Annotated in this window: 56 protein-coding genes (1 of these 56 cut by a window edge); 25 read left to right on the top strand and 31 right to left on the bottom strand. The window is 56.4% G+C overall.

The genetic code is table 11. From position 1 onward, the window contains the following. The 7 genes from tauB to BEI65_RS12075 all read right to left on the bottom strand — a co-directional run. Window positions 1-546 carry the 5' portion of a taurine ABC transporter ATP-binding subunit gene (tauB, locus tag BEI65_RS12105; protein WP_099063547.1) on the bottom strand. The gene continues 222 nt to the left of window position 1, outside the view, so only the first 546 of its 768 coding nucleotides appear in the window; it begins with the start codon at window positions 544-546; its stop codon lies beyond the left edge, outside the window. Window positions 547-555: 9 nt separating this feature from the next. Next, window positions 556-1551, bottom strand: a complete 996-nt coding sequence (tauA, locus tag BEI65_RS12100; protein WP_099063546.1) for a taurine ABC transporter substrate-binding protein — start codon at window positions 1549-1551, stop codon at window positions 556-558. 107 nt (window positions 1552-1658) lie between these two features. Then, window positions 1659-2780 (bottom strand): Gfo/Idh/MocA family protein, encoded by a 1122-nt coding sequence (locus tag BEI65_RS12095; protein ID WP_099063545.1) that lies wholly within the window; start codon window positions 2778-2780, stop codon window positions 1659-1661. Next, window positions 2777-3841 carry a sugar phosphate isomerase/epimerase gene (locus BEI65_RS12090; RefSeq protein ID WP_099063544.1) on the bottom strand — a complete coding sequence of 355 codons (1065 nt, stop codon included), beginning with the start codon at window positions 3839-3841 and terminating at the stop codon, window positions 2777-2779. The genes BEI65_RS12095 and BEI65_RS12090 overlap by 4 nt, the downstream gene beginning before the upstream one ends. After that, window positions 3838-4917 (bottom strand): Gfo/Idh/MocA family protein, encoded by a 1080-nt coding sequence (locus BEI65_RS12085; RefSeq protein ID WP_099063543.1) that lies wholly within the window; start codon window positions 4915-4917, stop codon window positions 3838-3840. Before BEI65_RS12085 ends, BEI65_RS12090 begins: the two co-directional genes overlap by 4 nt. Beyond that, entirely contained in the window at window positions 4910-6169 is a 1260-nt protein-coding gene (locus tag BEI65_RS12080) for an MFS transporter (RefSeq protein WP_099063542.1), read from the bottom strand. Before BEI65_RS12080 ends, BEI65_RS12085 begins: the two co-directional genes overlap by 8 nt. A gap of 31 nt (window positions 6170-6200) precedes the next feature. After that, window positions 6201-7118 carry a GNAT family N-acetyltransferase gene (locus tag BEI65_RS12075; protein WP_099063541.1) on the bottom strand — a complete coding sequence of 306 codons (918 nt, stop codon included), beginning with the start codon at window positions 7116-7118 and terminating at the stop codon, window positions 6201-6203. Window positions 7119-7361: 243 nt separating this feature from the next. Between BEI65_RS12075 and BEI65_RS12070 the strand changes: the two genes are divergently transcribed. Next, window positions 7362-8342: a LacI family DNA-binding transcriptional regulator gene (locus BEI65_RS12070; RefSeq protein ID WP_099063540.1), complete on the top strand. Its 981-nt coding sequence runs from the start codon at window positions 7362-7364 to the stop codon at window positions 8340-8342. On the opposite strand, the gene BEI65_RS12065 is transcribed toward BEI65_RS12070, so the two are convergent. Together BEI65_RS12065 and BEI65_RS12060 are read right to left on the bottom strand one after the other, a co-directional pair. Then, the gene (locus tag BEI65_RS12065) at window positions 8343-9125 is read right to left on the bottom strand and encodes a PhzF family phenazine biosynthesis protein (RefSeq protein ID WP_099063539.1); all 783 of its coding nucleotides are present in this window, start codon (window positions 9123-9125) and stop codon (window positions 8343-8345) included. It lies immediately after the preceding gene. A 9-nt stretch (window positions 9126-9134) separates the two neighbouring features. After that, window positions 9135-9737, bottom strand: a complete 603-nt coding sequence (locus BEI65_RS12060) for a LysE family translocator (protein WP_099063538.1) — start codon at window positions 9735-9737, stop codon at window positions 9135-9137. Between the two features lie 118 nt (window positions 9738-9855). Here BEI65_RS12060 and BEI65_RS12055 point away from each other — a divergent pair, with 118 nt between their 5' ends. The 3 genes from BEI65_RS12055 (at window position 9856) to BEI65_RS12045 (ending at window position 12087) form a co-directional block, all read left to right on the top strand. After that, window positions 9856-10836 carry a hydrolase gene (locus tag BEI65_RS12055; RefSeq protein ID WP_099063537.1) on the top strand — a complete coding sequence of 327 codons (981 nt, stop codon included), beginning with the start codon at window positions 9856-9858 and terminating at the stop codon, window positions 10834-10836. Next, entirely contained in the window at window positions 10833-11066 is a 234-nt protein-coding gene (locus BEI65_RS12050; protein WP_085119788.1) for a YheU family protein, read from the top strand. Before BEI65_RS12055 ends, BEI65_RS12050 begins: the two co-directional genes overlap by 4 nt. 151 nt (window positions 11067-11217) lie before the next feature. Continuing rightward, a complete protein-coding gene (locus BEI65_RS12045) occupies window positions 11218-12087 on the top strand; it encodes a phosphoribulokinase (protein ID WP_012147256.1) in 870 nt (289 codons plus the stop codon). A 40-nt stretch (window positions 12088-12127) separates the two neighbouring features. Here BEI65_RS12045 and BEI65_RS12040 read toward each other — a convergent pair whose 3' ends face one another. Next, window positions 12128-12535, bottom strand: coding sequence for an OsmC family protein (locus tag BEI65_RS12040; protein WP_085119790.1), 408 nt, complete (start codon window positions 12533-12535; stop codon window positions 12128-12130). A gap of 379 nt (window positions 12536-12914) precedes the next feature. On the opposite strand from BEI65_RS12040, the gene crp reads away from it, so the two are divergent. Together crp and BEI65_RS12030 are read left to right on the top strand one after the other, a co-directional pair. Next, window positions 12915-13547: a cAMP-activated global transcriptional regulator CRP gene (gene crp / locus BEI65_RS12035; RefSeq protein WP_099063536.1), complete on the top strand. Its 633-nt coding sequence runs from the start codon at window positions 12915-12917 to the stop codon at window positions 13545-13547. A 54-nt stretch (window positions 13548-13601) separates the two neighbouring features. Further along, window positions 13602-15677 carry a YccS/YhfK family putative transporter gene (locus BEI65_RS12030; protein WP_099063535.1) on the top strand — a complete coding sequence of 692 codons (2076 nt, stop codon included), beginning with the start codon at window positions 13602-13604 and terminating at the stop codon, window positions 15675-15677. 37 nt (window positions 15678-15714) lie between these two features. Here BEI65_RS12030 and BEI65_RS12025 read toward each other — a convergent pair whose 3' ends face one another. From BEI65_RS12025 to BEI65_RS12015, 3 genes are all read right to left on the bottom strand, one after another. Then, window positions 15715-16932: an aspartate aminotransferase family protein gene (locus tag BEI65_RS12025; RefSeq protein ID WP_099063534.1), complete on the bottom strand. Its 1218-nt coding sequence runs from the start codon at window positions 16930-16932 to the stop codon at window positions 15715-15717. A gap of 131 nt (window positions 16933-17063) precedes the next feature. After that, window positions 17064-17639 carry an aminodeoxychorismate synthase component II gene (locus tag BEI65_RS12020; protein ID WP_099063533.1) on the bottom strand — a complete coding sequence of 192 codons (576 nt, stop codon included), beginning with the start codon at window positions 17637-17639 and terminating at the stop codon, window positions 17064-17066. A 98-nt stretch (window positions 17640-17737) separates the two neighbouring features. Beyond that, the gene (locus BEI65_RS12015) at window positions 17738-19264 is read right to left on the bottom strand and encodes a helicase HerA-like domain-containing protein (RefSeq protein WP_099063532.1); all 1527 of its coding nucleotides are present in this window, start codon (window positions 19262-19264) and stop codon (window positions 17738-17740) included. A gap of 230 nt (window positions 19265-19494) precedes the next feature. Here BEI65_RS12015 and BEI65_RS12010 point away from each other — a divergent pair, with 230 nt between their 5' ends. Both BEI65_RS12010 and BEI65_RS12005 read left to right on the top strand, forming a co-directional pair. Continuing rightward, on the top strand, window positions 19495-19764 hold the full coding sequence (locus BEI65_RS12010; RefSeq protein ID WP_099063531.1) for a CopG family ribbon-helix-helix protein: 270 nt from the start codon (window positions 19495-19497) through the stop codon (window positions 19762-19764). A gap of 17 nt (window positions 19765-19781) precedes the next feature. Then, on the top strand, window positions 19782-20060 hold the full coding sequence (locus tag BEI65_RS12005; protein ID WP_099063530.1) for a type II toxin-antitoxin system RelE/ParE family toxin: 279 nt from the start codon (window positions 19782-19784) through the stop codon (window positions 20058-20060). Here the strand turns inward: BEI65_RS12005 and btsR are convergent, their stop codons facing one another. The 3 genes from btsR to ppiA all read right to left on the bottom strand — a co-directional run bounded on the left by btsR (window position 20061) and on the right by ppiA (window position 23202). Continuing rightward, on the bottom strand, window positions 20061-20786 hold the full coding sequence (gene btsR, locus BEI65_RS12000) for a two-component system response regulator BtsR (protein WP_099063529.1): 726 nt from the start codon (window positions 20784-20786) through the stop codon (window positions 20061-20063). Continuing rightward, window positions 20786-22471: a sensor histidine kinase gene (locus BEI65_RS11995; RefSeq protein WP_099063528.1), complete on the bottom strand. Its 1686-nt coding sequence runs from the start codon at window positions 22469-22471 to the stop codon at window positions 20786-20788. Before BEI65_RS11995 ends, btsR begins: the two co-directional genes overlap by 1 nt. A 161-nt stretch (window positions 22472-22632) precedes the next feature. Next, complete coding sequence (gene ppiA, locus BEI65_RS11990; RefSeq protein WP_099063527.1) at window positions 22633-23202, bottom strand: peptidylprolyl isomerase A; 570 nt, start codon at window positions 23200-23202, stop codon at window positions 22633-22635. 356 nt (window positions 23203-23558) lie between these two features. Between ppiA and BEI65_RS11985 the strand changes: the two genes are divergently transcribed. From BEI65_RS11985 to BEI65_RS11965, 5 genes are all read left to right on the top strand, one after another. Next, a complete protein-coding gene (locus tag BEI65_RS11985; RefSeq protein WP_099063567.1) occupies window positions 23559-23897 on the top strand; it encodes a PTS lactose/cellobiose transporter subunit IIA in 339 nt (112 codons plus the stop codon). Further along, entirely contained in the window at window positions 23894-25201 is a 1308-nt protein-coding gene (locus tag BEI65_RS11980; protein WP_099063526.1) for a 6-phospho-beta-glucosidase, read from the top strand. The genes BEI65_RS11985 and BEI65_RS11980 overlap by 4 nt, the downstream gene beginning before the upstream one ends. 95 nt (window positions 25202-25296) lie before the next feature. Beyond that, a complete protein-coding gene (locus BEI65_RS11975; protein ID WP_099063566.1) occupies window positions 25297-26277 on the top strand; it encodes a LacI family DNA-binding transcriptional regulator in 981 nt (326 codons plus the stop codon). A gap of 312 nt (window positions 26278-26589) precedes the next feature. After that, window positions 26590-27774: an MFS transporter TsgA gene (gene tsgA / locus BEI65_RS11970; protein ID WP_099063525.1), complete on the top strand. Its 1185-nt coding sequence runs from the start codon at window positions 26590-26592 to the stop codon at window positions 27772-27774. Window positions 27775-27995: 221 nt separating this feature from the next. Continuing rightward, window positions 27996-29147 carry a Fic family protein gene (locus tag BEI65_RS11965; protein ID WP_099063524.1) on the top strand — a complete coding sequence of 384 codons (1152 nt, stop codon included), beginning with the start codon at window positions 27996-27998 and terminating at the stop codon, window positions 29145-29147. A gap of 55 nt (window positions 29148-29202) precedes the next feature. On the opposite strand, the gene BEI65_RS11960 is transcribed toward BEI65_RS11965, so the two are convergent. Then, window positions 29203-30471 carry a cytosine deaminase gene (locus BEI65_RS11960; RefSeq protein ID WP_304528415.1) on the bottom strand — a complete coding sequence of 423 codons (1269 nt, stop codon included), beginning with the start codon at window positions 30469-30471 and terminating at the stop codon, window positions 29203-29205. Between the two features lie 303 nt (window positions 30472-30774). On the opposite strand from BEI65_RS11960, the gene nirB reads away from it, so the two are divergent. The 4 genes from nirB to cysG are packed head-to-tail and all read left to right on the top strand — an operon-like array spanning window position 30775 to window position 35931. Further along, window positions 30775-33324, top strand: a complete 2550-nt coding sequence (nirB, locus tag BEI65_RS11950; RefSeq protein ID WP_099063522.1) for a nitrite reductase large subunit NirB — start codon at window positions 30775-30777, stop codon at window positions 33322-33324. Beyond that, window positions 33321-33647, top strand: coding sequence for a nitrite reductase small subunit NirD (nirD, locus tag BEI65_RS11945; protein ID WP_085119802.1), 327 nt, complete (start codon window positions 33321-33323; stop codon window positions 33645-33647). Before nirB ends, nirD begins: the two co-directional genes overlap by 4 nt. A 30-nt stretch (window positions 33648-33677) precedes the next feature. Next, window positions 33678-34478, top strand: a complete 801-nt coding sequence (nirC, locus tag BEI65_RS11940; RefSeq protein WP_099063521.1) for a nitrite transporter NirC — start codon at window positions 33678-33680, stop codon at window positions 34476-34478. Between the two features lie 49 nt (window positions 34479-34527). Beyond that, complete coding sequence (gene cysG, locus BEI65_RS11935) at window positions 34528-35931, top strand: siroheme synthase CysG (protein ID WP_099063520.1); 1404 nt, start codon at window positions 34528-34530, stop codon at window positions 35929-35931. A 51-nt stretch (window positions 35932-35982) separates the two neighbouring features. Here the strand turns inward: cysG and trpS are convergent, their stop codons facing one another. From trpS to pilM, 12 genes are all read right to left on the bottom strand, one after another. After that, window positions 35983-36987 (bottom strand): tryptophan--tRNA ligase, encoded by a 1005-nt coding sequence (trpS, locus tag BEI65_RS11930; protein ID WP_099063519.1) that lies wholly within the window; start codon window positions 36985-36987, stop codon window positions 35983-35985. A gap of 2 nt (window positions 36988-36989) precedes the next feature. After that, a complete protein-coding gene (locus BEI65_RS11925) occupies window positions 36990-37688 on the bottom strand; it encodes a phosphoglycolate phosphatase (protein ID WP_099063518.1) in 699 nt (232 codons plus the stop codon). After that, on the bottom strand, window positions 37681-38358 hold the full coding sequence (rpe, locus tag BEI65_RS11920) for a ribulose-phosphate 3-epimerase (RefSeq protein WP_099063517.1): 678 nt from the start codon (window positions 38356-38358) through the stop codon (window positions 37681-37683). The genes BEI65_RS11925 and rpe overlap by 8 nt, the downstream gene beginning before the upstream one ends. A 55-nt stretch (window positions 38359-38413) precedes the next feature. Beyond that, the gene (dam, locus tag BEI65_RS11915) at window positions 38414-39226 is read right to left on the bottom strand and encodes an adenine-specific DNA-methyltransferase (protein ID WP_099063516.1); all 813 of its coding nucleotides are present in this window, start codon (window positions 39224-39226) and stop codon (window positions 38414-38416) included. A gap of 255 nt (window positions 39227-39481) precedes the next feature. Then, the gene (locus BEI65_RS11910; protein WP_099063515.1) at window positions 39482-40504 is read right to left on the bottom strand and encodes an SPOR domain-containing protein; all 1023 of its coding nucleotides are present in this window, start codon (window positions 40502-40504) and stop codon (window positions 39482-39484) included. 158 nt (window positions 40505-40662) lie between these two features. Further along, window positions 40663-41760, bottom strand: a complete 1098-nt coding sequence (gene aroB / locus BEI65_RS11905; protein WP_099063514.1) for a 3-dehydroquinate synthase — start codon at window positions 41758-41760, stop codon at window positions 40663-40665. 93 nt (window positions 41761-41853) lie between these two features. Further along, window positions 41854-42375, bottom strand: a complete 522-nt coding sequence (gene aroK, locus BEI65_RS11900; protein WP_004391482.1) for a shikimate kinase AroK — start codon at window positions 42373-42375, stop codon at window positions 41854-41856. A gap of 350 nt (window positions 42376-42725) precedes the next feature. Then, on the bottom strand, window positions 42726-43967 hold the full coding sequence (gene hofQ / locus BEI65_RS11895; protein ID WP_099063513.1) for a DNA uptake porin HofQ: 1242 nt from the start codon (window positions 43965-43967) through the stop codon (window positions 42726-42728). Continuing rightward, window positions 43964-44326 (bottom strand): DNA utilization family protein, encoded by a 363-nt coding sequence (locus BEI65_RS11890; protein ID WP_099063512.1) that lies wholly within the window; start codon window positions 44324-44326, stop codon window positions 43964-43966. Before BEI65_RS11890 ends, hofQ begins: the two co-directional genes overlap by 4 nt. Beyond that, window positions 44319-44840, bottom strand: a complete 522-nt coding sequence (locus tag BEI65_RS11885; protein WP_099063511.1) for a hypothetical protein — start codon at window positions 44838-44840, stop codon at window positions 44319-44321. Before BEI65_RS11885 ends, BEI65_RS11890 begins: the two co-directional genes overlap by 8 nt. Continuing rightward, window positions 44833-45369, bottom strand: a complete 537-nt coding sequence (locus BEI65_RS11880; RefSeq protein WP_099063510.1) for a PilN domain-containing protein — start codon at window positions 45367-45369, stop codon at window positions 44833-44835. Before BEI65_RS11880 ends, BEI65_RS11885 begins: the two co-directional genes overlap by 8 nt. Beyond that, window positions 45369-46211 (bottom strand): type IV pilus biogenesis protein PilM, encoded by an 843-nt coding sequence (gene pilM, locus BEI65_RS11875; protein WP_099063509.1) that lies wholly within the window; start codon window positions 46209-46211, stop codon window positions 45369-45371. The genes BEI65_RS11880 and pilM overlap by 1 nt, the downstream gene beginning before the upstream one ends. A 122-nt stretch (window positions 46212-46333) precedes the next feature. On the opposite strand from pilM, the gene mrcA reads away from it, so the two are divergent. Beyond that, window positions 46334-48892, top strand: coding sequence for a peptidoglycan glycosyltransferase/peptidoglycan DD-transpeptidase MrcA (mrcA, locus tag BEI65_RS11870; RefSeq protein WP_099063508.1), 2559 nt, complete (start codon window positions 46334-46336; stop codon window positions 48890-48892). 50 nt (window positions 48893-48942) lie between these two features. Here the strand turns inward: mrcA and nudE are convergent, their stop codons facing one another. Then, entirely contained in the window at window positions 48943-49497 is a 555-nt protein-coding gene (gene nudE, locus BEI65_RS11865; RefSeq protein WP_085119817.1) for an ADP compounds hydrolase NudE, read from the bottom strand. A 466-nt stretch (window positions 49498-49963) separates the two neighbouring features. Here nudE and BEI65_RS11860 point away from each other — a divergent pair, with 466 nt between their 5' ends. The 7 genes from BEI65_RS11860 (at window position 49964) to BEI65_RS11830 (ending at window position 56869) form a co-directional block, all read left to right on the top strand. Continuing rightward, entirely contained in the window at window positions 49964-52096 is a 2133-nt protein-coding gene (locus BEI65_RS11860; RefSeq protein ID WP_099063507.1) for an intracellular growth attenuator family protein, read from the top strand. 96 nt (window positions 52097-52192) lie between these two features. Next, entirely contained in the window at window positions 52193-52870 is a 678-nt protein-coding gene (gene yrfG, locus BEI65_RS11855) for a GMP/IMP nucleotidase (RefSeq protein WP_099063506.1), read from the top strand. Then, window positions 52870-53283, top strand: coding sequence for a ribosome-associated heat shock protein Hsp15 (hslR, locus tag BEI65_RS11850; RefSeq protein ID WP_099063505.1), 414 nt, complete (start codon window positions 52870-52872; stop codon window positions 53281-53283). Before yrfG ends, hslR begins: the two co-directional genes overlap by 1 nt. A 25-nt stretch (window positions 53284-53308) precedes the next feature. Then, complete coding sequence (hslO, locus tag BEI65_RS11845; protein ID WP_099063504.1) at window positions 53309-54187, top strand: Hsp33 family molecular chaperone HslO; 879 nt, start codon at window positions 53309-53311, stop codon at window positions 54185-54187. Between the two features lie 196 nt (window positions 54188-54383). Next, the gene (gene pckA, locus BEI65_RS11840; RefSeq protein ID WP_099063503.1) at window positions 54384-56003 is read left to right on the top strand and encodes a phosphoenolpyruvate carboxykinase (ATP); all 1620 of its coding nucleotides are present in this window, start codon (window positions 54384-54386) and stop codon (window positions 56001-56003) included. Between the two features lie 126 nt (window positions 56004-56129). Then, window positions 56130-56393, top strand: a complete 264-nt coding sequence (locus BEI65_RS11835; protein WP_044554783.1) for a plasmid stabilization protein — start codon at window positions 56130-56132, stop codon at window positions 56391-56393. Next, window positions 56390-56869 (top strand): type II toxin-antitoxin system VapC family toxin, encoded by a 480-nt coding sequence (locus tag BEI65_RS11830; protein WP_099063502.1) that lies wholly within the window; start codon window positions 56390-56392, stop codon window positions 56867-56869. Before BEI65_RS11835 ends, BEI65_RS11830 begins: the two co-directional genes overlap by 4 nt. 25 nt (window positions 56870-56894) lie before the next feature. Here the strand turns inward: BEI65_RS11830 and BEI65_RS27145 are convergent. After that, window positions 56895-57382 (bottom strand): ATP-binding protein (locus tag BEI65_RS27145; RefSeq protein ID WP_232519085.1); only part of this gene is annotated, 488 nt, incomplete at its 5' end.

Below are 57382 nucleotides of genomic sequence, written 5' to 3'. Positions count from 1 at the left end.
TACCTGCTTGCCGGTATCACGCCAAATGTTCAGCAGCAGTTCCTGCATTTGCTCGCGGGTAAAAGCGTCCAGCGCGCCGAACGGTTCATCCAGCAACAGCAGACGCGGGTCGGCGGCCAGTGCGCGGGCAATGCCCACCCGTTGACGCATACCGCCGGAGAGCTGCCAGATAAAGTGCCGTTCATAACCGGCCAACCCGACACGTTGCAACATCTGCTCTGCCACCTGACGGCGCTGCTGCTTGCCGATACCGGCCAGTTGCAGGCCAAACTCGACGTTATCCACCACATTACGCCACGGCAGTAAACCTTCATGCTGGAACACCACGCCCCGCTCGGCTCCGGGGCCGTTAACGGTCGTTCCATCAAGCGTGATGCTGCCAGCTGAAGGCTCAATAAACCCGGCGATCAAATTCAACAGCGTGGTCTTGCCGCAGCCCGAAGGCCCGAGCACCACCACCAGTTGCCCGGCGGCAATCTGGAACGAAACGTCCCGCAGCGCAGGGCGCCCCTGATACTCTGCTGAAAGGTGATTAACGTTTAACATACGGCTCCCCTACGACTGCGGCGCAGCCTGCACCTGTTTCACAAAACGATCGGTGACGTAGGCACTGTAGTCGCTGTCGACCTGTGGAATTTTGCCCTGCTGTTTCAGGAACTCGGCAGTATCACGGATCGCCTTGTCCACCGGCTGCCCCAACTGGGTGATTTGCTCCGCCACCGGCAAATAGGTATTGCCTTTCACCAGCACCGGTATCTGTTCTTCCGGCACGCCGCTCAGACGGGACAGCGTGCTGAGATTGCCCTTGTCCTTCAGCCATTGTTCCGGTTGCGCCAGATAGGCTTTTTGCGCGTTCAGCGCGCTGGCAGCAAAGGCGGTCACCACTTCAGGATGTTTGTCGGCAAAGTCCTTGCGCACCACCCAAACGTCGAGCGTCGGCGCGCCCCATTGCCCGACCTGGGCGGAATCGGTCAGCACTTTACCCTGCTTGGCTAACTCATTGACCACCGGTGCCCAGACGTAGGCTCCGTCAATGTCACCACGCTGCCAGGCGGCGGCAATCGCCGGCGGTTGCAGATTGAGAATTTTGACCTGCTCAGGCTTGATGCCCCAATGCTTCAGAGAAGCCAGCAGGCTATAGTGGGTGGTTGAGATAAAGGGGACGGCGATGCGTTTGCCGATCAAATCCTGCGGGCTTTTGATCTCTTTTTTCACCACCAGGGCTTCGGAACTGCCGAGCTGGGAGGCGATCAGAAACACTTCGATTGGCAATTTTTGGCTGGCGGCCACCGCCAGTGGGCTGGAGCCGATATTACCGATCTGCACGTCGCCGGAGGCCAACGCACGCAGCACGCTGGATCCGCTGTCGAATTTACGCCAGTCAACGGTGGCACCGGATTGTTTGGCGAAGCTGTTTTCCGCCTGCGCCACCTTAGCGGGTTCCGCCGACGTCTGGTAGGCCACGGTCACGTCTACCGCATAGGCATTAGCCGCGCCAAGTGATAACACCAGCAGTGCCGCGCCGCGTAATGAAAACAGTTTGCTCGCCATGATCGCTCCGTTGATAAAAGTCTGTTCAGTTGCTGACAGTTTTATCTGAGCGGTGGCGAGCTATAAAAGAATAAAAAAAACTGCGTTATTACTTATGGGAATATAAATTAGTTCAGGTCGACCCATTGTCCACCCGCAGCACTGCTACGTTGGGCAGCATCGATAAATGCCATGCCCTGTACCCCGGTATCAATCCCCGGTAACAGGGGTGCCGCCTGCGGCCCATCCCGCAATCGTACCGCCGCCTCGCGGTAAATCTGACCAAATCCTTCCAGATAGCCTTCAGGATGCCCTGCCGGTACCCGTGCCAGTGAACGGTTCTCCACATACTGGAATGAAGAGGCGCGTGTTATGCAATAGGCTGGCGCATCCCGGGGCCGCATCCACAGCTGATTAGGTTGCTCCTGACAAAATTCCAGGCTGCCGTCGCTACCATAAATCCTCAACCGCAGGCCGTTCTCATGGCCGCAAGCCACCTGACTGGCCCACAGTCTGCCTCTGGCACCGTTGGCGTAGCGCATTTGCACCCGCACATCATCGTCTATCTGACGCCCAGGAATAAACGCAGTGAGTTCGGCGCTGATCGCCTGCGGCAACAGGCCGCTGACAAAGTGCGCCAACTGCCAGGCATGGGTACCCACATCACCAATACAGCCGGCCCCGGCCTTTTCTGGCTGGGAACGCCAGCCAGCCTGCTTGTTGTCGGTCAGTTCCAGCGGCTGCGCCAGCCATTCTTGCAAATACTCCACCTCGATAAAGCGGATCGCCCCCAACTCACCGGCTAATACCCGACTACGCGCCTCGCGCACCAACGGATAGGCACTGTAGTTATGGGTCAATATCAGCTGCTTTCCGCTACGCTGCACCGTGTCGGCCAACTGCAACGCCTCGGCATAGCTGTTGCACAGAGGCTTGTCGCAGATGACGTCGATGCCGGCGTTAAGAAACGCGGTCGCCACCGGCGCATGCAGATAATTGGGGGTGACGATAGCCACCACATCGATGCCGTTTTCGCGCGCCGCCTCTGCCTGCGCCATCTGGTTAAAATCGTGATAGCAGCGCTGTGGGTCGAGGTGTAGCCGTTCGCCGGTGCGGCGACAGTTTTCCCAATCAGCAGAGAAAGCCCCGGCTACCAGCTCAAACTCATCGTCCATCCGCGCCGCCAGACGATGCACTGCGCCGATAAAGGCCCCTTCGCCCCCGCCGACCATCCCCAAGCGTAATCTCATGGTTGCTCTCCCATACCCAACATCTGTCTGACCTGTTTGCGTTCACCGCCGACGGCGGCAAAATCATCAAACGCCCTCTCAGCGACCGGAATAATATGGCGGGCGATAAACTCAGCCCCTTCCCGCGCACCGGCCTCCGGCGATTTCAGACAGCACTCCCACTCCAGCGTGGCCCAGCCGGGAAAATCGTACTGCGCCAGCTTGCTGAAAATTGCCGGGAAGTCGATCTGCCCATCGCCGAGTGAACGAAAGCGTCCGGGCCTTTCCAGCCACGGCTGATAACCGCCGTACACGCCGCTGCGAGCACTGGGCCGATATTCAGCATCCTTGACGTGAAACGCCCGGATGCGCGGGTGATAAACATCAATAAAGCCAAGATAGTCCATCTGCTGCAAATGCAGATGGCTAGGGTCATACAGGATATGGCAACGCGGGTGATTGCCAACCTGCCGCAGAAAGCGCTCAAAGGTCACACCGTCATGCAGATCCTCCCCTGGGTGCAGTTCATAGCAAAGGTCGACACCGACGTCGTCAAAAGCATCGAGGATCGGCCGCCAACGCTGTGCCAGTTGCCCGAAGGCTTCCTCCAGCAACAGCGCATTGTGCGGTGGCCAGGGGTAAAAATAGGGCCAGGCCAGCGCGCCGGAAAAAGTCACGTGTGCGGCTAATCCCAACCGCTGCGATGCCTGTGCTGCCATCAGCAATTGCTCCGTTGCCCATGCCTGCCGGGCCTGAGGATTGCCGCGCACCTGGACCGGAGCAAAGCCGTCAAAAGCCGGATCGTAAGCCGGATGCACCGCCACCAGTTGCCCCTGCAAATGGGTGGATAACTCGGAGATCGTCAGGCCGTGCCCCGCCAGCAACGCGCGCACCTCGTCACAATACTCCTGGCTGTGGGCCGCCCGCTTGAGATCAAAAATAGCGGGGGACGTGGTCGGGATCTGCAGGCTTTTAAACCCCAGCCCGGCGGCCCAACCGGCCAACCCGTCCAGCGAATCAAACGGCGCCTGCGGGCCGATAAACTGGGCCAGAAACAGCCCCGGCCCCTGAATGGTTTTCATGCTGATGACCTCCCTAACATTACTGTTTGCCGGCTGCGCACCGCTTCGTCCGCCGCCAGTACCACCCGCAGGCTGTTCAGGGCATCCTGCCAATGCCGGTCGAGATCCAACCCGTCCTGGATCGCCTGAAGAAAATAGCGCTGCTCGCTCAGGCACAGCGCCAAATGGTCCGGTTCGTCCTGACAGTCAATCCAGCGATCCGATTGGAGAAACTGATTAGTGCTATCCAACGCCGCGCTGTGGATACGCAACGAGTCGGTACGGGTGTGGCCGTCGACGTTATCTGAATCCGCATCCGCCTGCCGCGCGACGATCGAGACTGAGCCACGCGGTCCAATCACGTCTTTGACGAAGTAGGCGGTTTCGCTGATCATCGGCCCCCAGCCGGCTTCGTACCAGCCAACGGAGCCATCGGCAAAACGCACCTGTAACTGGCCATAGTTGTACATTTCCGGCGGCAGCTCCTCACTCAGTCGTGCACCGATGGCGCTGACGCTGACCGGCTCCGACTGGGTCATCTGGCACATCACGTCGAGGTAATGCACGCCACAGTCGACAATCGGCGACAGCGACTGCATCAAACTGCGGTGCACATCCCACATCGCACCGTGACTCTGTTGATTGAGGTTCATGCGCATCACCAGCGGTTTGCCCAAATCACGGGCCAATTCGACAAATAGCTGCCATGACGGGTGGTGACGCAGAATATAGCCGACCACCAGTTGCCGCCCGGCGGCCCGCGCGGCGGCAATCACTCGCTCCGCACCGGCCTGGGTAGTGGCGAGCGGTTTTTCAATGAACAGATGGCAACCGGCAGCCAGCGCCGCCAACGCGTAGGCCTCATGAGTATCTGGCCAGGTGGTCAGGCAAACCGCATCCGGACGCGTCACCGCCAGCGCCTGGGCGAAATCACTGAACACCGGGTAGCCGCCCCCCAACCGGGTATTGAGCCGATGTCGGGAATCACCGCGCGCCACCAATCCACAAATCTCGATGCCGTCCATACCCTGATAGGCTTCAGCATGTGAAGCCCCCATATTGCCGCAGCCCACCACCAGCACGCGCAAGTCAGTCATCGCGTTTCTCCCCCTGCGGGATTTCCCGGTAATTGAAGGTGAAGAAGAACAGTGCCGCGATCACCAGCGCACCGATGGCCGGATACCACCAGAAACTCTGCCACTGTGGTAGCGCTGCCGCCCCTTCTGCCGTCACCAAACGATTAAACAGTGCACCGCTGATTTGCGAACCGATCAACATGCCCAGACCATAGGTGAACAACACCAGCAGACTCTGGGCCTGGCCCTTGACCTTGTCACCGGCCACCTTGTCGGTGTAGATAAAACCGATCACGAAAAAGAAGTCGTAGCACATGCCGTGCAGAATGATGCCGAGGTAAATCATCCAGCGTAGTTCTTCGGTAATCCCCAGCGCAAACATCACGTAGCGTAGGAACCACGCCAACATGCCAATCAGCAGCATCACCTTGATGCCCAGCCGTACAAACAGAAACGGGATCAGCAGCATAAAGAACAGTTCGGACATCTGCCCCAACGACATCACCCCACCGACATTGCTGAAACCGGTCGCCGCAATGAAAGGCGCGGCATAGGCATAGTAGGCCGCCAGCGGGATGGAGATCAGCGTCGCGCAGATGATAAATACCAGGAAGTGTCGCTGCTTCAGCATGGCGAAAGCATCGGCACACAGCAGGTCACGCATTTTTATCGGTTTGCCGCGTTCCGGCGCCGGGGTGTGTGGCAGGGTGAAGCTGTAAATGGCCAACACCAACGAGGCCACCGCCGCCAGTGTGAAAATACCGGTACTGTCTGACAGCCCGCTGGCACCGACGATCAGCCCGGCGACAATCCAGCCAAAGGTGCCGAACGCCCGCACCACAGGAAAGGCTTTTTCGCTGTTGCTCAGGCTATAAAACGCCACGTTGTTGCTGAGGGCGATAGTCGGCATATAACACAACATATAACCGAAAATGATCCACAACAGGCCGCTCTGTCCACTGCTGAAGAAGCCGGGCATCAGCCACAACAACCCGGCACCGATCAGATGCAGCACCCCCAGCACCTTCTGCGAGGCGAAGAAGCGATCGACCAGCATGCCCAGCACGAAAGGTGACAGAATCGAAGCGATCGGCCCGGTCGAGTAAGCATCGCCGATGATCGCCGCCAGGCCGAACTTACCCATCACTACGCCGAGCGTGACGTACCACGCCCCCCAAACAAAGAACTGCAGAAACATCATCAGTGCCAACCGCGGCACCACCCATTTGAATGTGACGCTTTTGGTCCCCAGGACCGCGCTGTCAGTTTGCATAATTCCCCCATTGGTCTTGTTGTGGTGTTGTCTAACCGCTTTCCGGCAGGAAGGACGGCATAACCACACCGCCGGGTTGTAGCGCACGGCCTTTCACCTGCGCCAAATGCAATTCACAAATCCGCCCGCCCCACTGCAACAACACCTGGCTGAGGGCAGAACGTTGCGCCGGTACCAGCACCACCGGCGTGGTACCGCGATGGTGGCGATCCAGCATCCAACTGATCAACTCCAGGGCAATCTCTTCGCTGTGGCTGCAGCCCGGCCCCAACAGGCGGGAAGCCGGATGCGCCACCGAAGCCAGATAACCGCCAATGCTGCCGTCAAGTTCCCACACGGCAGTCCGCCATAGCCCGCTGGCGTCGTTGAGGAAGTAGTCAATATCGCGCCGACGTTCGATGCCCAACAGCGTTCGTTCCAACTGCAGGATGCCGGGCAGATCCTCTGGCTGGGCGGAGCGCACTCTGCCACGCGTCAGACTGGGGAAGGAAAATCCCTCTACCGGCACCGGGATCGTCATATCCTGGTAAATCGCATAGGGCGTAAAACCGGCGCGGTGGTACAGGGCGTAGGAATCCAGGTTCAGCGCGCTGGAAAGCAACCTTACAGGCCGCTCTCCCGCCAGCTCATCGGCCTTGCCCAACAGTTGCGCGGCGATACCACGGCCAAAGTAGTCGGGATGTACATTCATGATGCCCAGCCCGAGATGAGTTTCACGCGGGTGAAAGAAGCAGGAACCGCACAGCACGCCCTGTTCATCGTGCGCAACCCAGTGTTGGCCGGGATCCAGATGGTGATAGACGTCAACAAACAGCCCGCAGCTGGTCGGCTCTGCGGAAAAGATGGCGCCCATGCCGTGGCGTTGATACCAGGCATTGGTCGACAGATGAATCAGTTGTGCGACCGTCTGGCGATCACCGTTTTCCGCTACTCTCAGTTGCACCTGCATCCGCCACCTCTTTTCAGATTATGGGTTCAGCGAAATAACGCGAAATCGCAAAATGTAATCGATTTCATTTCCACCATGAGCAAAATGTAATCGATTTCTTTTTTTCGGCAACCTGATTAATCTGTTGAAAGGGGCTGATAAGATGAATTTGTAACCCACATCACAATCCTGAGGCCAGGCGCAGACTTTTTGCCGCGCTTGGGCATATTGTGCGGGGCAATTGGGCAGAAGGAACAGCAAACCATGTCGATCGAAAAGGTGGCGAAACTCGCCGGCGTCTCTGCCGCGACGGTCTCACGGGTATTGAACGGCCAGCAAATCGTCAAACCGGCCACTCGCGACAAGGTACTGGCGGCGATCCGCGCATGCGACTACCAACCCAACCTGCTGGCGCGTCAGCTACGCACTTCGCGTAGCCGTATGCTGCTGGTACTGGTTTCCAGTATCACCAATCCTTTTTGTTCCCTGGTAGTACGCGGTATCGAAGAAGAAGCCGAACGCCACGGCTACCACATTTTGCTATGCAACTCCGAATCCAATCCAACCCGGGAGTCCGCCTATCTCAGCCTGCTGAGCGGTAAAGTGGTCGACGGCGTGATTACCATGGACGCCGTCAGTTGCCTGCCTGGCCTGACCGCAATGATTGGCGATTTCCCCTGGGTACAATGCGGCGAAGGCGATCCCGAGTTCCGCGCTTCTTCAGTCACCATCGACAACCATCAGGCGGCGATGGCCGGCGTGCGTTATTTAGCTGCACAGGGCCGACGACGTATTGCCCTGATCAACAGCGACATGCGCTATCTCTACTCGCAGCAGCGAGAGCAAGGTTATCGACAGGCGCTGGCCGAAGCCGGGTTCGACTATTGTCAGGTGGAATACGTCGAGGGACTGGAATATGCCGCCGGTGCGTTGGCCATGGGCCGCCTGCTGGATACCGAGCCGCGACCGGATGCGGTATTCGCCATTTCCGACGTGATCGCCGGTGGGGCGATGAGCACCCTGCACCAACAGGGATTGCGCATTCCCGAAGATATCGCGGTAATGGGCTTTGACGGCGTGCCATTCGGTGCCGTCACCACGCCACCGCTGACCACCGTCGAACAACCGATGCACCAGTTCGGCGTGCGCAGCGTGCAGTTGCTGCTGGAAAAAATCAAAAATCCGCAACAACCGCCGCGCAATGAAGTGCTTGAGTGGCGGCTGGTTGAGCGTGGCTCAGCCTGACTACAGGCTCAACTCCCCACGCAAAAACGTGCCCGCATAGCCACCAATCAAGGTGCGATCGCCCTTCAGCTCACAGAACAACTCGCCGCCACGTGCCGAAATCTGCCACGCGTGCAGTTGATGGCGACCGAGACGTGCGGTCCAGTAAGGCATCAGCGTGCAGTGTGCCGAGCCGGTCACCGGGTCTTCACCGCCGTCGAGAGTGAAATAGCGCGAGACAAAATCGACCTTTTCACCCGGAGCACTTACGATCACCGCACGGCCGACCAGGGCAATCAATACCGGGATATCCGGCTGTAACGCCCGCACCTGCGCTTCGTTTTCCAGCACCACTAACAGCGCATTGGCCTGCCACACTTCCTGCGGTTCAGCGCCCAACAGTGCCGCCAACCCTTCAGGTTCCACAACCTTCTGCGGTGGCCGGGACGGGAAATCCAGAACCAGCCGTTCGCCATCTTCGGCGTCGCGTTTAACGTACAAATCGCCGCTCGCCGAACGGAAACGGATATCCTGCAGCGCCGGGTTCACCACGCTGAACATCACGTGTGCCGCCGCCAGCGTACCATGGCCACACAGATCGACCTCGCGATGAGGCGTGAACCAGCGGATAGCCGACATATCCCCATCGTCCCAGACAAAGCTGGTTTCCGGCAGGCTCAGCTCATTGGCGATGGCCTGCATCTCGGCGGTCGACAGTGACTGTTTCAGCAGGCAGACACCGGCCGGGTTGCCACGAAATCCTTCGCCGGTGAAGGCCACAATGTGGAAGTAATTTTCTGCCATCGTATTTCCTTAATGCCAGATCAGTAACACACAGGCCGCCGTGAGCAGCCCCATAGAAACGTTAAAGATGATCCAGGCCTTTTTGCTACGCAGCAGGCGGCCAATCACCGTGCCAAATCCCAGCCAAATCACGCCGGCAACCATGTTCACCACGAAAATACCCAGCGAGATCGCCAGAATCGAGGTGTTGTACTTATCGCCTGCCAGGCTAAAGCTTGCCACCGCCCCCAGCGCCATCAGCCAGGCCTTGGGGTTAAGGAATTGCAGCAGCCAGCCCTGATACAGCCGTATCGGCTTGGGCGGTGCCACGTCGGTTTCCAGCTTTTCATAGGCGGCGGTGGCCACTTTCCACGCCAGCCACAACAGGTACAGGCTGCCGAGAATTTTCAGCACCAGATGCAGAGCCGGATAAACCAGAATCAGGCTGCCGACGCCGAAGGCCACCAGCAGCAAAATGCTTTGCATGCCGAGCATGATACCTATCATCAGCAGCAGTGAACGCATAAAGCCAAAGTTGGCGCCGGAAGTGGTCAATAACATATTGTTGGGGCCGGGGGTGATCGCGGCAACCCACAGAAAGCCTAACATCGAAAGAAATAAACTCGCTTCCATCAGGCGGGTGCTCCTCACCCAGGGGGATTTTTGCAGTATTATTGTTAACTCAGGGTAGTGAAGCTAACAGCGCACTAATCATCCCACAATAGTTGCCAAAAAGATTTTTACTCAAGCTATGCATGAATCCTTTCGCCCGTTGACCGGGGCCAGTAATCCCCATCTGCAGACACTGCTGCCACGGCTGGTGCGCCGTCGTGTACAGCTGAAACCTCATTGGCAACGGCTGGAATTGCCCGACGGCGACTTTGTCGATCTCGCCTGGAGCGAAGACCCGACTCAGGCTACCGACAAGCCACGTGTAGTGCTGTTCCACGGCCTGGAAGGCAACTTCTACAGCCCCTATGCCCATGGCCAGCTCAGCGCCTGGCGCGAAAAAGGCTGGCTCGGGGTAGTGATGCATTTTCGCGGCTGTAGCGGCGTGCCGAACCGTAAGCAACGCATCTATCATTCCGGCGAAACGGAGGATGCACGCTTTTTCCTGCAGTGGCTGCGAACCACCTACGGGGAAGCGCCAACCGCCGCCGTGGGTGTCTCGCTCGGCGGCAACATGCTGGCCTGCTACCTGGCGCAACAGGGCGCCGACAGCCTGCTGCAGGCGGCGGCGGTGGTCTCTGCGCCACTGATGCTGGAACCCTGCTCATGGCGGATGGATCAGGGCTTCTCGCGGGTTTATCAGCACTATCTGCTCGGGCAATTGAAACAAAACGCCACCCGCAAACTGCTGCACTATCCTGACACCCTGCCGCTGAAACTGCCGCAGCTCAAGGCGTTGCGCCGGATCCGCGACTTTGACGATGCCATTACCTCGCGTATCCACGGTTTCAGCGACGCTACCGATTATTACCGCCGCTGCAGTGCCCTGCCGCTGTTGCCGTCGATCCAAACGCCGTTGTTGATCATCCATGCCAAGGACGATCCTTTTATGACCGACGAAGTGATCCCCGAGGTCGCCACGCTGCCGCCCAACATTGAGTATCAGCTGACCGAGTTTGGCGGCCACGTCGGCTTTGTCGGCGGTACATTGAAAAAACCCCATATGTGGCTGGAATACCGTATTCCATCCTGGCTTGCCCCTTATCTGGAAACAACCAAGTGATTATCCCCTGGAAAGAACTGGAAGCTGAGACCCTGAACGGCCTGATCGAGTCCTTTGTGCTGCGTGAAGGGACCGACTACGGCGAGCACGAGCGCTCGCTGGAACAAAAGGTGGAAGACGTACGTCGCCAGTTGAAAAGTGGCGAGGTGCTGCTGGTGTGGTCAGAACTGCATGAGACCATCAACATCATGCCTCGAGGACAGTTCCGCGCCGGACAAGAAGAAATTTAGTGCCGATCGGTTCTATGACTGACGGAAAAAATCAGGTAACAATGAGGGATTGCAAACCAACGCGCGGAATTTTGCCCTTGGCGAAAGGGCGTCAAACAGACCAATAATGATATCTGACGCCTGCGCATTTAACACGGAGTGACCCACCACCATGTCCGCCAAACATCCCGTTATCGCAGTGACCGGCTCCAGCGGTGCCGGCACCACCACCACCAGCGTGGCGTTCCGTAAAATCTTTCAGCAGTTGAACATCCGTGCCGCTGAACTGGAAGGCGACAGTTTCCACCGCTATACCCGGCCAGAAATGGACGCGGCAATCCGCAAAGCGCGCGATCTCGGCCGTCATATCAGCTATTTCGGCCCGGAGGCCAACGACTTCGGCCTGCTGCAACAAAGCTTTAGCGAGTACGGCACCAACGGTACCGGCCGCTCTCGCAAATATCTGCATACCTACGATGAAGCGGTGCCCTATAACCAGGTCCCCGGCACCTTTACGCCGTGGGAAGCCTTACCGGCACCGACCGACGTGCTGTTCTATGAAGGGTTGCACGGCGGCGTGGTGACCGAACACAACGACGTGGCCAAACATGTCGATTTATTGGTCGGCGTGGTGCCTATCGTCAACCTGGAGTGGATCCAGAAGCTGATCCGCGATACCGGCGAACGCGGCCACTCCCGTGAAGCGGTGATGGACTCGGTGGTCCGTTCGATGGAAGACTACATCAACTACATCACGCCGCAGTTCTCCCGCACCCACATCAACTTCCAACGGGTGCCGACGGTAGATACCTCCAACCCGTTTGCCGCCAAGGCGATCCCCTCGCTGGACGAGAGCTTTGTGGTGATCCACTTCCGCGGTCTGGACCAGATCGATTTCCCTTACTTGCTGGCCATGCTGCAGGGATCTTTTATCTCGCATATCAATACGCTGGTGGTGCCGGGTGGCAAAATGGGGCTGGCGATGGAGCTGATTATGGCGCCGCTGGTGCAGCAACTGCTGGAAGGCAAAAAAATCGAGTAACTTATCAGAGCGCGGCGACAGGCCGCGCCCCCTCTATCCGTCAGGACACCGCGCGGATTTCAAAACTGTGGGTCACGCTGGCTGCCTGACTCAACATCAGCGAGACCGAGCAGTACTTCTCGGCGGAAAGATTCACCGCCCGCTCAACAATCTTGTCACTTAAATCTTTACCGGTGACGATAAAATGCAGGTTGATATGGGTAAACAAGCGTGGCGCTTCTTCACGCCGTTCGGAGGTCAATTTCACCTCGCAGTCGCGCACATCGTTACGTCCTTTTTGCAGGATCGACACCACATCGATCGCGCTGCAGCCTCCCACCGACATCAGCACCATTTCCATCGGGCTGGGGGCTTTATCACCGGCGTTACCGTCCATCAGCACCTGATGGCCAGACGCGGATTCACCCAGAAACGTCAGCCCTTCCACCCACTTAACTCTTGCCTGCATACTGGTCACTCCGGTTAATTTCTTAAAATCAGACTACGCTTTCGCATAGAAACTGGCAACGGAACCTGATGCTAATCATGCTGAAGCGAGACAACACAAGACACCCGCCTCACTCTGTGCTACAAACAGAGCCGCAATAAATCTTTCCGGGACACTGATTTCAGGGAAACTCCCAGGGAAAGGCTCCTTTACCGGTATGTTAACAGAATGTAGCTTGCAGCTCTCCCGGCAAGTTAATATGCTAGGGCGACAGCGTATATTTATGACACGCCTCAAAACCTGCTGCCAGCCACCATTAAAAAAACGGCGACAGCACGTTTTACAGGGAACTCTGACCCCTGTGACACAAGGCAGCGATAACAACAGAGGATAACAGCGAATGGTTCTCGGCAAACCGCAAACAGACCCTACTCTCGAATGGTTCCTGTCTCATTGCCATATCCACAAATATTCATCCAAAAGTACGCTGATTCACCAAGGTGAAAAGGCCGAAACGCTTTACTACATCGTCAAAGGCTCCGTAGCGGTGCTGATTAAGGATGAAGAAGGTAAAGAGATGATCCTGTCCTACCTTAACCAGGGGGATTTCATCGGCGAGCTTGGATTATTTGAAGAAGGTCAGGAGCGTAGCGCCTGGGTTAGGGCGAAAACCGCCTGTGAAGTGGCTGAAATTTCCTATAAGAAATTCCGCCAGTTGATTCAGGTTAACCCGGACATCCTGATGCGCCTGTCAGCGCAGATGGCAAACCGTCTGCAGATCACCTCTGAGAAAGTGGGTAACCTTGCTTTCCTGGACGTGACGGGCCGCATCGCGCAAACCCTGCTGAACCTGGCGAAACAGCCTGATGCTATGACCCACCCGGATGGCATGCAGATTAAAATTACCCGCCAGGAAATTGGCCAGATCGTCGGTTGTTCACGTGAAACCGTTGGTCGTATTCTGAAAATGCTGGAAGATCAAAATCTGATCTCCGCCCACGGCAAAACTATTGTCGTTTACGGCACGCGTTAATTACTGAAAAAACGGCGCGATGATTCGCGCCGTTTTTTTATGCCCTGAATCATCATGTGGCGCCGACTGATTTACCACCCGGAAGTCAATTACGCACTGCGGCAAACGCTGGTGCTTTGCCTGCCGGTACTGCTGGGCCTGCTGATTGGCCAACTGCAATACGGCCTGCTATTTTCCCTGGTCCCCGCCTGCTGTAACATCGCCGGGTTGGACACGCCCCACAAACGCTTCTTCAAACGCCTGATCGTCGGCGGTTCCCTGTTTGCCTTCAGTAGCCTGTTGCTGCAGCAAGCTCTGCTTTGGCAGTTGCCGCTGCCGTTACTGATGCTCGGCCTGGCCCTGTTGCTCGGCGTCAGCGGTGAAATCAGCCCGTTACACGCCCGCCTGCTGCCTGCCGCACTGGTGGCCGCCATCTTCTCTCTCAGCATGGTCGGTAGAGTCCCGCTGTGGCACGCACCGCTGTTATACGTGGTCGGTACCGCCTGGTACGGCCTGTTCACCTGGTTCTGGTTCAAGCTGTGGAAAGAGCAGCCAATGCGCGAGTCGCTCAATCAGCTCTATCTGGAGCTGGCGGACTACTTCGAAGCCAAATACTCGCTACTGACCCAGCATACCGATCCGCAGACTGCGCTACCGCCATTGTTGGTACGCCAGCAAAAAGTCATGGATTTGATCACCCTGCTGTACCAGCAACTTAATTTTTTGCCGCACGCCAGTAACCTTGAGCAAAAGCGCCTGCAACGCACCTTTCAGGTCGCGCTGGATTTGCAGGAACACATCACCGTCAGCCTGCATCTGCCGGAAGAGGTACAAAAACTGGTAGAGCAGAGCCAGGCCGAAGCAATTATCCGCCGCAATGCGCAGGTGATTGCCGGCCGACTACGCACGGTGGCCCACGATATTCTCTACCACCAGCATTCGCAGCGATTCAAAATGGACCATGAGCTGGCGGCACTGGAAAAAGTCGCTGCGCAGCACCCGGACAACCCGGTGGGCCAGTTCTGCTACTACCACTTCAGTCGCATCGCACGTCTGCTGCGCACCCAGCACCCGCTCTACCGCCGCGATCTGATGGCCAACCAAAACCGCCTGCCGTTTTGGCCCGCGCTGGTCAGCTATCTGTCGTTCAAGTCCAACGCCCTGCGCAATGCGGCACGGCTGGGTGTCACGCTGGCGGCGGGCAGCAGTCTGGGTCTGTTTTTCAATCTGCCGAAGCCTTACTGGATCCTGCTGACCATCATGCTGGTGAGCCAGAACGGCTACAACGCCACCCGGGTGCGCATCCAGCACCGTGCGCTCGGTACCCTGGTCGGATTGGTGCTCGCCGCCGGTCTGCTGCAATTACAGCTACCCGAGGCCGAGACCCTAAGCGTGATGTTGGTGATCACGCTGCTGGCCTATCTGGTATCGCGTAAAAACTACGGGCTGGCGGTGATTGGCTTTACGGTGACGGCGGTCTACACCCTGCAATTGCTGGCGCTAAACGGCACCAATTTCCTGGTGCCGCGGCTGATCGACACCCTGATTGGCTGCGTGCTGGTATTCGGCAGCACCATCTGGCTGTGGCCACAGTGGCAAAGCGGGCTGCTGCGCAAGAACGCCCACCAGGCGCTGGAGAACGATCAGCAGGCGCTGCGTTTGCTGCTGGAAGAACAGGAACCCGACCCCAGCGCACTGGCCTATGCCCGCATGCAGGTTAATCAGGCGCACAATGCGTTATTCACCTCGCTGAATCAGGCGATGCAGGAGCCGGGGTTTGAATCGAACTATCTGGCGGATATGCGCCTGTGGGTGACGCACAGCCAGTTTATTGTCGAACATCTGAACGCGATGACCATCCTGGCGCGCGAGCACTATATGCTGACGCCAAAGCTGGCGGAGGAGTATCTGCAATCTTGTGAGATCGCGCTGCAAAGCTGTCAGCAGCGGCTGGAATACGATGGGCCGAGCAGTGGCAACGGCATTATGCAGCCGCCGGATTTGCACCCGGATATGCCGGTGACTGAAATGGAGCGCCACCTGCGGCGTATTCTGTCGCACCTGAGCGTCATGCACACCATCTCGTCATTGGCCTGGAGCCAACGCCCGCATCATGGCATCTGGCTGAAGCGCAAACTGCGCGATCAATAAGGGCGCCCTGTGGCGCCCCGGTTATCAGTGCAACAAATTAAGCGTTAATCACGTCCTGCACTGCCAGCTCAAACAGCGCCATACCTTCGTCGATATCCTGGATTTCCACCACCAGCGAAGGTGCAAAGCGGATCACATTTGGCCCGGCATTAAGGATCATCAGCCCACGAGCAGCCGCCGCCGTCAGGAAATCGCGCGCCTTGCCATGATACGGCGCCGTCAGTTCGGCACCAATCAACAGGCCCATGCCGCGAATATCGCTGAAAATACCGTACTTCTCGCCAATTTTCTTTAACGCCTGCACGTACAGCCCGTGACGTAACTCAATGCCGCTCAGCACTTCCGGCGTATTGATCACGTCCAGTGCCGCTTCCGCCACCGCGCAGGCCAGCGGATTACCGCCGTAGGTGGTGCCATGAGTGCCCACCTGCATCGCCGAGGCAATCTCTTCGGTGGTCAGCATGGCGCTAACCGGGAAACCGCCACCGAGCGCTTTGGCTGTAGTCAGGATGTCCGGCGTCACACCATAGTGCATGTAGGCGAACAGCTTGCCGCTGCGGCCCATGCCGCTTTGCACTTCGTCAAACACCAACAGCGCCTGGTGTTTATCGCACAGTTCACGCACGCCCTTGAGGAATTCGGCATTGACCGGGGTAATGCCCCCTTCCCCCTGGATCGGCTCCATCACCACCGCACAGGTATGGTCGTCCATCACCGCCTTCACCGCCGCCAGATCGTTGAATGGCACGTGTACGATATCGGCCGGCTTGGGCCCAAAACCATCAGAATACTTGGCCTGCCCGCCCACCGAGACGGTAAACAGCGTGCGGCCGTGGAAAGCGTTATAAAAAGCGATGATTTTGGTTTTGTACGGGCTGTGACGGGTAATCGCGTAATGGCGTGCCAGTTTGAAGGCCGCTTCATTGGCTTCCGCACCGGAGTTGGCGAAAAACACCCGGTCGGCAAAGGTGGCGTTGATCAACTTGGTGGCCAGACGCAGCGCCGGTTCGTTGGTGAAAACATTGCTGGTATGCCACAGGGTTTCGCCCTGCTGTTTCAATGCCTCAACCAGGGCCGGGTGGCAATGCCCCAACGCCGTCACCGCAATGCCACCAGAGAAATCGATGTACTCTTTCCCCTGTTGGTCCCACACGCGGCTGCCTTTGCCCCTGACCGGGACAAACTGGGCTGGTGCATAAACAGGCAAGATAACCTGATCAAAGGTGCTGCGGTTAACTTCGAGTTTTTCGGTCATTATGGGGTCCACCCTGAATGTGACTCAGTCTTTTTGTTGCGATTGAGTGAAAATATAATCACAAAATATGCATAAAAAACCAATAAAGGGCAAACGCAAATCGTCTTCGCGGTTAAAAAAAACCTAACCAACTAACTTTTAAGGAAATTATCCAATAGCTGATGGCCCTGCTCACTGAGGATGCTCTCCGGATGGAACTGCACCCCTTCCAGCGCCAGTTGACGGTGGCGGATGCCCATAATCTCATCGCGTACGCCGTCGCGCTCGCTCCAGGCGGTCACTTCAAAACAGTCCGGCAAGGTAGCGGCTTCAAGCACCAGCGAGTGGTAGCGGGTGACGGTCAGCGGATTGTTCAATCCGTGAAAAACACCGCTGTCGAGATGGCGGATCGCCGAGGTCTTGCCGTGCATCACCTCACGGGCGCGCACCACGTTGGCGCCAAAGGCCTGTCCCAGTGCCTGGTGTCCCAGGCAAACGCCGAGGATCGGCAGCTTGCCGGCAAAATGCCGAATAGCCGCCAGCGAGATACCGGCTTCATTTGGGGTGCAGGGGCCCGGCGAGATCACCAGACGCTGCGGTGCCAGCCTTTCTATATCGGCCAGTTGCAGTTCGTCGTTACGCTTCACCAACACTTCGGCGCCTAATTGGCAGAAGTACTGGTAAAGGTTATAGGTAAATGAATCGTAGTTATCGATCAACAGCAGCATAGGGGTTCCAACGGACAGCATTGTAAGGGGCTAGCCCCGATTGACACCGGCGCATTATACAACGCCCCTACAATACTGCCGCCAGCGATAATTTCAGCTTACTTTTTACGGCCACCCATAATCGAGCCCAACACACCGCGCAAGATCTGGCGGCCAAGGTCACGCGCCATGCTCTTGGCCGCGGTCTGGACGATGCCGTCATGCTTGCCACCACGTGGGCCGGTAGAACCGAACAGGATATCGTTCAGGCCGCCCATCAAACCACCGCCTGCCGGCTGCTGTGCCTGCGGTTGCGATGTCGGCTGACCCGGTTGCGGCGTGCCGACGGTAGCAAAACCTGCCGATGACAACTTCTCATAAGCGGATTCGCGATCAACCATATCTTCGTAACGACCGTACAAGGGCGATTTATTGATCGCACTGTTCAGCCCTTCCGCCCCCAGCATACCCATTTTGGATTCCGGCGCGATCACCATCGCCCGTTCCACCACGTTAGGTCGCCCTTTCTCATCCAGGAACGACACCAACGCCTCACCCACGCCCAGTTCGGTGATCGCCGTTTCTGCGTCGAAGGCCGGGTTGGCACGCATGGTTTGCGCCGCGGCTTTCACCGCTTTTTGATCGCGAGGAGTAAAGGCACGCAGCGCATGCTGTACACGGTTACCTAATTGACCCAGCACGCTGTCCGGGATATCCAGCGGGTTCTGGGTCACAAAGTAGATGCCGACGCCTTTGGAGCGGATCAGACGCACTACCTGCTCGATTTTGGTCAGCAATGCCGCCGGCGCGTCGTTGAACAGCAGGTGTGCCTCATCGAAGAAGAACACCAGCTTCGGCTGTTCCGGGTCACCCACCTCCGGCAGGTGTTCAAACAGCTCGGCCAGCAGCCACAGCAGGAACACCGAATACAGCTTCGGCTGGTTAATCAGCTTGTCCGCCGCCAGCAGGTTAATGATGCCGTGGCCGTTGGCGTCGGTTTTCATCAGATCATTGATGTCGAGCATCGGCTCACCGAAGAACTGGTTGGCACCCTGCTCTTCCAGCGTCAGCAGCCCACGCTGGATAGCGCCCACCGAAGCCGAAGAAATATTGCCGTATTGGGTCTGGAACTGTTTGGCGTTGTCACCCACGTACTGCACCATGGCGCGCAGATCTTTCATATCCAACAGCAGCAGCGCATTATCGTCGGCAATTTTGAACACCAACTGCAGCACGCCACTTTGTACCTCGTTCAGATCCAGCAAGCGGCCCAGCAGCAGCGGCCCCAGGTCAGACACGGTGGCGCGGATCGGGTGGCCCTTCTCGCCGTAGATGTCCCACGGAATAAGGGTACATGCCTGTGGCTGCCAGTCAGTGACGCCAATGGCCGTCAGGCGCGCCTGCAGTTTTTCGGAGGGCACGGCCTCGGTGCCAATCCCCGACAGGTCGCCCTTCACGTCGGACAAAAATACCGGAATGCCGATACGCGAGAATTGCTCAGCCATTTTTTGCAGCGTCACGGTTTTACCGGTCCCGGTCGCGCCGGTGATCAGACCATGGCGGTTGGCCAACGCGGGCAAGATCACCAGATCCTGTTCCGGTTTCCCGTCTTTCATCGCTTTGGCAATAATCCGTGCTTCACTCATTTTCTTTTCCTTGGACGCTGACGTGGCGCGAAAAGCGCCAGTTGATGTCAATAAAGCTATAAGCGTGGCGTAACCCCGTCAAGGACAAACAAAAACGGAGCTACCAACCTGCTCGCAGGAGAATAAATTTAGGATTCCGCTTAGCACAGGGTTAGCCGATCACAGTCGGCTTGAACAATAAAACAGCAGTGATATAGTAAGCAAGACGCTGTATATACGAGGTACATACCATGTCTGAATCTACCGTGGTGATCCGAGTGGATGATGAATTAAAAATGGCTTTCGCCAGCGCGGCAAAAGCAGCAGATCGTACTGCATCTCAACTGTTACGTGATTTCATGCGGGATTTTGTTTGTCACCAATCTCAGCAAAAAGAATACGAGCAATGGCTACAGGAAAAAGTGGAAATAAGCCGGAAAGCACTTCATGAAGGGAAAATCGTTGATGATGAAGATGTTGAGGCTTACTTCGCCGAACGCAGGGAAAAATCAATGCGGTAATACGATAAGGAAATATCGTGAAGCTCAAGTGGACGGAACCCGCGATTGCCGACCGTATGGCAATTTATGACTATCTGGCATCAAAGAATCCAGTCGCTGCCGCAGAAATTGACGCTCTGATTTCCGCGGCTACGGCCCGCCTCTCCCAAAACCCATTGAGCGGCAAACCAGGCCGGGCTTCAGGTACCCGTGAGTTAGTCATTCATCATTCTTACTTGCTAATTTATGAATTAACCAACGGCCCACTTATCATATTGGCGGTAGTACACGCCCGCCGCCAATGGCCAAAAGATTAATCAACCACGCAGCCCCAGCTCTTCTTTTAGCGCTTTCAGGTAACGGCGGCTGACCGGTACCGGTTCGCCGACCGGCATGATCATTTCCGCCGCGCCACCGTCATCAAAGCGGATCTCGCGCACCAGCTCCAGGTTAACCAAGTATTGTCGATGACAACGCACCAGCGGCGTTCGCATTTCCAGCGTGCGCAGCGTCAGCTCAGTAAAGCACTCCATGCCGTCATTGCGGACCACGAACACCCCACTCAGCCGTGAACGGATAGCCACCACCTCATCAAAGCGCAGCAAATAGATGCGGCTGTGGCCGGTGCAGGGAATGTATTTCAGGTAGCCGGCGCTTTCGTCCAGCGCGGCGATATTTTGCGGCTCGCGTTGCTGCTGCAGGCGCTGCAGCGTTTTGCTCAGTCGTTTCGGTTCTGCCGGTTTCAGCAGGTAGTCAAACGCATGCTCTTCAAAGGCCTGCACCGCGTATTCATCATAAGCGGTCAGAAACACAATATGCGGCATACGGTTGGGATCGAGCATGCCGACCATCTCCAGCCCGGTGATGCGCGGCATCTGGATATCCAAAAACACCACGTCCGGCTGCAAACGATGGATGCCGCTGATAGCCTCTATCGCATTGGCGCATTCGCCGACAATAGAGATGCCTTCTTCAGCTTCCAGCAAATGCCGCAGGTTATCGCGTGCGGAAGGTTCGTCATCGACAATCAGTACGTTTAACATCAGGCGGCCCTCGCCAAGGGGACATTGATCGTAATGCGGGTGAATGTTTGCGGCTCGCAGGCCACCTGTACCCCATAGGCGTCGCCGTAACGCACGCGGATCCGCTTATCCACCAGATTCATCCCCAGCCCACTGTTGTTCGGCTGCGATTGGAATAATCCGGCATTGTCGGTGACCTGCAGCAACAAACAGCCGCCTTCAAGCCGCGCGCCAATATCAATCCGCCCCACGCCCAGCAACTGCGAAGTGCCATGCTTGATGGCATTCTCAACAATCGGCTGCAGTGAAAATGCCGGTAACCGAACCGCCAACAACTCTTGCGGTAACGCAACGACCACCTCCAGCCGATCGGCAAAACGCGCCAGTTCAATTTGCAGGTAGGCATTCACGTGTTCGAGCTCGTCCGCCAGGCTGACTTCATCACCGGAACGCTTGAGGTTCTTACGGAAAAAGGTCGAAAGATTTTGCACCAACTCACAGGCCCGGTCGCCGTCACGTCGGATCACCGCCACCAGCGTATTCAGGGCATTAAACAGGAAGTGTGGATTGACCTGCGCATGCAGTAATTTGATTTCTGACTGCGCCAGCAGCTGTTTGTGGCGCTCGTACTGGCCGGCCATAATCTGTGCGGATAACAGGCTGGCGATACCTTCACCCAGCGTACGGTTGATGGTGCTGAACAACCGACTCTTCGGCTCATACAACTTGATGGTGCCGATCACTCGCTGATTCTCACCGCGCAGCGGGATCACCAATGTCGACCCCAGTTTGCAACTGGGATTAATCGAGCAGCAGTAAGAATGCTCATTGCCGTCGGCATAGACCACTTCGTTGTTGTCGATCGCACGGTGCGAGTGCTTTGACGAGATCGGCGTGCCCGGCAGGTGGTGGTCGTCACCGATGCCGATAAACGCCAGCAGTTTATCGCGGTCGGTTATCGCTACGGCGCCGATACCCAGTTCCTGGTAAATCACTCGCGCCACCCTCATGCTGTTTTCCTGATCGAACCCCTGTCGCAGGATCCCCTCGGTACGCTCGGCAATTTTCAGCGCTTTGGCGGAAAACGCGCCGGTGTACTTTTCGAACATCGCTCGCCGATCCAGCAGGATTTGCATGAACATTGCGGCCCCCACCGTATTGGCGATCAACATCGGCAAAGCGATATGCTCCACCAGCCGCAGTGCCTCGTCGAATGGGCGCGCAATCGCCAGGATAATCACCATTTGCAGCACTTCGGTCACCAGCGCGACCCCGGCGACAAACAGGGGATTAAACAGCAAGTCGATACGCCGGTGACGCATGGCAATGCTATGCACCAGCCCGCCTACCAGCCCTTCTGCTACGGTTGATACCGCACAGGCGATATCGGTCATGCCCCCCAGGGTATAACGGTGCAGACCACCGGTCAGTCCCACTAAAAGGCCCACCGAAGGCCCGCCCAGCAGGCCGCCTAACACCGCACCGATGGCGCGGGTGTTGGCAATCGAGCCTTCGACATGCAGACCGAAATAAGTGCCCATGATGCAGAACACCGAGAAAATGACGTAGCACAGCAGCTTGTGCGGCAGGCGGATGGTCACCTGCGTCAGCGGAATGAATAGCGGGGTTTTGCTCAGTAAATAAGCAATGACAAGGTAAACGCACATCTGCTGCAACAGCAGCAGCACCTGGCTAAATTCGAACATGGCAGCAGCTCATCCCTTAAGAAAACAGATGCAAAACGCCGGGTTTCCGGTCTGATTATAAGCTGGCGATTAAAGCATGTGACGGGGGAAAAAACAGTGATGCAGGCAAGGCTTCCGGGGAAAGCAACGCAGCCGGCCCACCTGGGGCCGGCGCAAAATCATTATGGCAGCACTTTCGCTGACAGGATGACGATAGGTTTGCTCGGAACATTCTGGTACGGACCGACGTTGCCGGTCGGCGCCTGGGAGATTTTATCTACCACGTCCATGCCCTTGACCACTTTGCCGAATACCGCGTAACCGAAGTCGCGCTGGCCGTGATCCAGGAAGGCGTTATCCGCCACGTTGAGGAAGAACTGGCTGGTAGCGCTGTCTTTGTCGGCGGTACGCGCCATCGAAATGGTGCCGCGCAGGTTGCGCAAACCGTTATCCGCTTCGTTCTTGATTGGCGCCTGGGTGGATTTTTGCTGCATGTCTGCAGTAAAGCCACCGCCCTGAACCATAAAGCCCGGGATCACGCGGTGGAAAACGGTGTTGTTGTAATAGCCGCTGTTCACGTAGTCGACGAAGTTCTTAGTGGAAACCGGAGCCTTCTGACTGTCGAGCGCCAATTCGATATTCCCTGCTGAGGTGGTCAGCATGACATGAGTTTCACCGGCGGCGAGCGCGGCGGGTGTCATTGCTGTCAGGGAACACAGCGCAACGAAGGTCACTAAAGTACGTTTGAACATTAACGGGTCCTTTCTCTGAGAGACAAACAACGGAAAAGCGCCTTGATTCTAAAGAGCTGAACCTGCGAGTGCCAGCCATTTACCTATATTTACGTAATAGTGGGACATATCTCAGTCAGCCCCGGATTTTACTGCCAAAAGTATGATCGCCTTAGACCTTTTTGCCAAATGCATCACGCATTTTTTGCCCTTTTTACGCCTTCGTCGCTTTTTGCGACACAACTCCCGGTTTCGTTTTCCATTCCCGTTACTCTAGATAAATGAGAGCGCTCTCATTTGAGCGCAAAGACAAGAATAATGAATGTCCGCCGGCACCGCTGCCGCGCAATAACAGGAGAAATAATGTGAGTGAATTGATGACTGAAATCAGCGCCGATTTTGAAAGCACCATCATGGAGCTGCTGGTGTTCTCCGGTGGCGCCCGTAGCAGTGCGCTGATGGCTCTGCAGCAAGCACGCGCCGGCGACTTTACCGCTTCAGCCAAGCATATGGCCGAGTCCAAACAGTCGGTGAAAAAAGCCCATCTTATTCAGACCCAACTGATCGGTCTGGACGAAGGCTGCGGCAAACTGACCATCAACCTGATTACTGTTCATGCCCAGGATCATCTGATGAACGCCATGGTGATCCAGGATCTGGCGGATGACATGATTGAGCTTTATCGCCGTCAGGCCCAGTTGGAGACCCGCGCATGAAATCGTTGAAAATAGCCGTGATTGGCGGCGGCAGCAGCTACACGCCAGAATTGGTCGATGGTTTGATCCAGCGTATCGAAGAGCTGCCGGTGACCGAACTGGCGCTGGTGGACGTTGAGCCTGGCCGCGAAAAGGTTGAGATCATCGCCGCGCTGACCGAACGCATGCTGGCACGTCACGGGCTGGAGCAGGTGAAGGTCAGCGTACATTTCGAACTGGATGAGGCCATTCGCGACGCCAACTTCGTGCTGACTCAGTTCCGCGTTGGCCAGTTGCCGGCGCGCGCCGCCGACGAGCGTTTGGGGCTGAAATACGATTTGATCGGCCAGGAAACCACCGGCGTTGGCGGCTTCGCCAAGGCGCTGCGCACCATTCCGGTGATGCTGGATATTGCACGCAGAGTGGAAAAACTGGCGCCAGATGCCTGGATCATCAACTTCACCAACCCGGCCGGCATCGTCACCGAAGCGGTTTCCCGCTACACCAAAGCAAAAATCATCGGTCTGTGTAACGTGCCGATCAGCATGCATCACATGATTGCCAATATGCTGAAAAGCCCTTATCAGGAGGTGCAACTGCAGTTCGCCGGGCTGAACCACATGGTGTGGGTACATCAGGTGCTGCAAAACGGTCATGACGTCACCGGCAAGGTGATCGACATGCTGTGTGATGGGGCAGCGCTGACCATGAATAACATCAAGGAAGAGCCTTGGCAGCCAGATTTCCTGCGCGCCGTAGGGGCGATCCCTTGCCCCTACCACCGCTATTTCTACCAAACCAAAGAGATGCTGGCCGAGGAAATTGCCGCAGCGGCCGAACGCGGTACCCGCGCCGAGCAGGTAATGAAGGTAGAGAAAGAGCTGTTTGAGCTGTATGCCGATCCGCATCTCGACAGCAAACCGGAACAGTTAAGTTTCCGCGGTGGATCATATTATTCGGAAGTGGCGCTGGAGCTAATCCGTGCGATCCATAATAATCTCGGGACGCAATTAGTCGTCAATACCGCAAACCGTGGCGCTATTCGCGGTTTACCGGACGACGCTGTGATAGAAACCAACTGTATCATCGATGCTCAGGGTGCCCATCCGCTGACCTTCGGCACGCTGCCGGATTCTATGCATGCGCTGACCCAACAGGTGAAAGCTTATGAGCGCCTGACCATCGAAGCTGCGGTGCATGGCGATCGCCGCAGTGGCCTGCTGGCCTTGGTCACCAACCCACTGGTCGGCAATGCCAATGTGGCACAGCCGCTGCTGGATGAAGTGCTGGCGGTGAACGCACCCTATCTGCCTCAGTTCAAATAACCGCCGGGCCAGCCAGGGTTGCTGATACATTGCTATAACTAGTATGCAGGGGTCGATACGTCGGCCCCATTTTTGTCGTAATCAGGAGTCGGATGATGGTGACACTGGAAGATGTCGCAGCCCTGGCGGGTGTGTCCCGCGCCACCGTGTCACGCGTTGTGAATGGCGATACCAACGTTAAAGGGCAAACCCGCGAGAAGGTCGAAAAGGCGGTGGCCCAGCTTGGCTACACGCCCAATCCGGCCGCCCGCGCGTTGGCCTCCAGCCACAGCAATACCCTGGGATTGGTTACCACCTCCTATCGCGGCGGCTTCTTCGGCGCGCTGATGGACTTTGTGCAAACTGAAGCCGAATCCCACGGCAAGCAGTTGTTGGTGACTCAGGGGCGCAACAGCGCAGAAAACGAATGGCAGGCGATCCAGCGGCTGTTCAGCCTGCGCTGCGATGGGGTGATCCTGCATGTCCGTTTCCTCAGCGATGACCAACTGCGCCAGTTGGCAGCGGAGCAACACCGCTTTGTACTGCTCGATCGTCTGGTGCCGGGCCTGGAAGCGCACTGCGTCACCTTCGATCATCCCTACGCCAGTCGCATGGCGACACAACAATTGATTGATGCCGGCCACCGCCACATCGCCTGCATCAGCGGCCCGCGTGACCGCCCTTCCAGCCTTTTGCGACTGCAGGGTTTTGAACAGGCCATGCAGGCGGCGCATATCAAACCGGTGGCCTGCACCGAAGGGCTCTACGATCTGGAGAGCGGCTATCGCTGCGCCGATCAACTGCTAAAAATGAAAACCACGCCCACGGCTATCTATTGCTGCAACGAAGAGATGGCCATCGGTGCGCTGCTGGCGATCAACGAACACCGTCTGCGGGTACCACAGGACATCTCGTTGATCTGTTATGACAGCGGCGAGCGCGCGCCCTTCGTCCGCCCGGCACTGAGCAGCGTACATTTCCCGATTACCGAAATGGCGCAATACGCCGCCCGCCTGCTGATCGACCCGGCCACCCCACAGGTAAGCTTCACGCCAATCGTCATCAGCCGCGACTCGATCGCGACGGTGAATAAATAGATCACAAAATATTTCAGGCTCTCTCATTGATTGCATCAAAAAGTAGATAGCCATCACAAAAACTCCCGTTGTCTGTGCTAGGATCCGCTCCCTGGTGGCCTGATCGGGACTTTTTTCTGCTTTTGCCAGGAAAAGCCAGCGGCCCTAATCCAGCGTTATACCCTATGAATTTCAAATTGCAGCTAGGCGCCCAGCTCACTCATCCCCTGGAGCTTACTTAGGTAAGTGAGTGGGGGGTGTTAGTGCAGGTAACAACGCTGCGGTTCGAAAGGCGACGGGAATAATCTTAACAGACATAATCAGGCCTATATAATGAATGACAGCAACCGTCTACGGCTTACCTGGATCAGCTATTTTTCTTATGCGCTGACCGGTGCTTTAGTTATCGTCACAGGGATGGTGATGGGGAACATTGCAGAGTACTTTAATCTGCCGGTTTCCAGCATGAGCAATACTTTTACCTTTCTTAACGCCGGTATTTTGATTTCTATCTTCCTCAATGCCTGGCTGATGGAAATTATCCCGCTGAAACGTCAACTGATGTTTGGCTTTGTGCTGATGCTGTTGGCGGTTGCCGGGTTGATGCTGAGCAAAAGCCTGACCATGTTCTCGTTGTGCATGTTTATCCTTGGCGTGGTCAGCGGTATCACCATGTCGATAGGCACCTTCCTGATCACCCATATGTACGCCGGCCGCCAGCGCGGTTCGCGCCTGCTGTTCACTGACTCCTTCTTCAGCATGGCCGGGATGATCTTCCCGATTGTCGCCGCGATGCTGCTGGCACGTCAGATCGGCTGGTACTGGGTGTATGCCTGCATCGGCTTGCTGTACGTGGGTATCTTTGTGCTGACCCTGTTCTCCGAATTCCCGGTGCTGGGCAACAAAGGCGCCGACGCCAGCCAGCCGGTAGTGAAAGAAAAATGGGGTATCGGCGTGCTGTTCCTGTCGATCGCCGCACTGTGCTACATCCTCGGCCAGCTGGGTTTCATTCAGTGGGTACCGGAATACGCCACCAAGTCGTTCGGGATGGATATCAGCCAGGCCGGTAAGCTGGTGAGTGATTTCTGGACCTCGTACATGATCGGCATGTGGGTATTCAGCTTTATCCTGCGCTTCTTCGATTTGCAGCGCATCGTCACTATTCTGGCCGCTTTGGCGACCGGCGCGATGTACCTGTTTGTCAGCACCGATAATCCGGAACACCTGGGCTACTACATTATGGCTCTGGGCTTCGTTTCCAGCGCGATCTACACCACGCTGATCACTCTGGGTTCGCTGCAGACCAAGGTTTCCTCACCGAAACTGGTTAACTTCATTCTGACCTGCGGCACCATCGGCACCATGCTGACCTTCGTGGTCACCGGCCCGATCGTAGCCAAAGGCGGCGCACACGCAGCGCTGACAACCGCCAACGGCCTGTACCTGGCGGTGTTCGTGATGTGTCTGCTGCTCGGCTTCGTGACCAAGCACCGCAGCCACGGCCACGTGACCAACTGATCTGCCAGCGCGATGTAACACGCGCTTTTACCAAGAGATCAAAATCCGGTGAGTCCCCCTCACCGGATTTTTTCTATGTGTTGGCGGACAAAATGAGTCCGGGCCCATAAGCGATTTGCCACTTGTCTTCATGACCTCAACTAATTAAAAAGACTTTTAATCAGCGCTCATGTTATTAAAGAGTTGTTTAATAACGTTCAGCCTTATTAAAGGAGAGTTTAATGAAGCGCACATCTGGCCGATTTATGACAACCCAGAGTCATCATGAAACCGTTAATGCCTTTGTGCCTGTGCCTTTACCGCCGTCTGCTCCTGTCCTTGATTCCCAAGCCTATCAACAACTCAATGCCCGAGCTGAACTTGGGTTGGCAAGACTATCAGGTATGACTGGCCTAGTGACATCGGGGGAGTGGCTCATCTACAGTGCAATACGGCGAGAAGCATTACTCACCTCTCAACTTGAAGGGACTCAGGCGACGCTGACAGATGTTTTTGATGAAGAAGCCGGATTGTCTGTAACCAATGCGAATGATGTCGAGGAAGTCACCCGGTATCTGCAGGCATTCAGGTTTGTCCGCGAGCAGATACTCTCTCCGACGGGATTACCTGTATCGGTCCGCTTACTCACAGAGGCCCACAAAGTTCTCCTGGATGGCATTCGGGGTACCAATAAGCAGCCAGGCAGTGTACGAACCAGTCAGAACTGGATTGGCGGTACGCGACCAGGTAATGCGGCGTATGTTCCACCACCACCAGAGCATGTCACCCGTTTACTGGCAGATCTTGAGATTTTTATACACGATGAAGCACCTACCTTGCCCCCCCTGGTGAGGATAGCTTTGGTGCACGCCCAGTTTGAAACCATTCACCCTTTTCTTGATGGAAATGGCCGTATAGGTCGTTTGCTGATCGCCATGTTACTTGAGACATGGAAACTTTTGCCTGAGCCATTATTGTATCTGTCAGGATATCTGAAAGCTCATCAGGCTGAGTACTACCGTTGTTTATCTGAAATCAGGAGCAATGGGGACTGGGAATCGTGGGTGGTTTTCTTTCTTGAAGGGATTGAAATAGCGGCAGAGGAAGCACAACGAAGCATCATTCAGATAGCTTCGTTGATCGCAACTGACAGGAAAAAAATTCTCGCTACTGCATCAAGTACATTACAAACGCTGCGCCTTTTTGAGTTATTACCCACCATGCCGAAATTGACTGTGGAACGCGCTCAGGCGGAGTTAGCCGTCTCCTTCCCTACTGCCAGCGCCGCCGTCAAAGCGCTGGAAAATGCAGGGATCCTGATGGAAACGACAGGCCGGCTAAGAGGCAAAAGCTACGTCTATCAGACCTATGTAGATGTATTGCGCAATGATTAACAACAATGTGTGATAAAGCATTGGTAACCAAAGAAAATCGGTCGATAGCCCGCTCTTAACGCCGGAAATCCACTTTCTCGTCCTGCGCCAGATACAGCGTGGTTTCCGCCGGCTGGGTCTCGGCAATCACCGTGCCCTGACGTATCGAGTAACGCACCGGCGTCTGTCGGCGCACCGCATCAAAGCCGCTATCCGCAGGCAATATCACCAGATTGGCACTGTTGCCCGCCGTCAGGCCGTAGTCGGTCAGATTCAGGGTGCGCGCGCTGTGGCTGGTGATCAGTTTCAGCCCGTCGTCGATCTGCCCGTATCCCATCAGTTGGCACACGTGCAGTCCCATATGCAGTACCTGCAGCATGTTGGCGGTGCCCAGCGGATACCAGGGATCGAACACATCATCATGACCAAAGCAGACGTTGATTTCCGCCTCCAGCATCTCCTTCACCCGGGTGATGCCGCGCCGTTTCGGGTAGCTGTCGAAACGACCCTGCAGGTGAATATTCACCAGCGGATTGGCGACAAAATTGATGCCGGACATTTTCAGCAGGCGGAACAGCCGTGACGTATACGCACCATTGTAAGAGTGCATCGCCGTGGTGTGGCTGGCGGTGACTTTAGCCCCCATATCCAGTTTCAGCGCCAGCGCCGCCACGGTTTCGACAAAGCGCGACTGCTCGTCGTCTATTTCATCGCAGTGGACATCCACCAGCCGATCGTATTTTTGCGCCAAAGCGAATGCCTTGTGCAGCGACTCCACGCCATATTCACGCGTAAACTCAAAGTGCGGAATGGCCCCCACCACGTCGGCCCCCAGCCGCAACGCCTCTTCCAACAGCGCCTCACCGTTGGGATAGGACATAATGCCTTCCTGCGGAAAAGCGACGATTTGCAACGTGACCCAGGGGGCAACTTCCTGTTTCACCTCCAGCATTGCACGCAGCGCAGTCAGGGTCGGGTCGGAAACGTCAACGTGGGTACGCACGTACTGCACGCCGTTGGCGATTTGCCATTTCAGCGTCTGCCAGGCGCGCTGCTTAACGTCCTCATGGGTCAGCAACGCCTTGCGCTCTGCCCAGCGCTCAATCCCTTCAAACAGGGTACCCGACTGGTTCCAGGCCGGTTGCCCGGCGGTTTGGGTAGTATCCAGATGGATATGTGGCTCAACAAACGCCGGCATCGCCAGCCCGCCCTGCGCATCCAGCACATCGCTGCGCCATTCCTGCCCTTCCGGTTGCGGCACGATATGGGCGATGCGCCCCTGCTCAATCGCCAGTTGCCACAGCCCTTCATGCCCGCTCAGACGCAGGTTATCGATAAACTTCAATGGACTCTTGGCCACCCTTCACCTCTGCTGTTCCAGCCTGTTTTATTCATCATACTGGCAGCGGATCATACTGACAAAGCCGCCAATAATTTATTCCACCACCGATTACTCCCGAATGGGTAGAATTCGCATTAACTGGCTCGTTTCAGCTAAAGATGAATAAAAACCGCAACTTATCAAATAACGATAAAAATCATTCATATACCACATTAGAGGTATATGGAGGGGCGATTGATTTGCATCAATAAATTGCCCACAGGGAGGAATAAGGTAACGCTAGGAAACCAGAATTTTGAGGCAATAATGAGCAGAGTCAAACTTGCTGTCATCGGTAATGGCATGGTCGGCCACCGGTTTATCGAAGATCTGCTGGAAAAAGCAGACAAAGACCAGTTCGACATCACCGTATTTTGCGAAGAACCGCGCATCGCCTACGATCGCGTACACCTTTCTTCTTATTTCTCCCACCACACCGCTGAAGAACTTTCGCTGGTACGCGAAGGCTTTTACGAGAAGCAGGGCGTAAAGGTTTTGGTTGGCGAACGCGCCATCACCATCAACCGCAGTGAGAAAGTCATTCACTCCAATACCGGCCGTACCATCTATTACGATAAATTGATCATGGCCACCGGCTCTTATCCGTGGATCCCGCCGATTAAAGGCTCCGAAAGCCAGGACTGTTTCGTCTACCGAACCATTGAAGATCTGAACGCCATCGAAGCCTGCGCACGCCGCAGCAAACGCGGTGCGGTGGTCGGCGGTGGCCTGTTGGGTCTGGAAGCTGCCGGGGCGCTGAAAAGTCTCGGCGTTGAAACTCACGTCATCGAATTTGCGCCGGTACTGATGGCCGAACAGCTCGACCCGATGGGTGGCGATCAACTGCGTCGCAAGATCGAACGCATGGGCGTCAAAGTCCATACCGGTAAAAATACCCAGGAAATCGTCAACGGCGGGGAGCAGGCGCGCAAAACCATGCAGTTCGCCGACGGGACCGCGCTGGAAGTGGACTTTATCGTCTTCTCTACCGGCATCCGTGCCCAGGACAAGCTGGCTCACCAGTGCGGTCTGGCCACCGCCCGCCGCGGCGGTATCGTGATTAACGACAGCTGCCAGACCTCCGATCCTGACGTTTATGCCATCGGCGAATGTGCCTCATGGCGTGAACGCACCTTCGGCCTGGTAGCGCCGGGCTATAAAATGGCGCAGGTCACCGCCGATCATCTGCTGGGCCGTGAAAACACCTTCATGGGTGCCGACATGAGCGCCAAGCTGAAACTGCTGGGCGTCGACGTCGGCGGTATCGGTGATGCCCACGGCCGCACCGAAGGCGCACGCAGCTACGTCTATCTGGACGAGAGCAAAGAAGTTTATAAACGCATCGTGGTCAGCGCCGACAACAAAACCCTGTTGGGTGCGGTGCTGGTCGGTGATACCAGCGACTACGGCAACCTGCTGCAGCTGGCACTGAACGCCATCGAACTGCCGGAAAACCCGGACGGTCTGATCCTGCCGGCACATGCGGGCAGCAAACCGGCCATCGGCGTCGACTCCCTGCCGGAAACCGCACAAATCTGTTCCTGCTTCGACGTCAGCAAAGGCGATATCATCAAAGCGGTCAGCATGGGTTGTCATACCGTCGCGGCGATCAAGTCCGAAACCAAAGCCGGCACCGGCTGTGGCGGCTGTATCCCGCTGATCACTCAGGTGTTGAACGCCGAACTGAGCAAACAGGGTATCGAGGTCAACCACCACCTGTGCGAACACTTCGCTTATTCACGCCAGGAGCTGTACCACCTGATCCGCGTTGAAGGCATCAAATCCTTCGACGAACTGTTGACCAAATACGGCAAAGGCTACGGTTGCGAAGTTTGTAAACCTACCGTCGGTTCACTGTTGGCCTCCTGCTGGAATGAATACATTCTCAAACCGCAGCACACGCCGCTGCAGGACACCAACGACAACTTCCTCGGCAATATCCAGAAAGACGGCACCTACTCGGTGATCCCACGCTCTCCAGGCGGCGAAATCACGCCGGAAGGGTTGATGGTAGTCGGCCAAATCGCCAAGGAATACAACCTGTACACCAAGCTGACCGGCTCCCAGCGCATCGGCATGTTCGGCGCGCAGAAAGACGACCTGCCGGCCATCTGGAGCAAGCTGATTGCCGCCGGCTTTGAAACCGGTCACGCCTACGCCAAGGCGCTGCGCATGTCCAAAACCTGCGTCGGCAGCACCTGGTGCCGCTTTGGCGTCGGCGACAGCGTCGGCTTTGGCGTCAAGCTGGAACATCGCTACAAAGGGATCCGCACCCCGCACAAAATGAAGTTTGGCGTTTCCGGCTGCACCCGTGAATGTTCCGAAGCCCAGGGCAAAGACGTCGGCATTATCGCCACCGAAAACGGCTGGAACCTGTACGTTTGCGGTAACGGCGGGATGAAACCACGCCATGCCGACCTGCTGGCAGCGGATCTCGACCGCGAGACGCTGGAGCACTATCTCGATCGCTTTATGATGTTCTATATCCGCACCGCCGATAAGCTGCAGCGCACTTCGGTATGGCTGGAGAGCCTGGAAGGCGGCATCGATTATCTGCGTAAGGTGATCATTGACGACAAACTGGGGATTAACGACCAGTTGGAAGCCGAGATCGCCCGCCTGCGCGACGCGGTGGTCTGCGAATGGAAAGAAACCCTTGAGCACCCTGAGTCCCAGGTGCGCTTCGCCCACTTTATCAACAGCAGCCAGCGCGATCCTAACGTCCAGGTGGTCGCCGAGCGCGATCAGCATCGGCCGGCGCGTCCGGATGAGCGTATTCCTGTCACCCTGCTGGAAGCTGAGGAGAACAACGTATGAGCCAGTGGACAACCCTTTGCCCCATCACCGATATTCTGCCCGGCACCGGCGTGTGTGCCCTGATCGGCGAGCAACAGGTAGCGATATTCCGCCCTTATGCCGACGAACAGGTGTTTGCCATCAGCAATATTGATCCCTTCGCCCAGGCCAGCGTGTTATCACGCGGCCTGATCGCCGAACATCAGGGTGAACTGTGGGTCGCCAGCCCGCTAAAAAAACAACATTTCCGCCTGCACGACGGCTACTGCCTGGAAGATGACAGCCGTTCCGTCGCGCATTTTACCAGCCGGGTTCTGGACGGCATGGTGCAGGTCGCGGCCTGATATTTTTACTTTAACCTCAGGGGAAGCAACATGTTCACCGATACCATCAACAAATGTGCCGCCAACGCGGCGCGCATCGTCAGGCTGGCGAAGCACAGTCCGCTGGGCTTTTGGATCAGCTCGGCGATGGCCGGGGCCTACGTCGGCCTCGGCATCATTTTGATCTTCACCCTCGGCAACCTGGTCGATCCGTCCCTCCGTCCGCTGGTGATGGGGGCCACCTTCGGCATCGCGCTGACGTTGGTGATCATTGCCGGTTCGGAGCTGTTCACCGGCCATACCATGTTCCTGACGCTGGGCGTCAAAGCCGGTACCATCACGCAGGGCCAGATGTGGACCGTCCTGCCGCAAACCTGGCTGGGCAACCTGTTGGGCTCGGTGCTGGTCGCACTGATGTACTATTACGGTGGCGGTAGCCTGCTGTCGGTGGACACCAGCCTGGTGCATACCGCCGCACTGGCAAAAACCACCGCCCCGGCAGAAGTGCTGTTCTTCAAGGGTGTGCTGTGTAACTGGCTGGTCTGCCTGGCGATTTGGATGGCCATTCGCGTTGAGGGTGCCGCCAAATTCATCGCCATCTGGTGGTGCCTGCTGGCCTTTATCGCGTCCGGCTACGAACACTCGGTCGCCAATATGACGCTGTTCGCTCTGTCCTGGTTCGGTCATCACAGCGAGGCCTATACCCTGAGCGGGATCGGCCATAACCTGCTGTGGGTAACGTTGGGCAATATCCTGTCCGGTGCCGTGCTGATGGGCCTGGGTTACTGGTACGCCACACCACGTGCCGAACGGCCACAGGCTGAGAAAGCTGCTGCGCGTCAGACTGCATAATATTCAGGGGCGCCTTGCGCCCCACTGCTGATTGCCCCGAGGAGTGCCGATGGATTACCTGCCAATTTTCTGCCAACTGCAACACAAAGCCTGCCTGCTGGTCGGTGGCGGTGAGATTGCCGAGCGCAAAGCTCGCCTGCTGCTGGATGCCGGTGCGATGTTGACCGTCAATGCCTGTGCCTTCAACCCGCAGTTCCACGAATGGGCGGCTCAGGGCCGGGTCACACTGGCGGAAGGTGAATTCAGTGCAGAGTTACTGACGGAAAAGTGGCTGGTGATCACCGCTACCGATCGCCTCGAGGTCAATGCACTGGTGTATCAGTGCGCCAACCAACAGCGGGTGTTCTGCAACGTGGTCGATGATCCAAAGCGCGCCAGCTTTATCATGCCGTCGATTATTGATCGCTCGCCAATTATGGTCGCGGTATCCTCCGGTGGGAAAGCCCCGGTGCTGGCACGACTGCTGCGTGAAAAGCTGGAGGCCGTGCTGCCCCAACATCTTGGCAAGTTGGCGCAACTGGGCGGTTCATTGCGTCAGCGGGTGAAAAAGCACTTCAGCGATATCGGCTCACGCCGTCGTTTTTGGGAAAAACTGTTCGCCCATGATCGGCTGGCACAGTCACTGGCCAATAATGACCAGGCGCTGGCGGAACAGCAGATCGAACAGCTGTTTAGCCACCAACCGCAAGATTGCGGCGAAGTGGTGCTGGTGGGGGCCGGGCCGGGCGATGCCGGTTTGCTGACGCTGAAAGGCCTGCAGCAGATCCAGCAGGCTGACGTGGTGGTTTACGACCGGCTGGTATCCGATGAGGTCATGACGCTAGTACGCCGCGATGCCGAGCGCATTTTCGTCGGCAAACGTGCGGGCCATCACTGCGTACCCCAGGAGGAAATCAATCAAATCCTGTTGCAACAAGCCCAGTTGGGTAAACGCGTGGTGCGCCTGAAAGGCGGTGATCCGTTTATCTTCGGCCGCGGTGGTGAAGAACTGGAAACGTTGGCCGCAGCCAATATCCCATTCTCGGTGGTGCCGGGCATTACCGCCGCCTCTGGTTGTTCGGCCTACAGTGGCATTCCCCTCACCCACCGCGACCATGCGCAGAGCGTGCGGCTGGTGACCGGCCATGCCAAGAATGACGGCGGACTGGACTGGTCAACGCTGGCAGCAGGGCAACAAACTCTGGTGTTCTACATGGGTCTGACACAGGCGGCAGAGATCCAGCGCCAACTGATCGCGCACGGCATGCCAGCCACAACCCCGGTAGCACTGGTAGAAAACGGCACGTCCTGCCGCCAGCGGGTCATAGAAGGTGAATTAAACCAGTTGGGGGAACTGGCTTTGCAGGCCGCCAGCCCAAGTTTAATTATTGTCGGCAGCGTGGTGAGCCTGCGTAGCAAACTGAACTGGTTCTCCAGCCAGCAACCACCGCAACCGCTGGCCAAAATGGCCTGATTCAGACGTAAAAAAAGCGGCCAATGGCCGCTTTTCTTTTTGCTCAGAGCCTCACTGTGGGGAAACAAAGCCCACAGCATGGTAAACCTTCGCCAGGGTTTCCTGAGCGCGTACACGGGCCTTGGCAGCGCCATCACGCATCACTTGCTGCAGCAGGGCCTCGTCATTGCGGAAACGATGAAAGCGTTCCTGCAGCTCACTCAGCATGCCGGATACCGCCTCAGCAACGGCACCTTTCAGGTGGCCATACATCTGGCCTTCAAACTCGGCTTCCAGTTGAGCAATGCTCTTGCCGGTCACGCCAGAGAGAATATCCAACAGGTTGGACACTCCCGCCTTGTTTGCCACGTCGTAACGCACCACTGGCGGCTCTTCGGAATCGGTCATCGCACGTTTGATCTTCTTGGCCACCGCTTTCGGATCTTCCAGCAGGCCAATCACGTTATTGCGGTTATCGTCCGACTTGGACATCTTCTTGGTCGGCTCTTGCAGCGACATCACGCGGGCACCGGACTTGGGAATAAACGGCTCGGGCACTTTGAACACGTCACCGTAAAGCGCGTTGAAACGCTGACCGATGTCACGGCTCAACTCCAGATGTTGTTTCTGGTCTTCGCCGACCGGCACCTGGTTGGTCTGATACAGCAGGATATCTGCCGCCATCAACACCGGGTAGCTGAACAGGCCGGCGTTGATGTTCTCCGCGTAACGGGTGGACTTATCCTTGAACTGGGTCATGCGGCTCAGTTCGCCGAAATAGGTGTAGCAGTTCAGTACCCAGCTCAGTTGCGTGTGCTCCGGCACGTGCGACTGCACGAAGATGGTGCTTTTTTGCGGATCGATGCCGCAGGCCAGGTACAGCGCCAGCGTATCCAGCGTGGCTTTGCGCAATTTATCTGCGTCCTGACGTACGGTAATCGCATGCAAATCGACGATGCAGAAGATGCAGTCGTAATCATCCTGCATCTGCAGCCACTGACGCAGCGCACCCATGTAGTTACCAATGGTCAGTTCACCGGACGGTTGCGCGCCGCTAAATACGATGGGCTTACTCATGTTTAAATTTCCTGATTCTCTAAAGATGACAGCCCAAGAGCGGGCAACAAGTCGGCAAAGCGCTCCAACACGCGGTCGGGATGGCTCAGGGCAATCGCCTCGCCGTAGTTATAACCGTAGGTCAGTGCGGCGCTTGGGCAACCTGCCCCCTGTGCCGCCTGAATATCATTGCGGGAGTCGCCGACAAACAGCAACTCGTTGGCGCGTAGGCCAAGCTTGCCGAGGACCAGATACAGTGGCGCCGGATGCGGTTTCTTTTCCACCACGTCGTCACCGCCGATAATCAGCGAGAAGTAATCAATAATGCCCAATGCGGCCAGTAACGGCGCCACAAACGGCGTTGGCTTGTTGGTCACCAGGGCCATCGGGTAATTTTGCGCAGCCAACTGAGCCAGGGTTTCTTTCACCTGTGGGAACAGGCGACTGCCGCTGTCGACGGTTTGCGCATAGAAATGATCGAAGCGCTCGCGAAGCTGTTGGCAGTGTTCCGGCGTGGCTTCCACCTCGGCCCAGCGCAGCGCACGCTGTACCAGCACATCAGCACCATTACCAATCCAGGTGCCCACCCGGGCCTCACCGGCCTGCGGCAGGCCCATTTCTGCCAGCGCCAGATCGATCGCGGCGGCCAGCCCCGGCGCGCTGTCAACCAGCGTGCCATCGAGATCAAAGGCCAGAGCGCGGACCGCGCTGAAATCAGCCATGCGTCACCTTCGCCAACTCGCTGCGCATTTCGTCAATCACCCGACGATAATCCGGCTTGCTGAAGATGGCTGAACCGGCGACAAACATGTCTGCACCCGCGGCAGCAATCTCGGCGATATTGTCGACCTTAACGCCACCATCCACTTCCAGGCGGATATCACGACCGCTTTCGTCGATCAGTTTGCGCACCTGGCGCAGCTTATCCAGAGTACCGTGGATAAACGACTGACCGCCAAAGCCAGGGTTAACCGACATCAGCAGGATCACGTCGACTTTATCCATCACGTAATCGAGGTAGCTCAGCGGCGTTGCCGGATTGAGCACCAGACCGGCTTTACAGCCGTGCTCTTTAATCAGTTGAATGGTGCGATCGACGTGTTCGGAGGCTTCCGGATGGAAAGAGATGTAACTGGCACCCGCTGCAGCGAAGTCCGGCACAATACGGTCGACCGGTTTCACCATCAGGTGTACGTCAATCGGCGCGGTGATGCCGTAATTACGCAGCGCCTGACAAACCATCGGCCCGATGGTCAGATTAGGAACGTAGTGGTTATCCATTACGTCAAAATGCACTACGTCGCCGCCTGCGGCCAACACGTTGGCAGTGTCTTCACCCAGGCGGGCAAAGTCTGCTGACAAAATGGACGGGGCAATCAAAAATTTTTTCATCCGCTATCTCCAAACGTAGGGTTCGAATTGTTATACGCCGGGGCGTAACCCCGGTTTAACGATACAGCGCCAAAAGCTCATTCACTTTGCTGCGACCAAGAATATTACGGCTGATGGTGCGGCGCGCTTTCACCACGTACAGCGACGCGTGTTGGTACCAGTCGCGCGTCAGCTCGGTATCATGGTTGGAAATCAATACCGGCACCTGGCTTTCTACCGAAAGCTGATGCGCCATCAGCGCCAGGCTCTGCTGGTCGGCCATGCTAAAGCTGTTGGTGTGGTAGGCGGTAAAATTCGCCGTCGCCGATAAAGGCGCATACGGCGGATCGCAATACACCACGGTACCGCGCTCGGCTTTTGCCATGGTATCGCGGTAATGCTCACAGACAAAAGTGGCGTTGCGGGATTTTTCAGCGAACCAGTACAGCTCGTCCTCCGGGAAGTACGGTTTCTTGTAACGTCCAAACGGGACGTTGAACTCTCCACGCAGGTTATATCGGCACAGGCCGTTATAACAGTGGCGGTTCAGATAAAGAAACAGCAGCGCGCGACGATAGGCATCGGCACTAGTATTAAACTCTTCGCGCAGCAGGTAAAACTGTTCTGACTTATTGAATTCATCGGTGAAAAGCAGGCGGGCATCACGCACGAAGTCATCCGTACGCAGTTTAACGATGTTATACAGGTTAATAAGATCGCTGTTGATGTCGGCGAGAATATAGGCGTCGTATTCCGTGTTCAGGAAGACTGAACCCGCACCCACGAAGGGCTCGATTAAGCAGTCGCCTGCTGGTAGGTGACGACGGATCTCGTCCACCAGCGGGTATTTTCCACCAGCCCATTTTAAAAAAGCGCGGTTTTTCTTCATGCCGTCAATTAGCTACTTATTATACAATTCAGAGCGGCGGATTGTACTCTGTTTCAGACAGCACATCAGCGCACAAATTTAAGTGATTGATACCCTTCATCCTTCAAGCCGCAGCACCCCTGGCCGCGCACAGTTATTCGGCCTGTCCGCAGGCCACTCCAGTCATCGGTCACGGGCGGCTCTGTTCGCCCTGAGTAACAGGGGCGCAGCATGTGCGCCCCTACAATGCCTGAATGCAGCTTGAAATCTATCGGGTTACTTTTTCAGATCCTGCTGTACCTGACGTACAGGTCGAACCCATGGTTTTTTCGCCTGAACATCAGCCGGCAGCGTCGCAATTGCGCGCTTGGCTTCTGCTGAGGAAGCATAGTTGCCACTCACCAGCACGTACCAAGGTTTACCGTCACGTTTAGTCGAATACACCAGATAATGCTGTAATTTCTGCTGCTTGGCGTAGGCATTCAGCGTATCGGAACGCGAAGCGCTGCTCAGTTGCAGAGTGTAATGGCTTGCCGGTGCAGACTGCAGCGAACCGCCGCTGCCGCTAACGGCTTCCGCCTTGGTACTTGCTGCTCCCGCTTTAGCGGAAGAGGCAGGTGCCGGGGTATACACCGTGGTTGGCGATTTATGCTGTGTGGCCGTAGCCGCCGGCTTGCTGGCGGTTTTTGCAGGTGTTTTATGTTGCTGTGGCGCAGTGCCCTGAACCGGACGTACGGCTTCTTTCGCCGCTGCGCCATTCATCAGGGTAGCCGGTGCCGTTGGCAACGTTGAAGCTGGACCGCTCATGCCCTGCGTTGCCGCATCAACCTGACCCTGTTGCGCCGACAGTGCATCCGACATATTGCCCGGCAGATCGACACGCTGTTGCGCGCCGCCCTGTGCTGGCTGCGGTTGCGCTTCCGTCGGGGTGCTGGAGATCGGTGGAACGCTGACGGTTTGCGGCTGCGAGCTGCTGCTCACGCCGTTATTGTCATTGGTATCCGTGGTTCCGCCCGGAACACCGGTATTACCGGCAGTCAGTGACGAAGAGCCGGACAGGTTAATGTCCTTGGCTGCGCCATTCTGCGCGCTTTCCTGTGCTGCTTCATGCTTGGTTGGCGCCTTCAACGCCGAGCCAATGCCGATAATCAACAGCAACAACACCAGAATACCGATACCAATCATTAAATGCTGACGCGAAACGGCAAAACGCGGTCCCGGAGCCGGTTTACGCGAACGTGCAGGACGACGATCGCTGCTATCAGGTCTGAGATCGTCTTCCGGTTTAAACTCATCCATCTGAAACCCTCCAACTAGAGGCAAAAGCCCACCACTGTAGACCTACCGTGGCACGAGCAGATTAACCCGATGATGGCAAAGCGACGCCAGTCAGGCTTTGCACATTATTAATATAGATGTAAACGGCGGCTAAGCCACTGTTACTTCGTCCGATTTACTTAGGCATTCCGTTCGGGAAGGCAAGCTGCGATCGAAGCAAGCACCATATCGTGCCCCACTCCGCCACGGACCTCCGCCTGGCCAATGGCCGTCGGCAGTACCAGGCGCAATTCACCGGCCAGTACTTTCTTATCGCGCATCATATGCGGCAGATAAGATCCCGGAGCCATTTCCTGCGGGCCACACACCGGTAAACCGGCGCGCAACAACAGTGCTTTAATGCGTTCAATATCTTCGCTTGAGAACTGACCGAGACGGTGCGCAGTTTCTGCCGCCATTACCATACCGGCAGCAACGGCTTCACCATGCAACCATACACCATAGCCCATTTCGGCTTCGATCGCATGGCCGTAAGTATGGCCCAGATTCAGCAGCGCGCGCAGACCGCTTTCGCGTTCATCAGCGGCAACCACCTCGGCCTTCAGCTCGCAGCAGCGGCGGATACAGTAGGCCAGGGCCTGCATATCCAACGCCACCAGGGCATCGATATTGTTTTCCAGCCAGACGAAGAAATCGCGATCGAGAATAATCCCGTACTTGATCACCTCAGCCAAACCAGAGGAGAGCTCACGCGCAGGCAAGGTTTTCAGGCAATCCAGATCAACCACCACCGAAGCGGGTTGATAGAAAGCGCCGATCATGTTTTTACCGAGCGGATGATTGACGGCGGTTTTACCGCCAACGGAAGAGTCCACCTGCGACAGCAGCGTGGTAGGGACCTGAATAAAGCGGACACCGCGCTGATAACAAGCGGCGGCAAAGCCGGTAAGATCGCCTACCACGCCGCCCCCGAGGGCAATCAGCGTGGTATCACGACCGTGCGGCTTTTCCAACAGTGCCGAGAACACCTGCTCAAGCACGGCAAGGGATTTATACTGTTCGCCATCAGGTAAAATCACCTGATCCACCATGACGCCTGCCTGCTCCAGCACCTTCCGGACGTTGTCCAGATAGAGTGGCGCCAGGGTTTGGTTAGTGACCAGCATGACCTGTTCACCCGCCTTCAGCGGCATAAAAGAAGCCGGATCGTTAAACAATCCGGCGGCTATGGTTATCGGGTAGCTGCGCTCCCCAAGCGTTACGGTAATTCTCTCCATGTCGCGCTCAGTTCTCAATGTGGTTTATCCCCGCTACTGCGGGGAACACAATCAGTCTTTCCGCATTTGCCGTGGCGAACACGGAAACCGCAATCAGTTACTTTCCAGCATGTTGATAATCTGGTTGGCAACCACTTTAGCGCTTTGATCGTCGGTGCGGATGGTGACATCTGCAATTTCTTCGTACAACGGATTGCGCTCTTTCGCCAGCGCTTCAAGCACTTCACGCGGAGGAGAATCAACCTGCAGCAGCGGACGTTTTTTGTCGCGCTGGGTACGGGCCAATTGCTTCTCGATAGTGGTTTCCAGGTACACCACTACGCCACGCGCCGACAGACGGTTACGCGTTTCACGCGATTTAACCGAACCACCGCCGGTAGCCAGCACGATGCCTTGCTTTTCCGTCAGTTCATTAATGACTTTTTCTTCACGATCGCGGAAACCTTCTTCACCTTCCACGTCGAATACCCAGCCCACGTCAGCTCCGGTACGTCGCTCAATTTCTTGATCGGAGTCGAAAAACTCCATATTGAGTTGCTGAGCTAACTGACGGCCAATAGTGCTTTTGCCGGCACCCATAGGCCCAACCAGAAAGATATTGCGTTTCTCTGCCATGTTTTTCGGTATTACTAAGACAATTCGTTAATGTTAACCCGCCCCGCCAATCAAATCAGCGGCGGGACCTAAACTGAAACCTCATGAACGATAGTGCGAGATCAGACGGAAAATTATCTCAACACTCTTGGTAGTTTGGCAACCGAATAAATCGCAATCCACGCCGCAGGAGGGAAACCATACGTTTTTAACGGCGTCTTGGCGCTAACAAAAAAACCTCGGTGCTCAATTCGGTAACCCTTGTAAGCTAAATCGGTCGCAGCGTCAAACGCAGATGCCCCGAAGGTGATAAAAAAGTGCATCTGCTCATCAACTTTAGGCGATTTCCCACGAACCGCACACCCGGTTGCTCAGGCCTTAATCAATGTCGGAGTAATGAATATCACCAGCTCGCGTCGTTTATGCTGTTTGCTGCTCTGTTTGAACAAGGATCCCAGCAAGGGTACGTCGCTGATCCCGGGTACCTTGTCTGCGCCCTCGGCGCTATGACGTTGAAATACACCACCTAAAACAACGGTTTCGCCATCTTTGAGCGTCACCTGGGTTTTGATCTCCTGTTTATCGATCGCCAACGTCTCGCCTGCCGCACGGCTGATTGAACGCCCGGGCATGTTCTGGCTGATTTGCAGGGTCAGGGTGATACGGCCATTGGGCAAAACTTTCGGCGTCACCTCCATGCCCAGCACCGCCTCCTTGAATTCCATCGACGTCGCCCCGCTGGAACCGCTGTTTACCTCATAGGGAATTTCGGTCCCCTGTTTAATGCTGGCGGTTTGCAGGTTCGCGGTCAGCAGGCGCGGACTGGCGATGATTTCCACTCGGTTCTCCTGCTCCAGCGCCATCAGTTCCAGATCCAGTAATCGCCCGCCGATCCGCGCCAGGTGAAAACCCGCGCTGACTGCGCTGCGATCCAGCGGCAACCCGATGTTAAAGCCGTCCATTTGCCATGACTTTGCCGGCCGCTCATCCGATGCCAGCCCCCAACGCACACCCAGCTCGCGTAAACTCTCGCTGTTGATGGTGACAATATGCGCCGCCAATTGTACCTGCGCCAACGGTGTGTCCATCTCCGCAATCCGCTGGGTTAATAGCGCCACTACCGGTGCAGTGTCGCGGATCAGAACAGCGTTGGTGCGCTTATCCGCGACCACGCTGCCACGCTCACTCAGTAACAGACTGCCCTGAGCATTGAGATTTTCAGCAATCTCTTGCGCATCGGCATGGCTCAGCGGCAAGGTCACGCTGTGCAGCGGTTGTTTTTGCGCCAACGCCAATTTTTGACGCTGCTTTTCCTGCTCATTGGGTTCAGGAGAGACCATCATCACATTCCCCTCCAGCGTCATGGACAGCTTCCCCATGCGCAGGATCACCGTCAGCGCCTGGCGCCAGGGCACGTTATCCAACCTCAGCGTCAGGTTGCCGCCCACGCCGGCAGCGGTGACCACATTCAGTTGTTGATAATCCGCCAGTGCCTGCAACACCAGAGCAACTGGCGCATCCTGAAATTCCAGCGAAATAGGCTCCTGGTCCTGCGCGGCACCGGCAATAGCGACACTCCAGAGCAACACGCCCAGCCAACGGCATCCTTTCATTTTTCTTCCTTATGGTTTCCCAGGGTCAATACCACGGCATCCTCAGCGACCGGACACGCCGGATCGCCCTGTTTCTCCTTCAGCGTTAATTGCCCCTCCAGGACCTGCTCTACCCGCCAGCGGCCAGCCAATAAGGTTTGTTGAGGCTTTAATCGCAGCCACTGCCCGGCGGTGGTGATAACCCAGGCATGGTGTAGCGCCGCCTGCCCGATAGTGCCTTTCAATTGCCAGTTCACCGGTGATTCCGCCACGCTCGGGCAGTCAGGCAAGGGTAATGGCTTGAAAGGATCGCGTGGCTGCGGCTGGGCCATCAGCGTCAGAGGCAGCCACAGCAACCAGAACCCGTAACTTTTATTCATTGGGGTTTACCGCCGCAGCCTCTGCCAAAGCTGCCTGGAGAGTGAAATTTGCCATCAGCCCTTCCGCCTGCGCTTCAACGGTCATTTGATCAATGCGCAAGTTGGCAGGCAGGCTCTCCAACAGTCTTAATAAACTGCCGTAATTGAGATGCAGCCGCAGGATTTGCCGCGGTGAGCTCTCCTGCTGCTGCCAGCGTTGCAGCCCGGCATTTGCCCGTTGTAAGGCAACCGCCAGGTCCCCCTCGGCGACAGGCTGACGAGCGACCTGCTGCAAGTCTTGATTCACCTGTTCCAGCGTCGGCATACGGGCGAGTTGCTCCCACAAGGGGCTCATTTGTTGCGTCAGGCGCTGCTGCTCTGCCTCGGTCTGTGCCAGTTGCTGCCATTTCCCTTGCAACAGCAACAAACCGAACAGCAGGATCAGGCTACCCAACACCAGCCACTGGATGGCCAGCAGCTTCCACCCCGGCAGCCCCAACCCTCTCGCCAACCAAAACGGCAATGGCTTATCCACCCTGCCCCCATTGCGCCACCAACGTAAACGAGAACAAACCATCCTGGCGCTGCGCGACTTCTGCCAGTCGGTAGCGCTGTAACAGGGGTAACGCCGTCATCTGTTGCTCAAACTGAAGCACAGCTTCGTAGCGCCGGCTAAGGCCCCGTAAGGTGATACTTTGCGCGTGGCTTTCCAGCGCGATCAGCCACAGCGGGTCAGGTAACAGGACGGGGAGTTGTTGTAACAGTTGCAGATAACGGCGGTTATGCGCCCGGTTGTTGTCATGCTGTTGTGCCAGCGCGGTTAAACGCGCCAGACGCGCCATCGCCTGTTGCAACTGTTGATAACGATCGGTCAGTTTTGTCTGCTGATCGATCAGCGCTAACAGTGCCGCATGCCGCTGTACCTGTTGCTGACTCAGCAAGCCAAAAACGACCATCAGTACCGCCAGCACCAACACCAGTTGCAAGACGAACATACGTAACCAGAAGGCGCAGCGGCGACGCTGACCTCGTGTGCGCCATGGCAAGAGATTAACCTGATACATCAGCTATCCTCAGCGCGCAGCGCCAGGCCGCCGGCCAAGACAAACGCCGCCGGCAATACGGGTAACGGGGGCCGAAGTTGGCTGAAAGCGCTAAAGGGTGACCACGGCAGGCTGCCTGGCGGCGGCGGCTCATCCATCACGCTGCTATAGTAAATCTGGTCTTCACCGAGTGAGGGACAGGCAGCATTTATCGCCGCCAGCGCCTGGCTTGCCCCAGCAGCTTCCCTTATCGGTACGATGCCATAGGCAAACACCACTCGGTGCGGGGCCACCCATAGCCATTCGTCATCGAGGCGATGCAACAAACCGGCGTCGGCCGACACGCCTGCCGCCTCTGCCATTACACGCAGCGCGCAAGGGGTAATATCAACCACCTGAGGCTGCAAATTGGCGTGGCGCAGGCAGTCTAGCCACTGTTGCAGCTCTTGCTGGCGTGCGGCGGTGAGCAGCAGGGTCGCATGTTCGGGCAGTGCCTGGCGGTAGTCCAGCGCCAATGTTTGGCTATCCAGGGGAAACTGTTTCAGCCCCTGACTGGTGATGTAGTCGCCACGTAGCGGCTCTTTCAGCCTGGCGTCCGGCAGCGGCATCTGATGCTGTAGAACCCGCTGCGCGGGCAGAGCAATGCGTAAGGAAATATGTCTTGGTAACTGAACCCGCCATTGCCGTAATGCCTGAATCAGCGCGTCGGTCTGTTCCAGACAGCCCTCACGCAGCACCGGTTGCGGCAGCGTTTGTTGCCACCAGTGACGCAGTTGCCAGCCATTGCGGCGGCGTTGTGCTGCCAGGGCACGAACGCAGTGACTTTGTATATCCAGTCCCACCTGCCATGCTTGAGTAAACATATTTCGCCCGACCTCCATATCGTCAGATAACAAAAGAACATATCCATGTTGCAGGCTTGCCTTTATACTACCGCGCGGTTGTTTATAAACTGCCCAAATGACATGAAAATGGGAAATCTCAGGTGAAGTTCGTAAAGTATTTACTAATCCTTGCAGTGTGTTGCATCGTGTTGGGGGCAGCCTCGATCTTTGGCTTGTACAAATATGTCGAGCCGCAGCTGCCTGACGTTGCAACGCTGAAAGATGTGCGGCTGCAAATACCGATGCAGGTTTACAGCGCCGATGGCGAACTGATCGCCCAATACGGTGAGAAACGACGTATTCCGCTAAAACTGAACCAAATTCCGCCGGTTATGGTGCATGCGTTTATCGCCACCGAAGACAGCCGCTTCTATGAGCATCATGGCGTCGATCCTATCGGTATCTTCCGTGCAGCCTCTATCGCGCTGGTCTCAGGCCATGCGTCACAGGGGGCGAGTACCATTACCCAGCAGTTGGCGAGAAACTTCTTCTTAAGCCCGGAACGCACCCTGATGCGCAAAATCAAGGAAGCCTTCCTGGCAATACGCATCGAACAGATGCTGACCAAAGACGAAATCCTCGAGCTGTATCTGAATAAAATCTATCTGGGGTATCGCGCCTATGGCGTGGGTGCTGCGGCACAGGTTTACTTCGGTAAAGACGTCAGTCAGCTCAGCTTAAGCGAAATGGCGACCATTGCCGGCTTGCCGAAAGCCCCGTCAACCTTCAACCCGCTCTACTCCCACGATCGCGCCGTAGCTCGCCGCAACGTGGTGCTGTCGCGCATGCTGGATGAGCATTACATCACCCAGTCGCAGTACGATCAGTCGCGCAGTGAAGAGTTGGTGGCCAATTACCATGCGCCGGAAATCAGCTTCTCCGCACCTTATCTCTCCGAGATGGTGCGTCAGGAGATGATCAAGCGTTATGGCGACAATGCTTATACCGATGGCTACAAGGTCTACACCACCGTCACCAGGAAGCTGCAGTTGGCGGCGCAGGAATCGGTACGTAATAACGTGCTGGCGTATGACATGCGCCACGGTTACCGCGGCCCGTCCAACGTGCTGTGGAAAGTGGGTGAAGCGGCCTGGGACCAAAAGCAGATCGTCGACTCATTGAAGAATCTGCCTAACTACGGTCCATTGTCGCCGGCGGTGATTGTCGCAACCAGCGCCGAAGAGGCCACGGCCATGATGGCAGACGGCAGTCATGTCGCGCTGCCGATGTCCACCATGCGCTGGGCACGGCCTTACAAGTCCGACACGCAGCAGGGTTCAACGCCGAAACGCGTCACCGATGTGGTGCAGGCCGGTCAACAGGTTTGGGTCCGCAAAGTGGGCGAAAACTGGTGGCTGTCACAGGTGCCGGACGTCAACTCTGCCCTGGTGTCGATCAACCCGAATGACGGGGCGGTGAAAGCCCTGGTCGGCGGGTTCGACTTCAACCAGAGCAAGTTCAACCGCGTCACTCAGGCACTGCGTCAGGTCGGTTCCAATATAAAACCCTTCCTGTATACCGCAGCGATGGACAAGGGCCTGACCCTGGCTACCATCCTGAATGACCTGCCGATCACCCGTTGGGATCCAGGTGCCGGTACCGACTGGCGACCAAAGAACTCACCGCCAACCTACGACGGCCCGATTCGCCTGCGTCAGGGGCTGGGACAGTCGAAGAACGTGGTGATGGTGCGTGCGATGCGTGCGATGGGCGTCGATTACGCGGCAGAATACCTGCAGCGTTTCGGCTTCCCGGCACAAAACATCGTACACACTGAATCACTGGCGCTGGGTTCCGCTTCGTTCACCCCAATGCAGTTGGTACGGGGTTACGCGGTGCTGGCCAACGGCGGTTATCTGGTGGATCCGTACTTCATCACCAGGATTGAAGACGATAACGGCAACACGGTGTTCGAAACCAAGCCGAAGATTGTCTGCGACAGCTGTAATCTGCCGGTGATTTATGGTGATACCCACCGCTCTGCCGTGCTTTCCGAAGACAATATTGAAAATGTCGCGACGTCGCAGGAAGGCAAGAATGGCAACGTGCCAATGCCGCAGCTGGAGCAGGTGACCCCGGCTCAGGTTCAGCAGGATGGCGATCAACAATATGCGCCACACGTTATCAGCACCCCGCTGGCATTCCTGATGCACGACGCGCTGAACAGCAACATCTACGGTGAACCAGGCTGGATGGGCACCGCCTGGCGTGCAGGTCGTGATCTGAAACGTCGTGATATCGGCGGCAAAACCGGGACCACCAACAGTTCAAAAGACGCCTGGTTCTCCGGCTATGGCCCGGATACCGTGACGTCGGTATGGATTGGCTTCGATGACCATCGGCGTGACCTTGGCCGTGCAACGGTATCCGGTGCGATCCCGGATCAGGTTTCCGGCGGCGAAGGCGGTGCGAAAAGTGCACAACCGGCCTGGGATGACTTTATGAAAACGGCACTGGAAGGCATTCCGGAGCAGAAAGTTACCCCACCACCGGGCATTATCAGCGTCACCATCGACAAGAACAGCGGTAAGCTTTCCGGCGGTGGCGGCGGTAGCCGTTCCGAGTACTTTATCGAAGGGACTCAGCCGACGGACTACCCATCAAGGGATACCGGTACAACGCTGACCGACCCCGGTGGCGAGAGCCACGAATTGTTCTAACAAAAAGGGCCAGAAAAATTCTGGCCCTTTCTTTTTTGAATCATCAGTGTCTAACGTGAACCGCGCAAAAACGCCTCAGTGAGGAACAATGCGCTAACGTTACGCGCCTCGCGGAAATCAGGCTCTGCCAGTAACGCCATCATGTCGGCTATCGGCCAACGCACCTGCGGCAAGGGTTCCGGTTCATCCCCCTCCAGGCTCTGCGGGTAAAGATCGTGCGCCAGCACAATATTCATTTTGCTGGAAAAGTACGACGGCGCCATTGTCAGCTTGCTAAGAAAATCAAAGCGACCTGCACCAAAGCCGACCTCTTCCATCAGTTCACGGTTAGCCGCTTCCAGCACGCCTTCACCCGGATCAATCAACCCTTTAGGGAAGCCAAGCTCATACGATTCGGTGCCCACGGCATATTCACGGATCAGCAGTAAATCGTCGCCAATCACCGGCACAATCATCACGGCCTCGCGATCTGAGGGCCGCATCCGCTCATACACCCGCCGTACACCGTTACTGAATTCCAGATCGACCGACTCAACGTTAAATAAACGCGAACGCGCGACCGTTTCTACTTTCAGAATTTTAGGTTTTTGCAGGTGTTTATCCATGATTGCCTCAAATGAGTTATCCAGCGGCAGGCCACAGCATCAGGCGTGATGACGCGAATAACCAGAATAATGATTGGCGTGACGCGCAGTTCACATGCGTTCAAACGCTGACCAAATCCGATCTTGATCACATTGTGCGTTAATGAGAACCTTGGCCGCAACGAGCACAAGCAGTAATTTACTTTTTTTTAACAAGCGTAGCCAGTACCCGCCGCTTTTCTGTTCTCATGCAGCAAAAAGAACGCATTAAAATAAGATAATGCCGATATCGACAGTGCAACCTGGTTGCTATCATCACGCAGGTAAGACAGGACAGTAAGACGAATGTTTTTTATCAATAAGTGAGATCCCGACGGAGAATCTGCTTTCCCGTCACGGATCAGGGTGTCTCTTGGTGATTGGACTGCGTATAATACTCCACGATTCATCAGGTTGGTGAGGTTCACGGGTACAGGATGGGGATAGCATGAGCACAATAGTGTTGATATTGGCCTTAGTGCTTGCCTGCCTGATTGCCGCCGGCCTGTATCTTTGGTTCAAAGCCCGCAATCAGCCGCTGCTGACGCGTACGCTGCCTTTTATCAAACCCACACACCGTAAGCTGACCGGCGAAGAACGCGCCGCCGTTGAGCACTATCTCGGCCAACAAAATAAGCTGAGCAACAAACTGTTGCCCGGCAACAGCTCATTACCTTCTGCCAAGCTGGCGCTGACCCCACAAAGCGACAACGTCTACCCGATCACCCACGCCATCACCCGCTACGGGCTGGCCAGCGATGAACCCAATAAATGGCGCTATTACCTGGACGCCGAAGAGGTGCATCTGCCGCCGTTCTGGGAGCAGTACATCAGCGCCGATAACCATGTGGAAGTGATTAAAACCCAGACGCTGCCGCTGGTGATCTCGCTCAACGGGCATTCGCTGAAAGACCATATTCACGATCGGCCGCTGCCGCCGATGGTCAAGGCGAGTTCCAGCCAAAACGCCTCTATTCGCAAGGAAGAGAGCGAGCACGTCGAACTGGTGAACATCCGCAAGGAAACGCCGGAAGAACACGCACTCAATCGTCCGAACGGTATCAAGGAAGCCGCCATCATTTCGGCCGCCCTGCTGTTGCTGTTCTTCAGCCTGATCAGCCCGGTGGTGGTGATCCCCTGGATGATTGTCGTCGCCGTGCTGATGATCGCCTGGGGTTGCTGGAACCTGTTCCGCCGCCCGGCCACACGCGAACTGAAAGAAGTGCACTGCCTGCGGGGCACCCCCAAGCGTTGGGGGCTGTTTGGCGAATCCAATCAGGGGCAAATCAGCAACATTTCACTCGGCATCATCGATCTGATTTACCCGCCACACTGGCAGCCTTACGTTACCCAGGATCTGGGTAAAACCACCGACGTGGATATTTACCTTAACCGTCAGGTGCTGCGCCAGGGACGCTTCCTTTCGCTGCACGATGAGGTGAAAAACTTCCCGCTGCAGCAATGGGGTCGAAATGCGGTGCTGATGGCCAGTTCGCTTCTGGTACTGCTGCTGTTGCTGACCTACATCCCACTGAGTCTGCCGCTCAAGCTGAGCATGGCCTGGCTGCAAGGCGCACAAAAAATAGAAGTCACCAACGTGCAGGCATTGGAAGGCACAACGCTGCGCATCGGGGACACGCTGAAGGCTCAGGGCACGGGCATGTGCTATGTGCCGCCGTTAACCAGTGGCACACGCTCTTCCAGCTTTATGCCATTCGACTGCTCAGGCATTTACTGGAACAACGCGGCCCCCCTGCCGCAGCCGGAATCGGAAGTCATCGACAAGGCCTCTGCCCTGCTGGCGACGGTCAATGACCAGTTGCATCCTGACGGCACCGAACAAAAGCTCAACCCGCAGTTGGCCAGCGCGATCGAAAAATCCGGCATGATCCTGCTGGATGATTTTTCGGATATTGTACTGAAAACGCAAGATTTGTGTCAGGCAGACAATGACTGTGTCCGGCTGAAGAACGCACTGGTGAACCTGGGTAACGTCAAAAACTGGGGCACTCTGGTGAAACGTGCCAAATCTGGTTCGCTGCAAGGGGTGAACGTGTTATTGCGCCCGGTAAGCGCTGAATCGCTGGAAAGCCTGACCAAGGTGGCCGCATCCTCTTTCGTCTACAGTGAAACCCGGCAGGCTGCCGCCGCACTCAACAGCCCACCGCCCGGCGGATTCCTGATCAGTAGCGATGAAGGTAAACAGCTGGTGAATCACCCGCAACCCACGGTGCCGCTAAACGAATACAACGCGCTTGACCAATGGAATGAGCTGCAACGCCTTGCCAGTATGCTGCTGCATACGCCGTTCGAAGCGCAGGGAGTGATCACCAATATCAGCGTCGATGCCAACGGCACCCGCCATATTTCGCTGCACAGCGAGCCGGATATCATCACCCTGTGGCGTTATCTCGGCACCAGCCTGTTGCTACTGACGGTCGCCGTGGTTTTGGGTTACAACACCTGGCGACTGGTACAGCGTCGTCGCAGCAATCAGCACCGGATCGCCGATATCCAGCGCTACTACGAAAGTTGCTTTAACCCGCAGTTCGCCCCGATGTCATTGCGGCCGATGCCCTGAGTCATTCGCCGGCCTGCGCCCTGTCATTTGCTTATGCTACGCTAACGCTATTATCCTTATCCTGCGGACCGCCGACGGTTCGCCAATGGAGTTTTCATGGTTCCCGAGTTTGACTGGCGTGAGATTGATACCGTGCTGCTGGATATGGACGGTACCCTGCTCGATCTGGAGTTCGACAGCCACTTTTGGCTCAGCCTGGTGCCACAGGCCCTGAGCGAGCAGCGTGCCATTCCCTTCGATAAAGCGCGTGAAATTATTCACCAGGAATATCTGGCAGTACAGCACACCATGAACTGGTACTGCTTCGATTACTGGAGCGAACGGCTGGACATGGATATTTACCGCATGACCAGCGAGGTTGGCAGCCGCGCCCGCCTGCGTGAAGATACCGAGCCGTTTTTACAGGCATTACGTGCGGCGGGCCACCGGACTATTTTGTTGACCAACGCCCACCCACACAGCCTGGCGGTAAAAATTGAGCATACCGGTTTGGATCGGCACCTTGATTTATTACTTTCTACCCACACATTTGGTTATCCGAAAGAAGATCAGCGTTTGTGGCAGGCAGTGCAGCAACATACCGGTTTTGATCCGCAGCGCACGCTGTTTGTCGACGACGGTGAACCTATTCTGGATGCCGCCCGTACCTTCGGCATTCGCTACTGCCTGGGCGTGCAGAACCCGGACTCCAGCATGGCGGAGAAAACCTTCCAGCATTACCCATCGATGCGCGATTACCGCCTGTTGATACCGGCGCTGGCCAGGGGGAATTGATGAAAGGGAAAGGAAAAGCAACGGACGACGAAGCCGTTCGGCTGGACAAGTGGCTTTGGGCGGCACGTTTCTATAAGACCCGCGCACTGGCCCGGGACATGATCGACGGCGGCAAGGTGCACTACAACGGACAGCGCGGCAAGCCGAGCAAGATTGTCGAGCTTAACGCCGAGATCAAACTGCGTCAGGGAAATGAAGAACGCACGGTGATCGTGTTGGCTTTGACCAGCCAACGGCGCGGCGCCGACGAGGCGCAGCAAATGTATCAGGAAACTGAGGCCAGCATCGTCAACCGAGAGAAAGTGGCGCTCGCGCGCAAGATGAATGCGCTGACCATGCCGCATCCGGACCGCCGTCCGGACAAGAAAGAGCGGCGCGACCTGATTAAATTTAAATTTGGTGAGCAGGAATAAACCCTCACCGCAATGAGAGAAAACTATGTCTAACCATGACCAATTGCACCGTTACCTGTTTGAAAACTACGCGGTGCGCGGTGAGCTGGTTACCGTCAGCGAAACCTATCAGCAGGTTCTGAACAACCACGACTATCCGGCACCGGTAAAGAAATTGCTGGGTGAACTGCTGGTTGCCACCAGCCTGCTGACCGCAACGTTGAAGTTCGACGGCGACATCACCGTGCAGTTGCAGGGCGACGGTCCGCTGAAGCTGGCGGTGATTAACGGCAACAACCGCCAGGAAATGCGTGGCGTGGCGCGCGTACAGAGCGAAATCGCTGATGACAGCACGCTGCATCAGATGATCGGCAATGGCGTCATGGTGATCACCATCGCCCCCTCCGAAGGCGAGCGCTATCAGGGCGTGGTAGCACTGGAAGGCGAAACGCTGGCCGAGTGCCTCGAGGCTTACTTCCGCCAGTCCGAGCAGTTGCCAACCCGCCTGTTCATCCGTACCGGTGAGTCTGAAGGCCAACCGGCTGCGGGCGGCATGCTGCTGCAGGTCCTGCCGGCGCAGGACGGTAACGCCGATGATTTCGATCATCTGGTGCAACTGACCAATACGGTGAAAAGCGAAGAGCTGTTCGACCTGCCGGCCAACGAAGTGCTGTATCGCCTGTACCACCAGGAAGAAGTCACCCTGTATGAACCGCAGGACGTGATCTTCCGTTGCACCTGTTCACGCCAGCGTTGCGCTGATGCGCTGATCACCCTGCCGGCGGAAGAAGTGGCCCAAATGCTCGAGCAGGATGGCAATATTGATATGCACTGCGATTACTGCGGCAATCACTATGTGTTTGACGCCGTGGATGTTGCCGCCTTATACACGGGTAACACCGACGAAAGCGAGCAGTTGCACTAAGTAGCACCTCATATCGGCGGGCGCGCCCTGCGCCTGCCTGTTTACTCCGTTTGCACGTTTGCTTTTTTCCGTGTGCTATCTCTCAGATCGTAACGAAAAACCGACTAAAACGTTAAATATTTGATACCTATCGCGGTTACTCGCTGCTGAATCCCTACAATTGGCGCCAGAAATTCTGTGACCAAGGAGTAGTGACATGCGTGTTAAAGGTATAACCCCTCAGGATCTGGCCGCTTATGGGATTCATAACGTCGGCGAAATCGTTCACAACCCGAGTTATGACTTGCTGTTTAAGGAAGAAACAGACCCATCTCTGGAAGGTTTTGAGCGTGGGGTCGTAACCAAGCTGGGTGCTGTATCCGTCGACACCGGTATTTTTACCGGCCGTTCCCCGAAAGATAAATATATCGTCCGTGACGACATCACCCGCGACACCGTCTGGTGGGCCGATCAGGGTAAAGGCAAAAACGACAACAAACCCCTCAGCCCGGAAATCTGGGCAGACCTGAAACAGCTGGTCACCACGCAACTCTCCGGCAAACGCCTGTTTGTGGTAGATACCTTCTGCGGCGCCAACGCCGACTCCCGTCTGAAAGTCCGCTTTATTACCGAGGTCGCCTGGCAGGCGCACTTTGTTAAAAACATGTTCATTCGCCCGACCGACGAAGAACTGCAGGATTTCGAACCGGACTTCGTCGTCATGAACGGCGCCAAATGCACCAACCCGAACTGGCAGCAACAGGGCCTAAACTCGGAAAACTTTGTCGCTTTCAACCTGACCGAGCGCATGCAACTGATTGGCGGCACCTGGTACGGCGGCGAAATGAAAAAGGGTATGTTCTCCATCATGAACTACCTGCTGCCGCTGAAAGGCATCGCCTCAATGCACTGCTCGGCCAACGTGGGTGAGAAAGGCGACGTGGCGGTATTCTTCGGCCTGTCCGGCACCGGTAAAACCACCCTGTCCACCGATCCAAAACGCCAGCTGATTGGCGATGACGAGCACGGTTGGGACGACGACGGCGTGTTTAACTTTGAAGGCGGCTGCTACGCCAAAACCATCAAGCTGTCTGAAGAAGCCGAGCCGGATATCTATCACGCCATCAAACGCGATGCGCTGCTGGAAAACGTCACCGTGCTGGCTGACGGCACGATAGATTTCAACGACGGTTCGAAAACCGAGAACACCCGCGTTTCCTACCCGATCTATCACATCCAGAATATCGTGAAGCCGGTATCCAAAGCGGGTCATGCCACCAAGGTGATCTTCCTGACCGCAGACGCCTTCGGCGTACTGCCACCGGTATCTCGCCTGACCGCTAACCAGACCCAGTACCACTTCCTGTCTGGCTTTACCGCCAAACTGGCCGGTACCGAGCGCGGTGTGACCGAGCCAACGCCAACCTTCTCCGCCTGCTTCGGCGCAGCCTTCCTGTCGCTGCACCCAACGCAGTACGCCGAAGTGCTGGTGAAACGTATGCAAGCGGCTGGCGCACAGGCCTATCTGGTGAATACCGGTTGGAACGGCACGGGCAAACGCATCTCCATCAAGGATACCCGCGGTATTATCGACGCGATCCTTAGCGGTGAAATCGATAAGGCGGAAACCATTACTCTGCCGATCTTCGATTTGGCGATGCCAACCTCACTGCCAGGCGTTAACCCGGACATTCTGGATCCACGTGCCACTTACGCCAGCCTTGAGCAATGGCAAGAGAAGGCCCAGGATCTGGCCGAGCGTTTTGTCACCAACTTTGACAAATACACCGACACCCCGGCAGGTGCCGCACTGGTCAGCGCCGGTCCAAAACTGTAATACCTTCTTCTTACAGCTTCAGCTAAGGCGTGGATCCCACGCCTTTTTTTGTTTTTATCGGTTGTTTTTTAATCAGCACAAAGAGATAATAATGCAGTGCAATCATTGATAGCAAAGGAGGTTTCAATGGCTACCATAACCGTCAGAAATCTGGACGACGAAGTAAAGGAGTTGCTGCGCGTCTCGGCAGCAAAAAACGGCCATTCCATGGAGGAGGAAGCTCGAATGATTTTGAAACAGGCATTAGTGAAAAAACCACCGCGTTATGGTTTAGGCACGCGTATGCATCAACACTTTGCCGAATTGGGTGGCGTTGAGCTGGAGATCCCGCCGCGTGATAAAACACCGCCGCGGATTGTCACCTTTGACGACGACGATGACCAGGTATGATTATTCTCGATACCAATGTAGTTTCAGAATTGCTGCGTCCGGCGCCCCATTACCACGTTTTAAGGTGGCTGGACCAACAAGACACCTATCAATTCTATCTGAGCGCTGTCGTAGTCGCGGAGCTATATACCGGCATAGCCTGTATGCCCTATGGCAAAAGACAGTCCGAGTTGCAAACCAATCTCGGTGTCATGCTGCATGAGGAGTTTTCGGAAAGAGTTTTGCCCTTTGATACTGGCTGCGCTCTGCAGCATGCGGAATTAATGGGTGCCAACCGCCGCCAAGGCATCGGCGTCAGCTTTCCTGACACCCAAATCGCCGCCACCTGCCTGCATTACGGTGCCACCCTGGCCACGCGCAATACCAAAGACTTTATCCATTGCGGGATTGAATTAATCGACCCCTGGCAAGCCAGCACCGGTCGGCGTCTGCATGAAGAAGCGGCGGAATACTACGTCATGAGCAGAAAACCCTGACAGGGCAATGCCACTGTCAGGGATGTCAGGCGTTATCTTTCACAGTCTGATTCCCGTTGGCCGACTCTTTCTTCTCCATCGGCAACGGAATATAAGCCCTGATCAACAACCCGCCACGTTCGCTGGTGCCAATATCCAAAGCACCGTGATGACCATCGATAATGCGCTGTACAATCGCCAGACCCAGTCCGGTTCCGCTGGTGCTACGCGCGCTGTCGCCACGGACGAACGGTTGCAACAGATGCTTTAACTCTTCCGGTTTAATGCCCGGACCGTCGTCTTCCACCTGGAACCAGCCGCGCTGCAGCTCACGTCCGCTGCTGACTTTGATCCAGCCGTTGCCATAACGCGCCGCATTCACCACCATGTTCGCCGCCGCACGCTTGATCGACAGCGGATGCACATTCATCATCAGTTCACCCGGTGCCAAAGCGGTTTCGATAACCCGCTCATAACCACTCTCGGCAGCCACCACTTCACCCAGGATGCTATTCAGATCGCTTAACTCGGTCT

Source organism: Serratia sp. BW106, from assembly GCF_002607755.1.
Taxonomy (GTDB): domain Bacteria; phylum Pseudomonadota; class Gammaproteobacteria; order Enterobacterales; family Enterobacteriaceae; genus Serratia; species Serratia proteamaculans.
Note: the sequence above shows the minus strand (reverse complement) of the source record. Positions and strands in the feature narration are given on the sequence as shown.

Excerpts from the sequence above, each read along its gene's own strand:
- tauA (WP_099063546.1), bottom strand. The coding sequence starts at position 1,551 with ATGGCGAGCAAACTGTTTTCATTACGCGGCGCGGCACTGCTGGTGTTA.
- BEI65_RS12095 (WP_099063545.1), bottom strand. The coding sequence starts at position 2,780 with ATGAGATTACGCTTGGGGATGGTCGGCGGGGGCGAAGGGGCCTTTATC.
- BEI65_RS12090 (WP_099063544.1), bottom strand. The coding sequence starts at position 3,841 with ATGAAAACCATTCAGGGGCCGGGGCTGTTTCTGGCCCAGTTTATCGGC.
- BEI65_RS12085 (WP_099063543.1), bottom strand. The coding sequence starts at position 4,917 with ATGACTGACTTGCGCGTGCTGGTGGTGGGCTGCGGCAATATGGGGGCT.
- BEI65_RS12080 (WP_099063542.1), bottom strand. The coding sequence starts at position 6,169 with ATGCAAACTGACAGCGCGGTCCTGGGGACCAAAAGCGTCACATTCAAA.
- BEI65_RS12075 (WP_099063541.1), bottom strand. The coding sequence starts at position 7,118 with ATGCAGGTGCAACTGAGAGTAGCGGAAAACGGTGATCGCCAGACGGTC.
- BEI65_RS12070 (WP_099063540.1), top strand. The coding sequence starts at position 7,362 with ATGTCGATCGAAAAGGTGGCGAAACTCGCCGGCGTCTCTGCCGCGACG.
- BEI65_RS12065 (WP_099063539.1), bottom strand. The coding sequence starts at position 9,125 with ATGGCAGAAAATTACTTCCACATTGTGGCCTTCACCGGCGAAGGATTT.
- BEI65_RS12060 (WP_099063538.1), bottom strand. The coding sequence starts at position 9,737 with ATGGAAGCGAGTTTATTTCTTTCGATGTTAGGCTTTCTGTGGGTTGCC.
- BEI65_RS12055 (WP_099063537.1), top strand. The coding sequence starts at position 9,856 with ATGCATGAATCCTTTCGCCCGTTGACCGGGGCCAGTAATCCCCATCTG.
- BEI65_RS12045 (WP_012147256.1), top strand. The coding sequence starts at position 11,218 with ATGTCCGCCAAACATCCCGTTATCGCAGTGACCGGCTCCAGCGGTGCC.
- BEI65_RS12040 (WP_085119790.1), bottom strand. The coding sequence starts at position 12,535 with ATGCAGGCAAGAGTTAAGTGGGTGGAAGGGCTGACGTTTCTGGGTGAA.
- crp (WP_099063536.1), top strand. The coding sequence starts at position 12,915 with ATGGTTCTCGGCAAACCGCAAACAGACCCTACTCTCGAATGGTTCCTG.
- BEI65_RS12030 (WP_099063535.1), top strand. The coding sequence starts at position 13,602 with ATGTGGCGCCGACTGATTTACCACCCGGAAGTCAATTACGCACTGCGG.
- BEI65_RS12025 (WP_099063534.1), bottom strand. The coding sequence starts at position 16,932 with ATGACCGAAAAACTCGAAGTTAACCGCAGCACCTTTGATCAGGTTATC.
- BEI65_RS12020 (WP_099063533.1), bottom strand. The coding sequence starts at position 17,639 with ATGCTGCTGTTGATCGATAACTACGATTCATTTACCTATAACCTTTAC.
- BEI65_RS12015 (WP_099063532.1), bottom strand. The coding sequence starts at position 19,264 with ATGAGTGAAGCACGGATTATTGCCAAAGCGATGAAAGACGGGAAACCG.
- BEI65_RS12010 (WP_099063531.1), top strand. The coding sequence starts at position 19,495 with ATGTCTGAATCTACCGTGGTGATCCGAGTGGATGATGAATTAAAAATG.
- btsR (WP_099063529.1), bottom strand. The coding sequence starts at position 20,786 with ATGTTAAACGTACTGATTGTCGATGACGAACCTTCCGCACGCGATAAC.
- BEI65_RS11995 (WP_099063528.1), bottom strand. The coding sequence starts at position 22,471 with ATGTTCGAATTTAGCCAGGTGCTGCTGCTGTTGCAGCAGATGTGCGTT.
- ppiA (WP_099063527.1), bottom strand. The coding sequence starts at position 23,202 with ATGTTCAAACGTACTTTAGTGACCTTCGTTGCGCTGTGTTCCCTGACA.
- BEI65_RS11985 (WP_099063567.1), top strand. The coding sequence starts at position 23,559 with ATGACTGAAATCAGCGCCGATTTTGAAAGCACCATCATGGAGCTGCTG.
- BEI65_RS11980 (WP_099063526.1), top strand. The coding sequence starts at position 23,894 with ATGAAATCGTTGAAAATAGCCGTGATTGGCGGCGGCAGCAGCTACACG.
- BEI65_RS11975 (WP_099063566.1), top strand. The coding sequence starts at position 25,297 with ATGGTGACACTGGAAGATGTCGCAGCCCTGGCGGGTGTGTCCCGCGCC.
- tsgA (WP_099063525.1), top strand. The coding sequence starts at position 26,590 with ATGAATGACAGCAACCGTCTACGGCTTACCTGGATCAGCTATTTTTCT.
- BEI65_RS11965 (WP_099063524.1), top strand. The coding sequence starts at position 27,996 with ATGAAGCGCACATCTGGCCGATTTATGACAACCCAGAGTCATCATGAA.
- nirB (WP_099063522.1), top strand. The coding sequence starts at position 30,775 with ATGAGCAGAGTCAAACTTGCTGTCATCGGTAATGGCATGGTCGGCCAC.
- nirD (WP_085119802.1), top strand. The coding sequence starts at position 33,321 with ATGAGCCAGTGGACAACCCTTTGCCCCATCACCGATATTCTGCCCGGC.
- nirC (WP_099063521.1), top strand. The coding sequence starts at position 33,678 with ATGTTCACCGATACCATCAACAAATGTGCCGCCAACGCGGCGCGCATC.
- cysG (WP_099063520.1), top strand. The coding sequence starts at position 34,528 with ATGGATTACCTGCCAATTTTCTGCCAACTGCAACACAAAGCCTGCCTG.
- trpS (WP_099063519.1), bottom strand. The coding sequence starts at position 36,987 with ATGAGTAAGCCCATCGTATTTAGCGGCGCGCAACCGTCCGGTGAACTG.
- BEI65_RS11925 (WP_099063518.1), bottom strand. The coding sequence starts at position 37,688 with ATGGCTGATTTCAGCGCGGTCCGCGCTCTGGCCTTTGATCTCGATGGC.
- rpe (WP_099063517.1), bottom strand. The coding sequence starts at position 38,358 with ATGAAAAAATTTTTGATTGCCCCGTCCATTTTGTCAGCAGACTTTGCC.
- dam (WP_099063516.1), bottom strand. The coding sequence starts at position 39,226 with ATGAAGAAAAACCGCGCTTTTTTAAAATGGGCTGGTGGAAAATACCCG.
- BEI65_RS11910 (WP_099063515.1), bottom strand. The coding sequence starts at position 40,504 with ATGGATGAGTTTAAACCGGAAGACGATCTCAGACCTGATAGCAGCGAT.
- aroB (WP_099063514.1), bottom strand. The coding sequence starts at position 41,760 with ATGGAGAGAATTACCGTAACGCTTGGGGAGCGCAGCTACCCGATAACC.
- aroK (WP_004391482.1), bottom strand. The coding sequence starts at position 42,375 with ATGGCAGAGAAACGCAATATCTTTCTGGTTGGGCCTATGGGTGCCGGC.
- hofQ (WP_099063513.1), bottom strand. The coding sequence starts at position 43,967 with ATGAAAGGATGCCGTTGGCTGGGCGTGTTGCTCTGGAGTGTCGCTATT.
- BEI65_RS11890 (WP_099063512.1), bottom strand. The coding sequence starts at position 44,326 with ATGAATAAAAGTTACGGGTTCTGGTTGCTGTGGCTGCCTCTGACGCTG.
- BEI65_RS11880 (WP_099063510.1), bottom strand. The coding sequence starts at position 45,369 with ATGTATCAGGTTAATCTCTTGCCATGGCGCACACGAGGTCAGCGTCGC.
- pilM (WP_099063509.1), bottom strand. The coding sequence starts at position 46,211 with ATGTTTACTCAAGCATGGCAGGTGGGACTGGATATACAAAGTCACTGC.
- nudE (WP_085119817.1), bottom strand. The coding sequence starts at position 49,497 with ATGGATAAACACCTGCAAAAACCTAAAATTCTGAAAGTAGAAACGGTC.
- BEI65_RS11860 (WP_099063507.1), top strand. The coding sequence starts at position 49,964 with ATGAGCACAATAGTGTTGATATTGGCCTTAGTGCTTGCCTGCCTGATT.
- yrfG (WP_099063506.1), top strand. The coding sequence starts at position 52,193 with ATGGTTCCCGAGTTTGACTGGCGTGAGATTGATACCGTGCTGCTGGAT.
- hslR (WP_099063505.1), top strand. The coding sequence starts at position 52,870 with ATGAAAGGGAAAGGAAAAGCAACGGACGACGAAGCCGTTCGGCTGGAC.
- hslO (WP_099063504.1), top strand. The coding sequence starts at position 53,309 with ATGTCTAACCATGACCAATTGCACCGTTACCTGTTTGAAAACTACGCG.
- pckA (WP_099063503.1), top strand. The coding sequence starts at position 54,384 with ATGCGTGTTAAAGGTATAACCCCTCAGGATCTGGCCGCTTATGGGATT.
- BEI65_RS11835 (WP_044554783.1), top strand. The coding sequence starts at position 56,130 with ATGGCTACCATAACCGTCAGAAATCTGGACGACGAAGTAAAGGAGTTG.
- BEI65_RS11830 (WP_099063502.1), top strand. The coding sequence starts at position 56,390 with ATGATTATTCTCGATACCAATGTAGTTTCAGAATTGCTGCGTCCGGCG.